Source organism: Butyrivibrio proteoclasticus, assembly GCF_900115735.1.
Classification (GTDB): Bacteria; Bacillota; Clostridia; order Lachnospirales; family Lachnospiraceae; genus Butyrivibrio; species Butyrivibrio proteoclasticus_B.
The window spans coordinates 1-42,946 of the sequence record NZ_FOXO01000032.1 but is presented as its reverse complement, the minus strand read 5'-3'; the positions used below and the strand labels follow the sequence as shown (position 1 = coordinate 42,946).

Annotated in this window: 42 protein-coding genes, 1 tRNA gene, 1 rRNA gene and 1 pseudogene; 7 read left to right on the top strand and 38 right to left on the bottom strand. The window is 39.5% G+C overall.

Annotation, left to right across the window (positions count from 1 at the left end):
- The 9 genes from BM146_RS15765 to BM146_RS15725 form a co-directional block, all read right to left on the bottom strand.
- Window positions 1-65 (bottom strand): 16S ribosomal RNA (locus BM146_RS15765); the annotation flags it as partial.
- A 454-nt stretch (window positions 66-519) separates the two neighbouring features.
- Complete coding sequence (locus BM146_RS15760) at window positions 520-987, bottom strand: CvpA family protein (RefSeq protein ID WP_074891143.1); 468 nt, start codon at window positions 985-987, stop codon at window positions 520-522.
- A gap of 9 nt (window positions 988-996) precedes the next feature.
- Window positions 997-2,223 (bottom strand): DUF5711 family protein, encoded by a 1,227-nt coding sequence (locus BM146_RS15755; RefSeq protein ID WP_074891141.1) that lies wholly within the window; start codon window positions 2,221-2,223, stop codon window positions 997-999.
- A gap of 28 nt (window positions 2,224-2,251) precedes the next feature.
- Window positions 2,252-3,292, bottom strand: coding sequence for an aldose epimerase family protein (locus BM146_RS15750; protein WP_074891139.1), 1,041 nt, complete (start codon window positions 3,290-3,292; stop codon window positions 2,252-2,254).
- Between the two features lie 25 nt (window positions 3,293-3,317).
- Window positions 3,318-3,917: a recombination mediator RecR gene (recR, locus tag BM146_RS15745; RefSeq protein WP_022775781.1), complete on the bottom strand. Its 600-nt coding sequence runs from the start codon at window positions 3,915-3,917 to the stop codon at window positions 3,318-3,320.
- The gene (locus BM146_RS15740) at window positions 3,917-4,264 is read right to left on the bottom strand and encodes a YbaB/EbfC family nucleoid-associated protein (protein ID WP_074891137.1); all 348 of its coding nucleotides are present in this window, start codon (window positions 4,262-4,264) and stop codon (window positions 3,917-3,919) included. Before BM146_RS15740 ends, recR begins: the two co-directional genes overlap by 1 nt.
- Before the next feature lie 3 nt (window positions 4,265-4,267).
- Entirely contained in the window at window positions 4,268-5,869 is a 1,602-nt protein-coding gene (dnaX, locus tag BM146_RS15735; protein WP_074891135.1) for a DNA polymerase III subunit gamma/tau, read from the bottom strand.
- Between the two features lie 40 nt (window positions 5,870-5,909).
- Window positions 5,910-6,983, bottom strand: a complete 1,074-nt coding sequence (locus tag BM146_RS15730) for a 6-phosphofructokinase (protein ID WP_074891133.1) — start codon at window positions 6,981-6,983, stop codon at window positions 5,910-5,912.
- A 117-nt stretch (window positions 6,984-7,100) separates the two neighbouring features.
- Entirely contained in the window at window positions 7,101-8,969 is a 1,869-nt protein-coding gene (locus tag BM146_RS15725; RefSeq protein WP_074891130.1) for a sensor domain-containing diguanylate cyclase, read from the bottom strand.
- 173 nt (window positions 8,970-9,142) lie between these two features.
- On the opposite strand from BM146_RS15725, the gene BM146_RS15720 reads away from it, so the two are divergent.
- Window positions 9,143-9,231, top strand: a tRNA-Ser gene (locus BM146_RS15720).
- A 65-nt stretch (window positions 9,232-9,296) separates the two neighbouring features.
- On the opposite strand, the gene BM146_RS15715 is transcribed toward BM146_RS15720, so the two are convergent.
- From BM146_RS15715 to BM146_RS15655, 14 genes are all read right to left on the bottom strand, one after another.
- Complete coding sequence (locus BM146_RS15715; protein WP_074891128.1) at window positions 9,297-9,845, bottom strand: ANTAR domain-containing response regulator; 549 nt, start codon at window positions 9,843-9,845, stop codon at window positions 9,297-9,299.
- Between the two features lie 14 nt (window positions 9,846-9,859).
- Window positions 9,860-11,176: a type I glutamate--ammonia ligase gene (gene glnA, locus BM146_RS15710; protein WP_074891125.1), complete on the bottom strand. Its 1,317-nt coding sequence runs from the start codon at window positions 11,174-11,176 to the stop codon at window positions 9,860-9,862.
- Window positions 11,177-11,294: 118 nt separating this feature from the next.
- Window positions 11,295-11,996, bottom strand: a complete 702-nt coding sequence (locus tag BM146_RS15705) for a LytR/AlgR family response regulator transcription factor (protein ID WP_074891123.1) — start codon at window positions 11,994-11,996, stop codon at window positions 11,295-11,297.
- Between the two features lie 29 nt (window positions 11,997-12,025).
- On the bottom strand, window positions 12,026-13,648 hold the full coding sequence (locus tag BM146_RS15700) for a hypothetical protein (RefSeq protein ID WP_074891120.1): 1,623 nt from the start codon (window positions 13,646-13,648) through the stop codon (window positions 12,026-12,028).
- A 159-nt stretch (window positions 13,649-13,807) separates the two neighbouring features.
- Entirely contained in the window at window positions 13,808-14,467 is a 660-nt protein-coding gene (locus BM146_RS15695) for an NUDIX hydrolase (RefSeq protein ID WP_074891118.1), read from the bottom strand.
- 18 nt (window positions 14,468-14,485) lie between these two features.
- Window positions 14,486-15,289 (bottom strand): FRG domain-containing protein, encoded by an 804-nt coding sequence (locus tag BM146_RS15690; protein ID WP_074891116.1) that lies wholly within the window; start codon window positions 15,287-15,289, stop codon window positions 14,486-14,488.
- 100 nt (window positions 15,290-15,389) lie between these two features.
- On the bottom strand, window positions 15,390-16,196 hold the full coding sequence (locus BM146_RS15685) for a hypothetical protein (RefSeq protein WP_074891114.1): 807 nt from the start codon (window positions 16,194-16,196) through the stop codon (window positions 15,390-15,392).
- Between the two features lie 98 nt (window positions 16,197-16,294).
- The gene (locus BM146_RS15680) at window positions 16,295-17,926 is read right to left on the bottom strand and encodes an ABC transporter substrate-binding protein (RefSeq protein WP_083413597.1); all 1,632 of its coding nucleotides are present in this window, start codon (window positions 17,924-17,926) and stop codon (window positions 16,295-16,297) included.
- A gap of 247 nt (window positions 17,927-18,173) precedes the next feature.
- Window positions 18,174-19,004 carry a carbohydrate ABC transporter permease gene (locus BM146_RS15675; protein WP_074891110.1) on the bottom strand — a complete coding sequence of 277 codons (831 nt, stop codon included), beginning with the start codon at window positions 19,002-19,004 and terminating at the stop codon, window positions 18,174-18,176.
- Window positions 19,001-19,891 carry a carbohydrate ABC transporter permease gene (locus BM146_RS15670; RefSeq protein WP_074891108.1) on the bottom strand — a complete coding sequence of 297 codons (891 nt, stop codon included), beginning with the start codon at window positions 19,889-19,891 and terminating at the stop codon, window positions 19,001-19,003. Before BM146_RS15670 ends, BM146_RS15675 begins: the two co-directional genes overlap by 4 nt.
- Window positions 19,888-20,982 (bottom strand): ABC transporter ATP-binding protein, encoded by a 1,095-nt coding sequence (locus BM146_RS15665; RefSeq protein WP_074891106.1) that lies wholly within the window; start codon window positions 20,980-20,982, stop codon window positions 19,888-19,890. The genes BM146_RS15670 and BM146_RS15665 overlap by 4 nt, the downstream gene beginning before the upstream one ends.
- Window positions 20,983-20,998: 16 nt before the next feature.
- A complete protein-coding gene (locus tag BM146_RS19620; protein ID WP_177201703.1) occupies window positions 20,999-21,169 on the bottom strand; it encodes a DUF6472 family protein in 171 nt (56 codons plus the stop codon).
- A complete protein-coding gene (locus BM146_RS15660; protein ID WP_022775758.1) occupies window positions 21,166-21,498 on the bottom strand; it encodes a cupin domain-containing protein in 333 nt (110 codons plus the stop codon). The genes BM146_RS19620 and BM146_RS15660 overlap by 4 nt, the downstream gene beginning before the upstream one ends.
- A gap of 17 nt (window positions 21,499-21,515) precedes the next feature.
- A complete protein-coding gene (locus BM146_RS15655; RefSeq protein ID WP_074891104.1) occupies window positions 21,516-22,874 on the bottom strand; it encodes an ASKHA domain-containing protein in 1,359 nt (452 codons plus the stop codon).
- A 124-nt stretch (window positions 22,875-22,998) separates the two neighbouring features.
- On the opposite strand from BM146_RS15655, the gene BM146_RS15650 reads away from it, so the two are divergent.
- From BM146_RS15650 to BM146_RS15630, 5 genes are all read left to right on the top strand, one after another.
- Window positions 22,999-24,204, top strand: coding sequence for an SPFH domain-containing protein (locus tag BM146_RS15650; RefSeq protein WP_074891101.1), 1,206 nt, complete (start codon window positions 22,999-23,001; stop codon window positions 24,202-24,204).
- 24 nt (window positions 24,205-24,228) lie between these two features.
- Complete coding sequence (locus BM146_RS15645; protein ID WP_074891098.1) at window positions 24,229-25,263, top strand: TFIIB-type zinc ribbon-containing protein; 1,035 nt, start codon at window positions 24,229-24,231, stop codon at window positions 25,261-25,263.
- A 21-nt stretch (window positions 25,264-25,284) separates the two neighbouring features.
- Window positions 25,285-26,145 (top strand): TPM domain-containing protein, encoded by an 861-nt coding sequence (locus BM146_RS15640; RefSeq protein WP_074891095.1) that lies wholly within the window; start codon window positions 25,285-25,287, stop codon window positions 26,143-26,145.
- A gap of 95 nt (window positions 26,146-26,240) precedes the next feature.
- Window positions 26,241-28,019, top strand: a complete 1,779-nt coding sequence (locus BM146_RS15635) for a GGDEF domain-containing protein (RefSeq protein ID WP_074891092.1) — start codon at window positions 26,241-26,243, stop codon at window positions 28,017-28,019.
- Window positions 28,009-29,706: a GGDEF domain-containing protein gene (locus BM146_RS15630; RefSeq protein WP_074891090.1), complete on the top strand. Its 1,698-nt coding sequence runs from the start codon at window positions 28,009-28,011 to the stop codon at window positions 29,704-29,706. The genes BM146_RS15635 and BM146_RS15630 overlap by 11 nt, the downstream gene beginning before the upstream one ends.
- Before the next feature lie 28 nt (window positions 29,707-29,734).
- Here the strand turns inward: BM146_RS15630 and BM146_RS15625 are convergent, their stop codons facing one another.
- The 15 genes from BM146_RS15625 to BM146_RS15555 all read right to left on the bottom strand — a co-directional run bounded on the left by BM146_RS15625 (window position 29,735) and on the right by BM146_RS15555 (window position 42,465).
- The gene (locus BM146_RS15625) at window positions 29,735-30,652 is read right to left on the bottom strand and encodes a radical SAM protein (RefSeq protein WP_074891088.1); all 918 of its coding nucleotides are present in this window, start codon (window positions 30,650-30,652) and stop codon (window positions 29,735-29,737) included.
- Window positions 30,653-30,678: 26 nt separating this feature from the next.
- Complete coding sequence (locus BM146_RS15620; RefSeq protein ID WP_074891086.1) at window positions 30,679-31,629, bottom strand: GTP-binding protein; 951 nt, start codon at window positions 31,627-31,629, stop codon at window positions 30,679-30,681.
- A gap of 39 nt (window positions 31,630-31,668) precedes the next feature.
- Window positions 31,669-32,148 carry a Cys-tRNA(Pro) deacylase gene (gene ybaK / locus BM146_RS15615; protein ID WP_074891084.1) on the bottom strand — a complete coding sequence of 160 codons (480 nt, stop codon included), beginning with the start codon at window positions 32,146-32,148 and terminating at the stop codon, window positions 31,669-31,671.
- 24 nt (window positions 32,149-32,172) lie between these two features.
- A complete protein-coding gene (locus tag BM146_RS15610; protein WP_074891081.1) occupies window positions 32,173-32,919 on the bottom strand; it encodes a nucleoside/nucleotide kinase family protein in 747 nt (248 codons plus the stop codon).
- Window positions 32,920-32,939: 20 nt separating this feature from the next.
- Window positions 32,940-33,326, bottom strand: a complete 387-nt coding sequence (locus BM146_RS19220) for a hypothetical protein (protein ID WP_143087511.1) — start codon at window positions 33,324-33,326, stop codon at window positions 32,940-32,942.
- 328 nt (window positions 33,327-33,654) lie between these two features.
- Entirely contained in the window at window positions 33,655-34,452 is a 798-nt protein-coding gene (locus BM146_RS15600; RefSeq protein WP_074891067.1) for an ATP-binding cassette domain-containing protein, read from the bottom strand.
- Window positions 34,453-34,535: 83 nt separating this feature from the next.
- Entirely contained in the window at window positions 34,536-34,964 is a 429-nt protein-coding gene (locus BM146_RS15595) for an ASCH domain-containing protein (protein WP_074891065.1), read from the bottom strand.
- Window positions 34,965-35,000: 36 nt separating this feature from the next.
- A complete protein-coding gene (locus tag BM146_RS15590; RefSeq protein ID WP_074891063.1) occupies window positions 35,001-35,738 on the bottom strand; it encodes an EFR1 family ferrodoxin in 738 nt (245 codons plus the stop codon).
- Between the two features lie 49 nt (window positions 35,739-35,787).
- Window positions 35,788-36,612 carry a CPBP family intramembrane glutamic endopeptidase gene (locus BM146_RS15585; protein WP_074891060.1) on the bottom strand — a complete coding sequence of 275 codons (825 nt, stop codon included), beginning with the start codon at window positions 36,610-36,612 and terminating at the stop codon, window positions 35,788-35,790.
- The gene (locus BM146_RS15580; RefSeq protein WP_083413596.1) at window positions 36,596-37,591 is read right to left on the bottom strand and encodes an alpha/beta hydrolase; all 996 of its coding nucleotides are present in this window, start codon (window positions 37,589-37,591) and stop codon (window positions 36,596-36,598) included. Before BM146_RS15580 ends, BM146_RS15585 begins: the two co-directional genes overlap by 17 nt.
- Before the next feature lie 22 nt (window positions 37,592-37,613).
- Entirely contained in the window at window positions 37,614-38,519 is a 906-nt protein-coding gene (locus tag BM146_RS15575; protein WP_074891058.1) for a hypothetical protein, read from the bottom strand.
- A gap of 216 nt (window positions 38,520-38,735) precedes the next feature.
- Complete coding sequence (locus tag BM146_RS15570) at window positions 38,736-40,355, bottom strand: histidine kinase N-terminal 7TM domain-containing protein (RefSeq protein WP_074891055.1); 1,620 nt, start codon at window positions 40,353-40,355, stop codon at window positions 38,736-38,738.
- Window positions 40,356-40,373: 18 nt separating this feature from the next.
- Window positions 40,374-41,093, bottom strand: a complete 720-nt coding sequence (locus BM146_RS15565) for a LytR/AlgR family response regulator transcription factor (protein ID WP_074891052.1) — start codon at window positions 41,091-41,093, stop codon at window positions 40,374-40,376.
- 78 nt (window positions 41,094-41,171) lie between these two features.
- Complete coding sequence (locus BM146_RS15560) at window positions 41,172-41,969, bottom strand: hypothetical protein (protein ID WP_074891050.1); 798 nt, start codon at window positions 41,967-41,969, stop codon at window positions 41,172-41,174.
- Window positions 41,962-42,465, bottom strand: coding sequence for an RNA polymerase sigma factor (locus tag BM146_RS15555; RefSeq protein ID WP_074891047.1), 504 nt, complete (start codon window positions 42,463-42,465; stop codon window positions 41,962-41,964). Before BM146_RS15555 ends, BM146_RS15560 begins: the two co-directional genes overlap by 8 nt.
- A gap of 232 nt (window positions 42,466-42,697) precedes the next feature.
- Between BM146_RS15555 and BM146_RS15550 the strand changes: the two are divergent.
- Window positions 42,698-42,946: pseudogene (locus tag BM146_RS15550) on the top strand (IS5/IS1182 family transposase); the annotation flags it as partial.

Genomic DNA, 42,946 nt, shown 5'->3' with positions numbered 1-42,946 from the left:
TCGACTTGCATGTGTTAGGCACGCCGCCAGCGTTCATCCTGAGCCAGGATCGAACTCTCACGTTTAAAAGTTTGATCAGGCTAGAACTTAAGCTTGGCTTTTGTTCTGTCCGTTATTTACTATTTCTTTGTTCTGAATAAATTCTCTTTTGAGCATTGGTCTTGCGAATTACTTCGTAATTCCCAAGCTTTTGCATTCGCAAAATGTAATCAGTCAATCATAAATCTCATTGAGCAAGCTCATTCGATTTCTGCTTTCCTGATTCCACAATGCTCATTGCTTTTTGGAATTTTTCAGGGTTGCATTACTGTTTATTTGTCAAGGTGCTTTGTTGTTGTGCTCTTCAGCAGCAACTCGTTTAGTATATCGCAGCTTCAGATGTTTGTCAACAACTTTTTTTATTTTTTCGACTCATCAAAATGATTGATTGTCAAAAATCCGCTTATTTACTGAGGTTGTTTCCTCCGCAACGGGTAAGTCAAAGTATAGCACTACTCATTTTGCAATGCAACACTTTTTTTAATTATTTATAAAACTTTTACCAAAAGCTTCATAAACACTAGCGTAAAGCTGCATTAAAACAGTTATTGTACTGGTTATTATCTCTATATCTGTCACATATTCTATTAGATATATGATAGCCATAGCCTCAACTGCACCAAGAATTGCCCCCAAAAATCTATCCATTGCCCCGAATATTGGCACATTTCTCATTTTCTTAAAAGCATCTCCTATGGCAGTCATGATTTTGTATACCACAAATGCAACCAATAAATAGCCTATTTTGGGAATTATCACTCCATAATTTTGATTAAGCACGCTTCCAGCTATATTTGTAACATAGTACACAGAAGCAAATGCCGCAAAAACAGCAATAAGGCCTGCCGCTTCCGCAAACAGGCCATTATTTTTTCCATATGATATTCTCCAAAGAAATAGGCAGACAACTACTATTGTCAAAACCACCTGTGAAATATCAAAGTTCATATGTCACCCTTACTTTAATGTATATGTATCAACGCTATCCGCAGTAACAAGCACAAATTTGTTTCTCAGATTGGTTGGTACCAGAGTTCTTACAGGCTCCTCGAAAACTCCAGAAAACTTATCGTGTCCGTTCATATCTTTTATCACGCACTCATCTTCATTATAAATGATGATCTGCTTATTACTGAATATGATTTCAGAGTAATCAATGTCAAAATATGTAGTGAGAGATAATTCTCCGGATGTGTTATATACCTGCAGTCTGTAATTTCCCTCTTCAGTGCTGTTAGAAAAAACAAGTCCCACATAGTAATCATTAAAATATACCGATCTGACCTGCTCGTTTCCGGTAAAGTTCTCGCTTTGACTGACAGGCTTTTCTTCTCCTGTATAAAACATTATTCTGTCATCCGAAACAGCAAATACGGAGCTCGAATTCATAAACTGAACATAAGGAACAACCACACCAGGATAATCATAGCCGCTGGCATAATTATCAATTGAATTCTGCCCTACAGAACCAAAGTTAAAAAATGCCACACTAGTTTTAACTGTGCCGTCTTCAGGATATATATACGAAACGCCAACCAATTCGCCATTTGGAGAAATGCTTACACTTATAGGATACCCACTGTCTTTCATTGTGGTCTTAAAGTTAGCAATGGCATTTCCCTTTGAATCATATAAGTAAATCCATGTCACATCTGTTCCGTCAAGCACTACCGCCACAACGCCCTGAGCAGATACACAAAAATCCCTTATAGGGAGGTTCGTATCAATTTCTCCCATCGCTCCACCGGCACTACTCACATAGATGTTATGACCATTATAATCTCCCACAGCTATCACATTCTGGCATGTATGCGCTATTGGATTTTGCATTTCATAGGTCTGATTCCAAAGAACCTTACCATTTTCATCAATACAGCTTATACCATCTTTACTGTACTGGACTATATATCCGCCAAGTCCTATGACCTTAGCATCAGCGCCATTTGTTATTCCTGCCCCTTGCGTAAGCGTTGCCTCTGAATACTCTTTATCTCTCCAACTTATGTAGATTGCCGCAACAAGTAATATGACAATAGCCGCAACACTCACTGTTCTGAAAAAGACTGCCAGCTTATGACTTCTGATTTTTTCTTTATAAGAAGTTTCCCTGGTAAAAGATGTTTTGTCACCTTCAGTTTTATTTATTTTTCCGGCATAAGCGCTAAAATCTTTTACTTCCGCCAAATCTTTTCTCCGTATAACTATTTATTATTCAACAAAACTGATACACAGTCTCTGTATCATATTCTTTCTCAGGGCCAAATACCGGCTGAGGGAAAGAAGGCTGATTTATTGAATCGGGATAGAACTGTGTTTCAAGGCAAAATCCGTTTCTTGGCTCATATGTCGCACCATCTTTTGCATTGTTTGCTTTAAGGAAGTTGCCCACATATAGCTGAAATCCAGGAAGTGTTGTAAAACATTTCATAGTAATTCCTGTATCCGGAGAAGAAGCCACTGCAAACTCTTTAAGTGTACCATCTGCTCCATCTACCACAAAGTTATGATCGTAGCCGCCTACAAATTTCAGCTGTGCGTCATCAGCATTTACATCTCTGCCAATTGTCTTACCTTCAGTAAAATCAAATGGTGTACCTTTTACAGAAGCAATCTCACCTGTAGGAATAGCTGCTGAATCAATTACAGGTGTATACTGAACAGCATTAAGTTTAAGTGTATGTTCAAGAATGCTTCCCGAATTGTGTCCACCAAGATTAAAGTATGAATGGTTTGTCATATTTATAAGTGTCTTTGCATCACTTGTAGCATGGTAATGAAGAGACAGCTCATTTTCTTTTGATAAAGAAACAACAAGAGTAAATACTCTGTTTCCTGAAAATCCCATATCGCCATCTGAAGACTCCAAAGTGAATTTAACTGAATTATCACTTTCCTCGCCCTTCCATACGCGCTTATGGAATCCTTTTTCCATATCTGTGTGAAGATTATTCACTCCATCATTAACAGGAAGATTAAACTCTCTTCCTTCTATGCTATATTTTGCATTTGCAATTCTATTAGCTGTTGGTCCTACTGTAGCTCCAAGAAAACAGTCATTTACAAAATAACCATCAAGATCTGCATATCCCAGAGCAACATCTATTTTATTACCATTCTTATCAGGAACAATAATGTTTCTGATTATGCAGCCATAATCAAGAACAACAACTTCCATATTGTCATTGCTGATGTGATATGCGTGTACCTGCTCTCCGCCAGGTGCATTTCCAACAAGTTCTTTTCTTACTCCCATGATTTTTCCTCCAATTTAAGTGCGATTATAGTTCTGTTCTTCCCTCTAGCGCTCTTAAAAGTGTAACTTCATCAATATATTCAAGATCACCGCCAACCGGAACACCACTGGCAATCCTCGTAACCTTTATCCCCGTAGGTTTAACGAGTTTGCTTATATACATAGCAGTTGTTTCGCCCTCAAGGCTGGAATTGGTAGCAACGATGACTTCTTCAACATCCTCTGTCTGAAGTCTCTGCATAAGCTCTGTGAGACGAATGTCACCAGGTCCAATCCCAAGCATCGGTGAAATTGCTCCATGCAAAACATGATATACCCCTTCAAACTTACCGGTCTTCTCATATGCTGCTAAATCCCTCGCATTTTCCACGACCATGATGGTCTTGTGATCTCTGTTAGGATTATTGCATATTGGACAGATATCGTCATCCGTAAGGGTGCAACACACTTTACAGTAATGCACATTTTCACGTGCATTTGTTATTGAGTCTGCCAGCTTCTTAACCCTGTCTTTCGGAAGATTTATAATATAGAAAGCAAGCCTTTGTGCAGACTTGCCTCCTATTCCGGGCAATGAAGCCAGTTCGTCAATCAGTCGGTTAATATGTCCGCTGTATAGATCCATCAGAAAGGAAATCCTCCGCCAAGACCGCCTGTCATTTTGCCAAGCATAGCTCCGCTTGCTTCTTCAGCCTGCTTCATCGCTTCGTTAACAGCAGCTACTATCATATCCTGAAGCATTTCTACATCATCAGGATCAACAGCATCAGGAGAGATCACGATGCTCTTCACAGTTTTATTTCCAAAAACAGTTGCCTCAACTGCTCCGCCGCCAGCTTTAGCAGTGAATTCTTTTGTCTCAAGTTCTTTCTGTCCTTCCTCCATCTGACGCTGCATTCTCTGCGCCTGTTTCATTAAATTACTCATGTTACCGGGCATTCCACCACCCGGAAATCCTCCGCGTTTTGCCATTTCTTAATTCTCCTTTTCTTCATCCTCAGTAACTATATCAAAGTTTATAGCCTGTAGATTTACATAGTTTTCTTCAAATACAACCTGTGGCTCTATGAATCTGGTCTCAAATTCAACGTGTTTCCCAAGAGCCTGATCCAGCACATCCTGCAATTCCTCAGATGATGTACCATTTGAATATTTATCTGATAACTGCTTATTGTCAAAGACAATCTGCAGAATATCGTTGTTGCCAAGACTTAACCTTGCTTTCTGCAGGTAAGTCTTCATAGGGTTTTCCATTCTGGCAAGTATCCTTGGCCAATCATTTACAAGTCTTTTTATATCTTCAGGGACTGCCCTGTCCAGGGTTTTCTTTTGTCCCTGGGAAACAGGCTTTCCAGCGGAAGCTGCTGCCGCTCCGGCTACAACCGATACCTGGCCTGACTGAATTCCCTTTAAAAGCTTGGTGTGTTCCTCATCGTGCTGTTCTAAAACTCTTAATCTGTCCTCCAGAGCATCTTCAGCTTTGTCCATCTGAGGTTTACATATTTTTATCAATGTTATTTCTATTATTATACGTTTTTGAGTTGCATATCTAAGTTGTGATGACAACTCAGAAAAAATCCTGATGTATCTTAGGACCGTATCTATATCTGCGCCTTCAGCCTGCTCTTTTAAGGCCTTCAGATTATCAGAAGAAATGTCAATAACATCCTCCATCTGGTCTGAAGCCTGAACCAGCATAAGGTTTCTGAGATACCACACAAAATCATTTACAAACTGGTTTAATTCTCTACCCTGTATTACGATGTCTGCCAAAATGGTAAGTGCCTCATTGGCATCCTGTCTGTAGAGTGCATTAAAAAGTCTGCTGAAAACTTCTGTATCAACAGCACCAAGAACGCCAAGCACCTTGTCGTAAGTAAGTTCCTGCCCATAATTAAAAGCAAGACACTGATCCAGAAGGCTAAGTGAGTCTCTCATGGATCCATCAGCAGTTTTGGCTATGTATCGCAGAGCACGCTCCTCTACTGTAATACCTTCAGAGTCCACTACTTCCCGAAGTCTACCCTCTATAGTATCAATGGTAATCCTGTGAAAGTCATATCTCTGACATCTGGATAAAATAGTGATAGGAATCTTTTGAACTTCTGTTGTAGCCAGGATGAACATAACATATGAAGGTGGCTCCTCAAGTGTTTTGAGCAGCGCATTAAAGGCACCTGCTGAAAGCATGTGCACCTCATCAATAATATAGACTTTTCTTTTACCCTTTGTTGGAGAGTAGGAAACTTCGTCAATAATCTCTCTGACGTTATCAACACCATTGTTGGAAGCAGCGTCAATCTCTATAACATTCATGCTGTTTCCGGCTGCAATCTCCCTGCACATCTCACATTCACCGCAAGGGCTGCCATCCACCGGATGTTCGCAGTTGACTGCCTTGGCAAGAATCTTCGCAACAGAAGTCTTACCTGTTCCGCGGGTTCCGCAGAACAGGTAAGCATGTCCAACTCTGTCAGATTTAATCTGATTCTTAAGTGTTGTAACTATATGATCCTGTCCTTTTACATCTTCAAAAACAGGAGGTCTGAATTTTCTGTAAAGAGCTACATAACCCATTTAAAACAACTTCCACCTATAACAAAACTTTTATATCACTTTAATCCCCAAAGCACACGCCAAGCATCTTGGCTTCTTTTATGATGCTGGCATCAGGCGATACATATTTTAGCTTACCAGCTATTTCATTAAGAGGAACTTTGACGATCTCTCTGTTCTTGTAAGCTACCATATAGCCATATTCTTTGTCGAGAATAAGTTGACCGGCCTCTGCACCAAGTCTTGAAGCAAATACGCGATCATAAGGATCCGGAGCTCCGCCTCTTTGCATGTGCCCGGGAACGGTAACTCTCACTTCATGTCCACTCTTTTTCTGTATAGCTTCTGCTATCTCATAAGAAACTGAAGGATATTTGTAGTTTGCCATCTTTTCCTTGTATTCTTTCTTGGATAATTTTGCATCCTTCTTGGAGATAGCTCCTTCAGCAACTGCAATAATGGTAAATCTGCTGCCTCTCTTATCTCTAGCCTCGATAGCCTCACAAATCTTGTTGATATCGTAAGGAATCTCCGGAATCAGAATAACGTCAGCGCCTCCTGCAAGTCCTGCATTGAGAGTGAGCCATCCAACCTTATGTCCCATAACTTCTATGATAAAAACACGGCCATGAGAATCTGCCGTCGTATGTATATTGTCAATTACCTGTGTTGCAACATCCACAGCGCTTTGGAAACCAAATGTCATATCAGTTCCCCAAAGATCATTGTCGATAGTCTTGGGAAGAGATACCACATTAAGTCCCTCTTCACTCAAAAGATTAGCTGTTTTCTGAGAACCATTGCCACCGAGAACCACAAGACAATCCAACTGCAGTTTGTAATAATTCTGCTTCATGGCCTCAACTTTATCAAGACCGTTTTCATCAGGTTCTCTTATAGTCTTAAAAGGCGTTCTTGAGCTACCAAGAATGGTGCCACCTTTAGTCAGAATACCTGAAAAATCATGGGAAGTAAGCATTCTGAAATCGCCATAAATAAGTCCTTTATAGCCATTTTTAAATCCGTAGAACTCAACTTCCTCACCGCTGTGCGCAATACACTTTACAACGCCGCGCATTGCTGCATTCAAAGCCTGACAGTCGCCACCGCTTGTCAACATACCGATTCTCATCATGTGAATAGGCCTCCTTTGAATAAATATGCTAAATTGTTATTTGTAATCGCACATATCAATGACAATTATACAAAAAAATGTAGTTAATGCCAAGTAATACGCACGTCCGCTCCCATGCTATTTTCTAGTACTTTCTTCATCATCACGCTCATAAAATGTCACCGCAGAACCCGAAATCTTTTTACTCTCATAAGCGCAATTATCAGCTCTTTTATATAACTCGCCAAATGAATATGAGTCAGCAGGATGATAGATAGCCGCACCAACACTGATATCTATCTGTCTTCCCTGAAGTTTCTCAATGTCCATGTCATGTATGCTGTCTATCAGACGCTTCATGATAAGTTCGCCATCTTCTTTGCTGAAAACGCCAGGCATATAGGCTGCGTACTCATCACCGCCAAGTCTCATCACGATGTCTTTTTCCCTGAACAGACGCTTCATCATCTCAGCTATCCCAACAAGTACTTCATCTCCAACATCGTGGCCAAAATTATCATTTACAAGCTTGAATTTATCTACGTCAAACAAGAAGAACATTCCGCCGACATTTTTCTGTAAAAGGTCGCGAATCTTTCTCTCTCCGCTTCCACGATTATTAATCCCGGTGAGCTGATCGGTTTCAGCAAGATACTGGTACTTATCTCTTACGCGCTTTTCTTCATCGATTATCTCAGACGCAAATATTACGCTGGTGACTTTCTCATCCTGATCTCTTTCCGCCACAATTAATCTGCCACGATACCAGACATGATCATAGTTTAGAAATTCTAATGTAAGGGTCTGTTTGCCCTTCAGTCTATTATTCAACGACGAAAAATCCATAAACTCCTTCATCATCTCATATGATCTGTCTGCTACAAATTTACCCGTAACTTCCGCAACAGTTTCACGTGCGTGATAGCGTCCTTCCTCAAGAGTACTTGCAATGCTATAGTCCCTGCAAAAGATTATTTCAAGTTGATCCTTATCCAGATCAATTCTTACAATTGTCCCGTAAATGTTCGCCACAGCGTTAAGGTCTCTGGCGTTGATAAAGGATTCATGGTCCTTATGGTACTTCCTTTGATTCAGGACAAAAGAGATAACAAGTGCCAAAAACAGTACTGCTCCCAGCAGTAATGCTGTCTTTTTCAGTTCATCCATTTCAGCATTGGCATCTGTAATAGTCAGAACGTTGAGGTTATACAGCAAATGCCTCTGAGATATGATAAAGTCATCGTCGTTCCACCACCCATCGTTCCTAAGCTGATATGTGCTCTTTCCGCGATTATTTCTCCATGCATTGTATATTTCCCGTTTAAACTGGTCTTCTGACGCCGCGTAATCAACTCCCATTTCATCATCTTTGGAATTACAGATAACAGCACCCGAATCGTCCATTATCAGGACCGTACGCGTCTCATCATTTCCAAGAGGTTTTGTTGTCATATCCTTAAATGTTACATAGTCAATAGCAAAAGCGATAACGCTCTCCCCATCCTTTAGGAGCTTGCTTACTGTAATCACATAATCCTGGGTCCTAAGGTTATAATATGGGCCAACAAACGCATACCTTCCTGCATTTTTGACTGCCTCGGTATACCATAAACGCCCGGTTGCATCATAAGAACTATCCGGGGTCCAATTAACGCCATCCAAAAATTCACCTTTAAATACCCCAAAAACGCCCTTTGATCCGGTCCTTGTGATAATTCCAAGGTTTCCAGATTCATATACAAGGTAATCCCTGATTTCTTCCTCTGAGGCTCCTTTAGCCATCATGTATTCCGCTGAAGATGCACAGGACTTCAGGGTATTATCGATATTACCCAGATAAGTCAAAAAAGAGTCTGCTATATCACTGGTAGTTTTAGCGCCTCTATACTCAATATTCTTCAAATAAAGGTTTTCATAGCTTGAATAAACCCAAAAGAAAGCCACTAGTATTATTACCGGCCAAAAGAAAAATGGGATTATTCTTATTATCTTTTTCTTGTTTAGCATAAACCCCCTTTATAAAAACGCACTTTTACACATACATTTTATAATGTTTTTACGCACACTTCTATAACAAAACACTAATAAAAATCGAAACAAAATATAAACCAATCCATTGACGCATGTTCGCTAAAAAAGTATAATAAAAACCGCTGCAGATAGTATGCAGCGGTTTTTATGGAGTTGTACCCAAGTGGTTGAAGGGTCCGGATTCGAAATCCGGTAGGTCGGCTCGTCCGGCGCAGGGGTTCAAATCCCCTCAACTCCGTTTATATATTCAGTTCTTCAGGCGACTATGCATTCTTGAATTGTTGATTCAAGAATGCATAATTCTTAAATACTATTTAGAGAAATCACCATCTCAGCAGCTTCAAGCATTGTTGTTCCCGAATTCATTGCACATTTCTGCAAATATTTATGTGCTTCAGGTTCAGTCATATGATGTCTTTCCATCAGTAACTCTTTTGCCTTTGAAATAATCTTTTTATCAGCTTCACTTTTATGCAGCCTCTTTTGTTTCGCCTTCTTGCGAGAGAGGGTTACTCCCTCAAGCATCATGTTTATCGTAGTATACAAATCATTTTTGGAGAATGGCGACGGCAAAAACATGAGTTTCTCTCCAAAATTGTCAAAAGGCGCCTTATCAGCGGATGCAACCATAAGCATCTGGAAATACCCGGGAAGGTCCTCTGCAAGGTCAGAATAGAGCATGTCACTTAAGCGGTAGCCACATACAATGACTCCGCTTCCGAGATTCTCCATGGCCGAAAGTGCCTTTACCCCAGTGGTACAGGCAATGACATTATCATACCCGCCACGCAACAATATGCTTTTTATATTCTGAGCATCCTCAGGCTTTGCAAAAGCTACGATAATATTCACCCAAACTGCCTCGATCAGAAATTATTAAGGTACTTATCAATTTCCCATTTTGTTACACAGGTTCTGAATTCTTTCCACTCTGCCCTCTTGGCTGTGAGCACCTTGTTATAGATCTCATCTCCAAGAATTTCCTTTACAAAAGAGTCTGACTGATAAGCATAGATTGCTTCACCAAGTGTCAGAGGAAGTACATCGAGCTCTTGTTCTGCTCCGGCATTTCTTGTGGAAACAGCTTCCGGTGGTGTCATTTTCTTTTCAATACCATCAAGGCCTGCTGCCATCAAAAGAGCTATGGCAAGGTATGGATTACAGGTTGCGTCAGGATTTCTTACTTCAACCTGAGGATTTAAGTCAAGATCACTTGATATACGAATAAGCGCGCTTCTGTTTGCCGAGTTTGAAGACCATGATATATCTACAGGAGCGTCATAACCCGGCACTAACCTTTTATACGAATTTACGATAGGGTTCGTTATAAGAGTCATTCCTTTAACGTGATAAAGAATCCCTGCAACAAACTGCTTTGCAGTCTCAGATAAAGCCCCATTCTCATATGCAAAGATATTCTTTCCATCTTTATCCTCTGCTATAAAGCTCATATGCATTCCTGAACCGCTGATTCCTTCAACAGGTTTTGGCATAAACGTAGCATAGAGACCATGCTTCTTGGCAATAGTCTTAACTGCCATCCTAAAAGTCATTACCATGTCAGCTGCCCTTACTGCCTCTTCGCTACCAAACTGAATTTCGTGCTGCGCAGGCGCAATCTCGTGATGTGAAGATGAGATATTAAAACCCATCTCTTCAAGATTGAGGATTATCTCTCTTCTGACATTTTCGCCCTGATCAAGAGGCGCAACGTCAAAATATCCGGCTCTTTCCTTAGTGTCTGTAGTAGGCTGGCCGTTATCGTCATAATCAAATAAAAAGAACTCCGGAAGCGGATTAACCTTGATGTTAAGGCCCATTCCACAAGCCTTCTCAACCACCTGCTTTAAAACATATCTGGGATCTCCGGAAAAGGGCTTGTTATCTGCGGTGTAAACGTTACAGAACATGCGGGCTACTTTCCCTGCCTGTGGTCTCCAAGGATATATCTCAAAGCTATCAAGATCAGGATAAAGATACATATCGCTCTCTTCATTTCTGACGAAACCCTCAACAGAGATTCCGTCAAAGACATACTTATTATCAAGAGCCTTTTCAAGTCCACTTGAAGGAATTGCAATATTCTTGGGAACTCCGAAAAGGTCACAGAACTGGAGCCTGATAAAAGCTACATCCTCTTCTTCAACAATACGTATGATATCCTCTCTGGTATACTTGCTCATTTTTCCCTCCTAACAAAAATGGCGCACAAAACAAACGATTTCTCAGATCATTGTTTTGGCGCCCTTGCCACTATGGTTATTATCTTATTTTCTTTTTTAGAGAGTGTCAACGAATATTTTAGAAACTATACTGCAAAACAAGCTCGCTGATCACCCTGTAGGTTCCTCTTGGAACTGAATACTCTGTTCCATCTTCCATAACAAGTGAAGCCTTGGTTATTCTCAATATCTTTTTCAGATTGATAATGACATTTTTCCCAAGAAGATAAAAATACGGAACATCACCAAGGTCATCCATGAGCATCTGCATCGTGCTCCTTACAAGATAGCTCTTTTTCTCAGTCATGATTCTCTTGTAGTGATCCTCTGACTGTATATAAAGAATCTCGTCCACAGGAATCCTGCTTATTTCGCCGCTATCCCTGACTGTAAGAAACTTCACTTCCTCTTGCACGCAAACTCTGTCCATGGCTGAAAAAAACTCCTCCTCAAGGATAGGTTTTTCCAGATAATGCACAGCATGAATTCTGAATGCATCTTTATAGAAGGCATTTGAAGAAGTCATAAATATGATCTGACCGCTATTGTCACTTTTTCTTATGGTATCAGCGATTTCTATGCCATTCATCTTATCTATATATATGTCCAAAAGATAAATGTCATAACTTTCTTTTTCCATGGCCCCCAAAAGCTCTATGGATGAATTAAAAATGTCCAGTTTAAATTCCACACCTGGTTTTGACCTTTTGTATTTTTCCAAAAGTCCGGCCGCCTCAGCAGCAGAGCTTTTTTCATCATCACATATTGCGACTCTGTACATTTCATCCCCCAATTATGTTCGTTTACGTTTTATCTTGCATCGTACTCAGCGGATTCAACCACTTTTCCTGACTCCTGCTCTACTTTGCTGAAAATAACTTTCTTTGCTGCCTCATCATACTCTTTTTTGTATAAGTATCTGATTCCTTCTTCCACGACCTCGCGATTTCCATACCACATAGGGCATTTTCCGACCAAAGGATCTGTACTCTGAGCTTCAAGCATAGCATTAGCAGCCTTTTCAGATACATTATAGGCATCATCATAAGTGTACTCAAAGTCGGCATAATCGCCAATCTCTGCATTTTCTCTGCCGATGCTCTCAACATACTCTTCAGCGTAACCTCGCTCCATCTTTTCAAGCTCGCTCATATCATCTTCTTCAATTGATATGCATCTTGCCCACAGATCCTCAGGGAACATCTTCTTGATAGAAGGAACAAAATCGCTTCCGTCTTCAGCCTCTTCATAACTCACGATAGTGTATTCCTTGGAATCATTCAAGACAAACGTGATAACTGTCGGAATAGCTCCGCTTCCTGCGCATTTAACAAAGTTTCCGTTTTGGAACTCATATTCACCATACATTGAAAGAACGTAGGCTTTAACCTGAGGCCCCTCTTCTTCACTGCTCATAAGGATATGGCCTTCTGCAGCAAGCTCGCCTTCGTAATAAACACCAGCATTGGACTTAAATATTGCTGATGAAATAGCATCATCGAGAGCTGTTGGATTATCAAAGTCAACTTTGTTATAAGAAAGAGCTGAAAGCGCCTTTAATTCAAAGTCGTCGTATACACCCTCGCTACCCATAGACGGCACCACGTTTGCAATGAATGTAGGCATGTTGTCGTAGCTAATATCATCGTTTCCTGAAACTTTAATACCAGGAGTAACCTTCACCATCAGGTCATTACCTGAGTTTAAATAGTAGCTGATGTGATCACCAAGACAGATGTTTGTAACATTTCCCGGATTCTCAATACTGTAGAGCTTATCTCCGTCATAGTTAAAAGAGATAGTGCTGTCATCTGACTCTACAGAAAGCATTTCAAGAAGTTTATTCTGAACAAGAACAGGATCAACAGCATAAATTATCTCAGCACCTGCTGAATCAATTGTAAAGAGATACGGAATCTCTGCATACACGCCATTTTCTGAAATAGCTTCGCCCACAAGCCACATTGTATTTTCATCAAAATCAGCATTTACAGCCGGGCATCTCCCATGTCTTACTTCAGGGAAGACTGTTTTGGTCTTCCCTGAGCCTGTAACGATCACTGTTCCATAGTCGTTATAGTCCTTATTGCCCTCTCCGACGCTAAGAAGATCCCACACGCTGACTTCCATGCTAAGATCACCGTAAACTCTCTGGAATCTGCTGTCACCAGGCAGATCTTCTATTGCCTCATCGTCAAGGATCTGAGCCATTTCACCAAAATCCTCATCTGAAATATGATCTACAGCCCAGCCAAAATCCAGGGTTCCGGTAAGCTCAATAGAAGCCTTTTCACTTTCTACAGTTTCCTGGACACTCTCCTCCTGTGACGCAGTATCAGCTGCACCATCTGTGTTCTCATGCTTTCCACAGCCAGGAACCATTGATGATACTAAAGCTAAACTTGTCAGTAATATCAAAAATCTCTTTTTCATAATTCCCCTCTTTTCATAAAAAAGAATGTCGCTTGCGACATCTCGCGCCGAGCGCGGTTGCATTTATGCAACATCTTCCAATCGCGCGAGTGCGCATCCTTAGCGGAGCGATTTTTTATAACATAGGAAGCAATTTCCTATGTTATAAAAAGTAAGACATCATTTCCACATGTCAGACAAAAAGTACATCATCGCTGCCCATGTATAAACTGAATAAAAATGTCCATTATCATCCACTCCAGCTTTTAGGAGGTTATGAGCTTTTTCTTTTGTGACAAAAACAAATCCGTCAAAGCACTCCTGTCCCAACGCCCCGTCCTGAGTAAGTTTAGATAAGTCAGGATTGCGCAAAACCACTGAAACAAGACCGTTACTTTCATCTGTCATTCCCGGAGTGCTGAAAACAAGCGGGTTCACAACTGACACTTTGTCTACGTCACTCCTGACTGTTATTCCTGTTTCCTCGAATATCTCTCTTTTTGCTGTCTCAAGCAGCGGATTCTCTTTTGCCTTATCTTCAGGATCAACCAACCCTGCCGGCACTCCCAAGAGAAATCTCCCGGTCGGGTATCTGTATTCATATGATAAAAGAAGCTCCGGTTCCTCTCCATCTTTCTCTATTATCACAAAACAGCTTACGGCATCAGGAAGCATTTTTTTAAACTCCTCCTCTGTCATGGAAGCTGCAAGCTCTTCAAGAGGTCTTCTTGAAGCATCGAAATAATGCCTTCCCTCTTCATAATGAAGGTCGTAAAGTCTCAAAAACTTTTTGTCCAATACTGTTTCTACCTGGTCTTTTTTAATGTTATATCCGTTCATGGCAATTCTCTCTTTAATTTATTTTACATAATAATGGCGGGCTATCCACTTTGAAAGGCCTTCAAGGCCCGGGTAAACGATTCGCTCACTCATATTGAGCTGATCGAGCATATCTCTGACACGCCATCTTAATTTTTTATCAATAATATATTTGACAGTATCTTCTGTGTTGTCCGAAAGGAACTTCTCAATATCCTTAATTCCTGTTGGTACTACAGCGAAGAATGAATGTTGATTTATAATTCTCTGATTAAGTGATGGTGGCTCGATTATGACCATGGAAGAGTCTCCCATATCAGTATCGTACTGCTTTAGGCTGTTTCCCGTCAGTTCTTTTAGCATGTCAACGGTAAAAATGGTCGAGTGCTTTCTGTTCACCGCATACTTGTAAGGTTCAGGAAGGTGATCAACAAGCTCTGACATATTGATCCTCCAGACCATACAGTCATGCTTGTCCATTTCTTCAAGGTTTTCTTCTGTAGTTGCAAAGTTAAGTCCAACAAGTGCTGACTGCGTCCAGTCAAGAAGTCTTGTAGGAAGCCCGTAGTGCTGCCCGAGGATCATCTGCCTCCAGACAGAATGTCCTATTGAAGGCTCATCATTTATGGCATATTTGGCAAAGTTTTCAAGTATTGCCGGCTCAAGCTGCTTTTGAAGGCCCTTACAGTTTCTGCTAAGGCTCGTATACATCTTGAAGGATGAATCCGACATTCCACGATATACGTATGGACTTCTGTTCCTGTCAAGATCCGGTCTATACTCCTGCTCTGTCAAAAGAGGCAACAACTCTTCCAATGTATCAATATGTATCTCTTTTATCATTGCATATCCCTTTCAGTAATATCTCCAGTCAGAATAAGTATATCATAAAATGAAAAAACCCCACAGCACACGCTGTGGGGCATTACTTACTAAAACAAAATTATTTAACTGTAACCTTTGTGATATGTGGGTTAGCACCTTCGTACCAGTAAAGGAATCCTTCAACATCAACTACTGTGCCTGCTTCAAGACCACTTACAAGGTTGTAGAACTCTTCGTCGCTACCATTTAAGTAATACTCAAGGCAGAAATCATAGTTATTTCCATCCTTTGAAAGAGTAACATAGATGTCATCTCCAGGCTGCTCGTTCTTGAATGCAACAGACTCAACTGTCATATCCTTGAAAGATACGAGCTGGTTCTGAAGGTCAATGAGCTCGTCCTTGCCAAGAAGATCTGTAGCGTCCTTAGCTTCTGCTACAAAGTTGCCTTCCTCGATCTCATATGTTGCATCAACAATCTCTACTTCACCAGACCACTCAGACTTAACACCGGTAACCTTGATCTTTGTTCCAGGTGTAAGCTTGTTGTAATCGTCCTCTGAGCAAGCCATCTCGTAGATAAAATAAGCGCCGTCCTGATCCTGTGTGTAGAAAGTTGCCTTGTCTTCCCACCATGACTGCTTAGCCTGTACATAAGTCTCAACTACAACCTCTGTCTCAAGCTCTGCTGCTGCGAACTCAGCGTATGTCATAACTCCTTCTGACTTAGCATCATCTGCTACAACCTCTGCTGCCTCGGATACTGCTTCTGCAGCTGCCTCTGATGCTGCTTCTGTTGCTGTCTCAACTGCCTCTGATACAGCCTCTGTTGCTGTCTCTGCAGTCTCTGTTGCTGCCTTGCTGCCACATCCTACGAATGAAAGCGCAAGACCCATTGTCAAAACTACTGCCAATGTCTTTTTCATAATATCCCTCCATTAAAAAAGTTATGAGACATCTACTATTGATGTCTAACAATACCAAACAAGGAAATTATACTAAATAATAAATAAAATACAAACACTTATTTGGTTTTATTCTTTATTTTATCTTTTATGGCAAAGGTTCCAATAAGAATCCAGGCAATTACAAGCAGACATAAAAACGCCACTGATTCAAAAGGAAGTGGTCCGAGATCTTTTTTCTGACTGCTATTTGCAGCGCCAGTGCTTGCCTGATCCAGGTGATAAAGAGATTTCACTTCCTCATAGAGGTCATCAATAAACTTATCATCAACTGTTTTCTTTCTTCGAACCGCTTTGGTAACATTTTCGATCATCTGGCCTGCCGCATCTCTTACAGATGTAGAGCCGTTAAACACCGGTGTGACAAAAGTGTTCTCAGTATTATTCATAAGGAGCTTTGCAGCATCTATTTTTACCTGATAATGCTCATTGTCATCTGTTCCGGCCTTTGCAATATAGTCTTGATATTCAGGTGCATTCTGAGCCTTTAACGTAACAGGCACATAGCCTTCTGTCTCTGAGTAAGCAATCTGTACGTCATTAGTCAAAAGATATTGCGCAAAAAGCCACGAAGCAAGAACTTCCTGTGAATCTGTCTTATTAAAGACGCACACCGATGGTCCCTGGGAGATCATCTTGGGATTTGAAGGATCATATTGTGGAATTGTCATGACTTTTGTCTCAAAATCAACGAGCTTGTCTTTAGCAATATCAACAAGTGGAGCATCACTTCCCATCCAGGTCGCGCCGGCTGTTGAATCAATAGCAAATATGCACTGTCCGGCATTTAAGAAGTTTGCAGGATATCCTGATATCTTAAATGTTGAAAAAGCTCCGTTTTTTGTATGTTCAGCTACAGTTCTGAGAATCTCTTTCGTGCTGTCATTAAAAAGCAAAATGTTTCCGTCTGTATCTGAATAATCTGCTCCAAGCTGCTTAAGGCTCTGGATCATCATGTTGTCTGTAGACTTATAAATAAATGGAATCATTACCTGCTGTCCATTTATCTTGAATGTCCCATCTGAATTTTGTTCCATGGCTTTCTCTGAAACTTCCCACACAAAATCCCATGTAAGTGTCTCAGGAAGCTCATATCCAAGTGCCTCTACATAAGTCTTGTTCACGTAACAGGCCTCAGTAGATCTCATATATGGAATAGCATAGTGATAATCACCGATCATGCACTCGTTCAAAAATTCAGGCACTATCTCATCCGCCCTCACTGAATCAAACTTAACCTCACTTCCGCCAAGTCCATATCTCTCATCTGCAAATAAGCCATCAAGCGGCACCACCGTATTACTTCCAGTCATATATGTTGCAATATGATCAGGATATGTGATACAAACATTCGGTGTTGTATTGGTAGATATATTTGTAATTACATCGTTATATATCTTGCCATAATCGGTATACAGCCTCATATTTACAGTGATATTTGGATATATCTTTTCAAAATCCTCAATTGCTTTATTGTATATCGCTGTCTGGGTCTTATTTGTATCATTCTTAGCCCAGAAAGTTATTTCTATATTTTTACTCTCGTCGAAGTTTTCAGGAATCTCAAACTCATTTCCACCTTTTGAACCGTGACATCCCGTTAACACAATTGCTGCAAATATTGATAGAGTTATAGTTTTCACATTTATAGTCATAGTAACGTCTCCGTTCTGAAATATCAGAAGCATCATAGACTATCGGTAAGCAGATGATTGTTTCATAATCAGTCTTTGGGGGCTTTGCAAACGCCGGTACTTATATCCCGTCTTTTGGGATATTAGTACCGCTACGTTTGCAACGAAGTGGGAACGTCCCCGAAGCGATTATGTAACTTCATCTGCCCATCAATACGCTTCTGAATAAATAAGGAAGTTAAGCTCTCGCTTCGCTCGCCTTAACACGTTCGCACCAGGCTCGAAAAAACCTCGCCAGGTGCTCTCAGCCCTTAGTCCCGCCGCGGGCAACTCCTTCCATGATCTTATCTCTGAAAACGAGGAACAGGATAACAAGCGGCACAGATATTACAACCACTGCTGCCATCATTGCCGGCACATTCTCTCGCCCAAATCCGTTTTCCCTGATCTCCTGAATTCCATTGGAAACGAGGAAGTAGTTCTGATCATCAGTAATAAGCCTTGGCCATACATAAGAATTCCAGCACTCAATGACCTTTAGGATAGTTATCGTAACTATCGTGGGCTTGGAAATCGGGATCATAACCCTGAAAAGATATCTGAAGTCCGAAGTTCCATCTACTTTCGCTGCCTTATAGATGTTTTCAGGTATCTGTTCAAAATTCTCTTTTAAAAGATATATGTAGAACACTGAAGTAACTGACGGTAATATAAGCCCCGAGAAAGTATTCCTCATATTTAGATTTGTGATAGTAACAAAGTTTGTGATGATAACAAGTTCATTTGGAATCATCATAAGAGAAAGGAAAAGAGAAAACAAAAGGTCTTTTCCCTTAAAATCAAGCCTTGCAAAGGCAAATGCCGAAAGCACCACAACAACCAACATCATGCCTGTGGTAACAACCGTGAAGACAATAGTATTAAAGAAATACTTTGCCAAAGGAACCGCGGTGAATGCTGTTACATAGTTCTCAACAGTTGGGCTCAGAGCTATAAACTTTGGGACATATTCAGAGTTGTATGAGCTGTAGCTTTTTATGGAAGTAAGTATCATCCAGTAAAAAGGAAACAACACTATGATAGCCCATATTGAAAGAAGGGCATAAATGATCACATTCCTGGTTTTATTTTTCATTGATAATACACCGTCTTTCTACTAACCATGAGATTTATGGTTGTAATTGTAAATACTATGGCAAAAAGAATGAGCGCCGCAGCTGATGCATATGATGGATAGCCACCGCTGTTTCCATAGAGCATGTCATATACATAACCAACTATTGTGTTCATTCCTGCAGCATTAAGGTCTGTTCCAAACAAGGCAACCTCATCGCTGTATGCCTTGAAGGCTCCGATAAATCCTGTTATTACCAGATAGAAAACCATTGGGGATATCATAGGAAGTGTAATCTTGTAGAATATTCTCCACTTTGGCGTGTCATCAACAACTGCTGCCTTGTAGTACATCTCATTTACTGAAGCGAGAGCACTTGTGAGGATCAGTATCTTAAAGGGCATTACGATCCATATTGTGTAAAAACACATAACAAACATCTTTGCAGCGTAAGGGCCATCAATAAAGTCAACAGAAGGGCCACCAAAGAACTGTATCAGAATGGATATAAGTCCGTCGGAATAAGCAGTCTTTTTAAAGAGAATCATAAATACCAGTCCTACAGCCAAGGTGTTTGTAACGTAGGGAAGGAAATAAACTGTCTGAAAGAAATCCCTCAAAACCTTTATCTGGCTAAGTTCAAGGGATATTAAAAGAGCGATTCCGGTAGAAAGTGGAACCGTAATTATAACTATAATAAAAGTATTTTTCAGAGCCTGGATAAAAAACGGATCGTGGAGCACATAGGAATAGTTGTAAATTCCTGTTCCCCAAAAGCTCTGAGATGCAAAGTTATAGCCTTCTTCAAATGAATAGACCAATACATCAAATAAAGGGTAAACCATAAATATACCCAAAAACAGTATTGCAGGCAAAAGGCAAAGCCATGCAGTCAGGTTTTTCTTCATAGCCTTATCCTCTCTTCTGAATTTCCATCAAAAATAAATACTTTGTTTGGTTTAAGTGAAAATCTGACTTTTCCGTCATCAATCTTAACTTCATCATCAGATGAGATTATTCCTCTTATCTTTTCACCTGTAAAATCCGGATGTGAAACAATAAGACTTGTATCTCTGCCCATTATCTCACGGTTTACATAGTCACAGGCAAGAGGCCCGTTCTCATCAAGGATAAATCCTTCAGGTCTTATGGCAACGTATACGTCACAATCTTTTACACCCTTTGCGTCAAAGACAGCCGCCTCTCCAATATAAACCTTTCCCTCTTTAACCTTTCCTTTGAAAACATTTATCTGAGGTGTTCCAAGAAAGCTTGCGACAAAAAGGTTATCAGGATCATCATAAATATCCTGAGGTTTACCCATCTGCTGAAGAACACCGGATTTCATAACAACTATCATATCTGAAATACTCATGGCCTCTTCCTGGTCATGGGTTACAAACACAGTTGTAATGCCTGTTTCAAGCTGGATTCTCTTAAGTTCTTCTCTTGTCTGAAGTCTAAGTCTTGCGTCAAGATTTGAAAGGGGCTCATCAAGCAAAAGAACTTGCGGCCTTTTTACAAGTGCTCTTGCAATAGCAACTCTTTGCTGTTGGCCACCGGACATCTCGTTTGGACGTCTATCCATTAGTTCTTCAATCTGAACAAGCTTTGCTGCCTCTTTTACCTTGGCATCCATTTCTTCCCTGGTCAGCTTTTTATCGCCTCTGAAATTTTCAAGGGGAAATTTAATGTTCTCATAGACAGTAAGATGTGGATAAAGAGCATAGTTCTGGAATACGAGACCTACGCCCCTCTTTTCAGGAGCAAGCTCTGTAACATCCTTCTCACCAAAGAAAATTTTCCCTTCTGAAGGTTTCTCAAGTCCACAAATGAGATTAAGAGCTGTACTTTTTCCACAGCCGGATGGTCCTAAAAGTCCGATGAGCTTGCCGTCAGGTATAGTAAAATTAAAGTCATTTACGGCAATCACATCATCCTTTATCTTTTTGTTCCTGTTGGGAAATCTCTTAGTTAAGTGTTCTAAAACTATCTTCATAACTCTCCTCCTCCGCTTACATCTGATGTCTTACAACTTTATACTCATCGTTGTCCTGATAATATGGGCATTCTGAGCGCTTCCCCGACATCATGCGGTAGTAGTCATCTTCATCCATATTTACCATGCATGTGTAACATTCCCAGTCTTCATCGTATACATAATTGGCACATGTATCACAGATCATACAAAGTCCTCTCTCATTGGGTTAAAGATATCCAAAAGAACTCCCTTTTCAAGGCAGACACAGCCATGCTCAACGCTGTTTGTCTTTAGCATTGTATCGCCAGCTTTTACAATTTTCTTTTCTCCATCAATATTAAACTCAAATTTACCGCTTACAACGTATGTGATCTGAGTGTGTGGATGATGATGAAGGGCTCCAATCGCACCTTCTTCAAAAGTATTCTCAACACACATAAGGTCTTTGCTGTAAGCAAGCACACGCCTTACCACACCATTTCCAAGGTCCTCTGCCTTTGCATCATCATGAAATACCCATCTTTCGTCTAGCATTAGTTTATCTCCTTTTTTTAGAAATTCATTGCTTCTATATAATCACTGTCAAACTGATCCAGTTCTGCGAGCTGAATCACCTCAGATATTTCAGTTATTCTTTTTATTTCCAAAAGAACTTTCTCACCATCGCCCATAAGATCCTGCACCAGATATTTTATACATCCCTTAAGAGAAGTGTTTCCCGCTGCTAAAGCTTTTGACACCAGATCTTCAGGAAACATTTTGAGATTCTTTATCCTGTCTATATCAATGTGGGAGCCAAAGCCTCCTGAAACATAGAAACTGTCAACATCTCTTCCATTTAAAACATTGACTATCCCGGAATAAACAGCAGCCTTGGCAAGCTGAACATTTCTGATATCGCTTTGAGTTATTGTAATATCTTTTTCTCTGGTAAGAGGATATCCGTTGTCAAAATATTCATCGCACAAAAGCCCCGTATCATCCATGAGCCCGGTCCTTAAGAGCTCTGACACTGTTTCCAGAACTCCTGTTCCACAAAGACCTATAGGTTTATCATTACCTATTATATCCAATTCAGGAAAAAAATCTCCTATATTTATATGTTTTATCGCACCATTTATGGCAGGAACACCGCAGGAAATCCCGCCGCCCTCAAATACAGGGCCCGCTGCTGTTGAAGTGGAATAAATCTTAGTACCGTCAAAATAGACTATCTCGCCGTTTGTCCCAAGGTCAACCATAAGGGACTTTTTATCCGGATGTTCTACCATATCAAGGGAAAAAATTCCGGCTACAATATCCGCCCCTACAAAGGCTGATATTCCTGGAAAAAGAGTCACTTTATAACCGGAAAGCTCTGGGCTCAGCTCTTCACCCGCCAGAACTTCAAGGTCAAGTGACTTTGGGCTATATGGGTATTTTCCAAGGCCCAAGACGCTATAGCCTCTTAAAAAATGAAGCATTGTCGTGTTCCCTGCAATACAGATCGTTGTAACCTCAGATTTTGCTTTCATCGAAAGCTCTTTTACCAGGCCGCAAATATCCTGGATGACAAGCTGTTCTAAGTACTTGGCTGTTTCAGGATCAGATGCTCTGTCTATTCTGCTAATAACGTCCGCTCCATACTTTCGCTGATGATTCACACTTGATGCAGTGCAGGCCACTTCGCCAGTCTGCATGTTACCATCGTATCCCACAAGGGCTGCAGCGATTGTTGTTGTACCAAGGTCAATAGCTATACCGTAGACGTCATATCTTTTGTCTATATCTCCATCTATTATCGTGCTCTGAACGTCTATCTGTTCGGCGTCAGAACATTTTCTTGTGCACTTATAGCAATTTCCCTTGCAACCATGGGCTTTATAGATATTTAGTTTTTTCTCGGAAATAAGTGTATTTTTCATCCACATAATTGTATCAGCATCAGTTATTTTGAGCAAAAAGAAATAGTATTTTGTTATATTTTGTGCGAAAATAGTAGATGTCTATATAATTATCAGACAACTATTGTTTTTCGTATGAAAGGAGAAAGATATGGGGCTTATTCAGGCTGCACTTGTTGCAGGTGGTAATGTTTTGTCAGATCAGTGGAGGGAGTATTTTTACTGTCCGTCTCTTACAAATGACGTGCTCCTTACAAAAGGTGAAAAGAAAGCCGGAAAGGGTTCAAATAAAAAAGGCTCTGAAAATGTTATTTCAAACGGCTCAATCATTGCAGTAAATGAAGGACAATGCGCTGTTTTAGTTGATCAGGGACAGATTACAGAAATCTGCGCTGAAGCAGGTGAATTCGTATATGACACCTCTGCTGAACCTTCCATTTTCTATGGCGACTTAGGAGAAAACATCGTAAACAGTTTTAAAGAGTTTGCTAAACGTGTTGGCTTTGGTGGAAATACTCCTAAAGACCAGAGAGTTTATTACTTTAACACAAAAGAAATCATCGGAAACAAGTATGGCACAGTTAATCCTGTTCCTTTCCGTGTTGTAGATACAAATATAGGACTTGACCTTGATGCAAGCATTAAGTGTCATGGTGAATACAGCTACAAGATAGTTGATCCTATCCTTTTTTATAAGAACATTTGTGGAAATGTAGAAGGAGAATACAGAAAAGACAAACTTGACTCTCAGCTTAAGAGTGAGCTTCTTACTGCTCTTCAGCCTGCATTTGCTAAGATTTCCGCTATGGGAATCCGCTATAGTCAGCTTCCTGCTCACACAACAGAGATAGCAGATGCACTTAACGAAGTTCTCTCAGATAAGTGGACTAAAGTTTACGGAATCAAGATTTCAAGCTTTGGTGTAAGTTCCGTAGTTGCTTCCGAGGAAGACGAGAAAACAATCAAAGAACTTCAGAGAGCAGGCGCATTAAGAAATCCTAATATGGCTGCTGCAACTATTGCCAGCGCTCAGGCTCAGGCTATGCAGGATGCTGCAAAGAATACAGCAACAGGTCCTATGATGGCATTTGCAGGAATGAACATGGCTGCTCAGGCCGGTGGAATGAACGCAAGTCAGCTCTTTGGCATGGGAGCACAGGCTCAGAATGCCGCTCCAGCTCCAGCTGCTGCCCCTGCATCTAATGCTTGGACATGCTCATGTGGTGCTACTTCAACTGGAAACTTCTGCTCTAACTGCGGAAAGCCAAGACCAGCACTTAACTGGACATGTTCCTGCGGAGCTGTTAACACAGGAAACTTCTGCTCCAACTGTGGAACTCCAAGACCAGCAAACTAATTCTATGATCCATTAGAGGGAAATATGGCTTTACAAGAATATGAATGCCCCGCCTGTGGCGGGGCAATGGAATTTAATCCACATACTCAGAAATTAAAATGTCCTTATTGCGATTCAGAATTTGATGTAAAAGACTATGTTGCCAATCACAATTCTGAAAGTAGCGGAACTCCATCTGATACACAGGATGAAATGTTCATCTACTCCTGCGGATCCTGCGGAGGAGAAATACTTGCAACAGAGTCTCTTGGATCACTGAAATGCCCGTTTTGCAGCAACAATGTCGTTGTAAAGGAAAAATTCACAGGAGAATTTAAGCCTGACTACATCATTCCTTTTAAACTCACAAAAGACGATGCTGTGAAAACTTACACTGAGTATGTAAAGAAAAAAAGGCTTGTTCCAAAGGTCTTTTTAGAAAAAAATCACATTGATGAGATAAAGGGAGTCTATGTTCCTTTCTGGCTCTTTGATGCAACAGAGGAATATTCCGGTTCTTTTGAAGGAACAAAGGTAAGGACCTGGTCTGATTCTAAGTATATGTACACTGAGACCAAATACTATGACATCTCAAGATCAGGAAGCGAACAGTTCGAGAAAGTACCTGTTGATGGCTCCAAGGAAATGCCGGATGACCTTATGGAATCTCTTGAACCATTTGATCACACGACAATGGTTCCTTTTAATATGGGCTATCTTGCCGGATTTCTTGCCAATAAATACAATGTAACATCTGACGAATGCAAGGATAGAGCATTGCAGAGGATGTCTGCTTCTGCTGCCGCAGATTTCAGGGCAACCATAAGCGGTTACAGTTCACTACGCACTAAGCACGAAAACTGCAGCACCAGCAGCTCATCAAGCAAATATGCCCTCTATCCTGTCTACATTCTAAACACAACCTGGAATGATAAAAACTTCCTGTTTGCCATGAATGGTCAGACCGGTAAATTTATAGGTAATCTCCCTATAAGCTTTATGCAGGCGCTCAAGTATTACATTCCTATTGGATTTATCGCATCAATTATTTTTTACATGATTTTGTATTCTACATTTTAAATTCAGAAAGATTGTTTAAGTATGAAAAAAATTAAGGGGTTTTTACTATTATCAATAACTCTTCTGATAATGCCTTTATTTAGTATTACAACATGGGCTGCTGCCGAAGAGCTCTGGGACAGCTATGAAATTCCTTCCTCCAGGCAAAAAGAGCTTCTGGTTGATAAGGCAAATCTTTTAACTGATGATGAAGAAACTGATCTTCTAGAGCAATTTGAATCTGTCAGCCAAAAGAGGCAGTGCAACATTGTTGTTCTTACAGTAGACGATCACACAGGCCCTATTCAGGACTACGCTGATGACTATTTCGACTACAACGGCTTTGGAGCTGATTACAATGACAGCGGAATTCTGTTCATGCTCAGCATGTATGATAGAGAGTGGGCTATCAGCACTTCAGGGGAGGCTATTTACGCATTTACTGATTATGGCCAGGAAGAGCTTGTAGACAGTATGCTTCCATATCTTTCCGATGGAGACTATTACAGGGCATTCTCAACATATGCCAAAATGTGTGATGGTTATCTTGAAAGCTACAATGATGGTTCTGCCATAGATGTAGGAAATCCATATCGCAGCAAAGGTAGCAGTATCAAGCTGATACTAATCAGTCTCCTATGCGGATTTGGTTCTGCATTGATCCCTATCTTTTTTATGGGTGCACAGCTCAGGACTGTTCACAGCCAGGCAAATGCGTCAGGTTATCAGTCACATCAAGGTCTTAACATGAGATCACATGATGACAGATATGTAACTACAAGAGTAACTCATACTCCTCTTCCAAAAGATAATGATTCATCAAGAAGTCACGGCTCTGGTGGCTCATCTATACACACGTCCAGCTCAGGCCATTCGCATGGTGGAAGCCACGGTCATTTCTAATCAATAAATATTTTATCTTTTCTTTATTATCTGTATACTGTTCAAGAATTATCTCTTGGAAGTATACTATAAGTGTGATAATAGGAGAAGTATACGTGAGCGTAATAACAAGAGTTAAAACTGCTTTCCTATCGCTACTGGCTATAGCACTTATAGTGCTTACAGTAGCGGTCTTGGGAACTTCCAAGTTTAATACTCCGAACGAATTTGAGCTTATCCAGCTTGATTCCGGCTGGACTATTTCTCATGGCAGTGAATACCATTACATTGAATCTTTAGTAAACTCTTATACAGGTCTTGCCAACAGCGGCAACATTATTGTTATCCGAACAACTCTCCCTGATCTGACTTCGTATTCTGATATTCCAATCTGTATCTGCTTTAGAAGTATTCTTTCTACTGTTGATGTATATGTAGATGACGCGCTTGTGTACACCTTTGGTCACGACTATGTCGAGAAAGGAAAAATGATCCCAAAGGTCTACAATTTTGTTCCTCTTCCCAAAAACTGCAGTAAAAAAACTCTTCAGATACGTTTTACTGCCCAGGAAAACAGTGCTTTTTCCGGTTTTTCTCCGGTATATCTTGGAACCTATAATGATATTTGCAACCAGCTTCTAGAACCCAAACGCTTATCTGTTGTAGTTGGTATTTTCCTTATGATGTTTGGATTTATCCTTCTCATTATTTCTCCATTTATGCTCATGTCTTCCAGCAAAGATACCAGCATTTTTTTTAGTGCCACCACTTCTCTCGCCATGGGCATGTATATTTTCTGTTTCAACGACTTGTTCTGGATTGTTTCTGACAATCCAGCCCTTTATACATTCCTGGAATACTTATCTCTTTTCCTGATTCCGCCCAGCATTATGGGCTTTGTACTCTTTGATGGAAGGGACCGCAATAAAAAAATAGTGGCTTATGGCTTCCTTGGAAGCCTTCTGTTCGTGCTAACAGTTACACTAATGCATATATTCAACATCGCTCATATATGCAACTTCGTTGTGTTATTCCACTTTACTGTCTTAATTCAAGGTGTCTACATGGTGATCACCCTTACTATATCTTTGCGAAAGCGTTTAAAGGAAAAATCAGAGTTCCGCGGAGTTGCACTGTCCACTGTTTTCCTTGTGGCAGGTCTGTTAGTGTTTATGATCTGTGCACAAATAGATATTATCGTATTTAATATACTCAAGTACTCTGCAGAAGGCGAACAATCGGCATCTATAAATTTCACTACTGTAGGTGCACTTTTGTTTATGATATGTCTTTTTCTGAATTACTTCTACCATCGAATCGAATATCTTAGTGAATCAAGTGTAAAAGAAAAGCTTGAAGGCATTGCCTATACCGACGCGTTGACAGGTATTGCTAACAGGGCAAGATGCGAGCTTACTTTGGCAAAACTAGATGATGACTATACAATCATAAGTCTGGATCTGGATTACTTAAAATATACCAACGACAATTACGGGCACACAGAAGGTGACCATCTTCTTAAGGGTTTTGCCGCTATTTTGAAAGAGAGTTTCACGGAGGCCCTCCTTATTGGAAGAATGGGTGGAGATGAATTTATAGTTGTTTTACCATACATTGATGAAGAGCGCTGCGAGCGAGCAATCAAGTGCATGGTAGATTTAATGTGCTTCAGGACAAGCAAAGAAGAACACATTCGTTATTCTGCCTCATGGGGCTATGCTACAAATAAGGAACTGTCTTTTAAAGCAGGTGCTACAGCTCAGGATGTTTATCTTTTAGCAGACACAAAAATGTACTCAATGAAAAAACAGCACCACAATCAGTCCCTTGGAAGGCTCTATGATGATCTTCTAAAGACTTTCTCGCAGAAGGGAGGTAACTCAAATGAAATATAAACGGCATTTGATTCCTCTCATCTGTGCATTTGCGATTCTTGCCGCAATTGAGATCGTATGTCATATTTTCTTTTCATTTTCCCCTAAATATGAAATGGCACATCTTACAGATGGATGGGAAATTGATATAAACGGTACCAGATATGAAAATCAGGAAATTGAGCAGTTTTACAAACTGTTATCTGCTCCTTTGGAACGTGGAGATAAACTTACTTTCAAGACCACTCTTCCGGATTTAGGAAACATTCCATTTCCGGCTATTATGTGGCGTAGCAAGTATACAACAGTCGAGTGTTATGTGGACGACCTTTTGGTCTATGAATACGCACTTGATCTGTATGACTCAGTTTCGTTTATCGGTAAGCACTACAATTTCATCACACTTCCAAGAGATTATCAGGGAAAAGAGCTGACTCTGAAGCTGACCGTATGTGAGCACAGAGCAGCCACAAATTACGAAAGCCCGCTATTTGGAAGTAATGAGGATTTAAAAGCGAAACTTGTTCATGACAACATTGTTGTTATTGCAACAGGTGTATTCATGGAGATTTTCGGCGTGACTTACCTGTTCATGTCACTTATTTTCTCTGCCGCTATTCCAAACAGCAAGGCTCAGATCCTGGAATCATTACTATGTATGAATCTCGGTGCCTGGCTTTTGAGCTATTACAATCTGTTTTCACTTTTTTACCATACTCCTTTGGAAACGCAGATTGAGTTTTTCACACTCTACATGATAGTTCCATATTTCTACCTGATACAGCTTTCTATTCAGAGAATAACGCAAAAAGCAATGCTCTATGGCATAGCTATCATAAGCTGCATTATTCCTGCCATTCAGTATTTACTGCACTATGCCTTCAACATTCATTTGCGCACGACAAGGCCGTTTTATTATGCCGATGCAATATTCGGCCTTGTTGTAACTTTGTGGTTACTCAATAAAAACCTCAAAAAACATGATATTTCTAAATCCGGCATGATACAGATGAATGGTATTACAGGTTTTGCGATTACTTTATTTATCCATTTCCTGTCATATATCGGTGAGATATATCACATAAAAACTTTGTTCTATATGTTCAATCGAACCATCATTTGTTTTGGGTACCTTATCCTCGTAGTTTCGATGTTGGCAAATTACCTGGTGTTTATCACCTGGAACTATGCCCAACGTCAGGAGCATGACTCTTTGTCACACCTTGCTTATGCCGATGGTCTGACCAATCTTCCTAACAGGGCCAAAGCAGATAAAGAGCTTGAAGAGTTAAAAAATGAGACCAACGACTACTGCATTATCAGTATCGATCTTAATGGTCTAAAACTTGTAAACGATAAATTCGGTCATCCAACGGGAGATAAATACATCAAAGATTTTGCCAAGGTTATTTCTACAACTTTTGGTGAAAATGACTTCTGCGCCAGAATTGGCGGTGATGAGTTTATTGCCATTATTAAGAACTCTTCTACCAAAGATATTCCTTCAATGATCGACAGAATGGTCAGTGCTTTGAACGTTATGAATGCGCTTTATTCTGAATACAAGAGAAGTGTCGCAACCGGATTTGCTTTTCTTCATGAGTTTGACAAAAACGATCCTCACGAAGTATATCTTTTGGCTGATCAAAGAATGTATGAAAATAAAAAGATAATGCACGAGCAGCTTGGTATTCATACAAGACTATAAATCAAAAAATATTGAAAACTGCGAAGGGTCAAACCCCTTCGCAGTTAAAATTTGGTATAAAACTTTCGCTTGCAGTCTCTCCAACCTGGATAAATCCGTTGGTAAGTCCCATGTTTTCTGCATACTTTATGAGGCTATGGTACTCACTTCCACTGACTTTCCTATCTATCTCAGGATAATCCTGTAATTCCCCATTTGGCGTAAACTGGTTCATAAGGCTTATATATATACTATCTCCATATTTTTCATAGAGATATTTTATTATCATTTTGGCCTGGATGACTTTGCCGGGCATCAGAAGATGTCTTACTATAACGCCTTTCTTCATTAAGTGCTGACCATGTTCATCGTCGCAAAACAGGCACTTTGGCTGCTGCCTCACCATCTCATCTATTGCTGCTTTGGCTGCCTCTACATACTCGGGAGCTCTACTATATTTAAGCGCATCTTCATTTTTGATGTACTTAAAATCAGGAAGGTAAATATCTATGAGTCCTTCTAAGCTCTTTAAAGTCTCTACATTTATGTATGATGCTGTATTTAGCAAAAATGGAATTTTAAGTTTTTGGTCTTTGGCACATTCGATAGCTCTTTTCACTGTAGGAATGAACATATCAGCAGTTACAAGATTGATATTGTTTGCACCTTTCTCCTGTAATTCAAAGAAGATATCCACAAGCCTTTGTGGAGAGATGTATTTACCTACTTCTCCGCGACTTATCTTCCTGTTCTGGCAGAAAACACATCCCATATTGCAGCCTGAGAAAAATACTGTCCCTGAGCCACTTGTGCCCGATATGCATGGCTCTTCCCACATATGAAGTGCAGCACGGCTCACGTGAAGCGTATCTTTCTCTCTGCAAAAGCCTTGGGTACTTGTTCTGTCTACCTGGCAGTTTCTGGGGCAAAGTGTGCAGGAGGTATATTCATTTATTTTTGATTCCATAATGATCTTTACTCACCTATTACCCATTACAACGAAACAACTGCACAATAGTCTTTCCATATTTCATTTATATAGTCTTTATCGAGATGCTCTCCGATTATAATGATGGCATTTCTGCTGCTGGTAACAGGCTCTATCTTTATCTCTTTTTCTGTTGCATTTATTTCAACCTGTGTGGAATCGGAGGTTTTAACAAAGCCTTTTATTCTTATGACTTTTCCTGCTCTTTCATCTGCAAGGAGCTTTCTTGCTGTTTCTTTTAAAAGCCCCTCTCCCATCTCCACATCAAAGTAAAACAGTGGCTGATAATGTGAATCATCTATCTGTTTTTTGGTATATGATGCGCGACGATATCCGGCATTTTCAATGGAGTCAAATTCATCTTGAGAGAAACTATCAAAGGATTTTGAATAAATGTCTTTTAACTCAAATCTGACACTACAGCCATATTCTTCCATTGTTGCATTTATAAAATCATGTATCTGACCGACATCTGTGGTTTCATCTACCTTGCTGAGAAGGAGCTTACCGGCCCACGCTATCTCTGACATGAACAGGTATTTTGATGTTCCTTCAAGAAGCAGTACTGATTCAGCGTCAACGATTGATATGACACTTCCAATCTCATACCATCTATCCAGAGGCTCATCATAGAGCACATCAAAAAACTCATCAGCATCATAAATCCCCGATGGCTCAATGATCACTCTGTCGTATCCGCTCATTCCCATGGAAATGAGTTTGGTCCTAAAGCGCCTTCTGTGAGCTTCTTTTCCGTCACCGCCAACAATCATCTCAAGGTTACAATTATCCCCTAAAAGATCCTGAAGAAGAACCATGTCAATGTTTACTGCACCATAATCATTCTCAATTATGCAGATTTTTTCGCCCTTTGACATAAGGTATTTTGCGTATTCTCTTATGAATGTTGTTTTACCCGATCCAAGAAATCCGGTTATCAGATCTATTTTTACCATAGCTTTATCAGTCCTTGTGGAGTACAAATGCCTTGTTACTTATTCCGTACATACATCAGCAAAGGTATATCTTACAACCTTCTCAATATCTTTTACCGCAACTTCCACCTGGTAGCCCACTTTTCCGGCTGAAAAGAATATTTCCTCATAGCTTGATGCGCTCTCGTGGATGACTGTAGGGAAGGCCTTTTTCATACCTATAGGTGAGCATCCACCATGAACATATCCCGTAAGCGGGAGCAGTTCTTTTTGCGGTATCATGGAAACTGACTTCTCTGATACTGCTTTCGCAGCTTTCTTAAGGTCCAGCTCCTCTTTTACCGGAATAACAAAAACATAGTACTGGCCTGTTTTTCCCTGGGTTACAAGTGTTTTAAAAACCTTGTCAGCATCTTCGCCAAGTATCCCAGCTATCTCTTCTCCGCTAAGCCTTGCATCAGGCTCATACATGTGACTTTTATAGGAAATCTTTTTTCCATCGAGAACTCTCATTACATTTGTTTTATCATCTTTGGCCATTAAATATCATCTCCAATTTCTCTTTCAATTAGATCCAGATCTATGCAGATTTCCAGATGCATCAATTCTAAGCTCCATATCTGCTCTTTTGCTGTGTTCAAGACAGATCCTCACATTCGCCATATCGCTAAAATCCACAAACTTTTCAGCTTTCTCTCTTGTATTGCCGCTGGCTGTTTTTCTGTCGATTAGCCTTTTGCGAAGCATCTTGGGTTCTGCTGTCATTGAAATAGTATAGTCCGCATACTCAGAAATGTCACGCCAGCCATCCTGATCCAAAAGCAGGTAATTGCCTTCAAGCAAGACAATATCAGCGTCTACGGCAATTGCATCCTCGACAGGATTGTGAAGCATTCTGTTGTACTCAGGCCACTTGCATACAGCATTTTCTTTTAATTCTATGATTTTGTTTTTTAGCGCTTCAAGATCAAAGGTTATTGGTGCTCCCTTTATGTCAACCATAGGTATCTCTTTTCCATTAACTACAGTCTTATGTGATATCAAATACTCCTGCCTTCTATGGAATCCATCCATTCCCACTGCCTGCACCTTTTTGGTTGGGATGATTTCTTTTGCCATGTGTTCCAAAAAGCTTACAAGTGTGCTCTTCCCTGCCCCGGGAGGCGCAGCAAGCATCACAAGAATGCGTCTTTTTTCTGAATCATGCAGGTCAGCCATATGCTTTAAAAGCGGCTTTACTATCTCTTCTATCGTCTCATCGCTGTATGCAGCATCAACATCTATTCCGTTAATGTTTACGTTATATTCCATGATAATTCCTCATCTATATATTAATATCTGAACTTTTTCTTTTCTAACATTTTTATTTTTACTATCATAATTAGTAAACAATAAACCGCCAAGTGCATACATATCAGCATCATCTCTCTTGGTTCAAAATAACTATTACTTCCCACAGATTTGAGCCCATCAGTGATAGGCGGGAGTATAAAGTTCAAAATACTAAATGCTGATGAACAATCAATAAGTCCCTCCTTAGAGACTGCAAGCATGGAAATCGCTATTGCTCCTATTATCGCATCCCTTCTCTTTCTAAAAATTCTTGGGTGAAAAAAATCTCCTGTCATCATACCCCCGAGTCCACACATGAAAATATGTCCCCCTCCACATGCAATATCTGCAAGTTCCATCTGCCTGTTAAATCTGCCATTATCCATCAAAAACAATATCGTAGGCACTAATGTCAGCACAAGTGTATAGCATAAATCCAATGTAATTAATAACAGTTCGCGCGAAAAGTAATAGCTATGAATGTCCAAACAATGCAGGAATAGCGTTTCTTCATATATATCATTCTCTCCACCATTCAAGTATATAGACAGAAACAGACATATAAAGTATATGAAAAGCGCAGACAGTAAAAAACTACTACATATACCATGCGGTGCTACAGAATATATTACTCCGAGAAAAATCAGAGTGACAACTGTAGGAATCGTTAATGTAGAGCTTTTCTTCAGCATTTTTAACCTTAATCTATATATTTCAATCAAGTTTCTCAATCCCAACAATTTCCCAACCCTCATCGTATAGTTTTAGCACCATTTCCTTTAACACTGCTTCCTTTACCGTAATTTCATACCTATCACCATTACTTTTCATGCCAAGCCAAGCTTGTAGCTTGGGGCATTTTCTAACATAGACCAAATATTGTAACTCTCCTGGGTTCTTTACTTCCATGAGTTTTCCTTTATCTATCGTATAGACCTTGTCAGACAACTCATTTATCAGCATCTTCTCATGACAAGCCATGAAGATCGTAACTCCCTTGTTCCTCAATTCATTCATTTTTGTTATAAACAGTTTCTGAGAGTCTGCATCCTGACCTGAAAGAGGTTCATCAAGAAAAATCACATCCCGCGGTGCAAGAATAGCCTGAATAACTCCTACTTTTTGAAGGCTTCCCTTTGATAGTTTGTTTAATCCTGTTTTGATCATGGATTCCAAGTAGAATTCACTGATCAGTTCATTCACTAGCGAAAAATCCACTCTTTCTATCCTGGCAATGCCTTGAAGATAATCAATCATTGATATTTCCATACCTGGAAACTTTTCAGGTACATAAGCGAATTTAAGTTTCTTTTGATACACTATTTTCCCAGAACTTAACGAAACAATGCTAGCTAATAGCTTAAGCATTGTACTTTTGCCACATCCATTATGTCCATATAATGCTATGGATTCTCCTTTGGCAAATTCATGTGAAATATTATTTATCACATACTTACCATCATATACCTTTGAGGCATTTTCAAGTGTAATTACTTTTTTGTTTAGACTCATAATTATTCTATGCCTTTAAATCATAATTATCTGGCTGCAACAAACATAAAAAATTTCAAACTCTCATTTTTGGAGCTACGTTCTCATGCTGTTATGTTTACCAATTCAAACTCTTCACAAATAACCTTTGCCTCTTCACTAAAAGGCATATTAATCGTTTCAAGTTCGCTCTCTAAGAATTCCTTATGAACCTCACGCCAGTATTCGAGACTCCTATCGCCTTCGCCCTCTTTATATGCGTGCTCTGCAGATACATCCTTAAAGGGACATATTGTAATCTTAGATGTGCGCACAATACAAACTGCATTATCCTTAGAATCGAGAATAATGCTATAATCTCCAGCCTTAGGAATTGGCTCATTTTCTGCAATACAAACGTCATAAGATGAACATGTTGCTGTTTTTGTCCCTTCACAAACAAGTGCTGCCAGTTTATCTGGCACATCAGTAAATGCCCACGCTTCATATTCTCCTGATAATCCTGATTGTTTCCATAATTGTTCTGCTGTCATTTTTAATCTCCTTACTTAAGCATACTTGCTAAACCGTCATTGCTCCCTAACAGTATCGCCTAAAAGAGTAATCGCCTTCTGCGGACATAAACTAATGCAACGATAACACATTGTGCATTGGCCTCCCGGTACGGCTTTCCCATTTTTTATCTCAATATTTCCCATTGGACATTCTCTGCTACACAATCCACATCCAATGCATTCATCGCTGATTTTTAGTTTATCGGTATATCCAATAGTTTTATGGTAAAACCAAAGTCGTTGTCCAAACAACCCCTTAACATGTGCAATAAATGATAGCCCTTCTTGGGGATAACTATCTTCTAAAATTTGTTCCGCAATTTGCTTTATTCGAGCATCGGCAGCTCTTACAATTGCCTTTTTTTCTTCAATACTCTTTTTTAACAGCTTGCTGTCGCAAACAGAGTCCGGCATTTTTATTTGTACTCCACCAATTATTACTGCCCCGTATTTTTTTAGTAATCTGGCAACGCATCCGGTTCCATCACCACTAAACAGCCCCATTGTATTAAGGCAGAATACTTTCTTATCTCGCCAAATATCACTATTCTTTTTTATAAAATCCCTCACCATCATCGGTGCATTTGAAAATTGTGTTGGATAACCTAAAATAATTGTATCCTCATTCTCCAATAAACCTGTTATCTGTGGATTCTCTAAGGGAATACACTGCGCCTCATGGTCGAGCAAATTCACCAGCATCTCCACGCAGTGCTTTGTATTTCCGGTTCCACTCAAATATATTCCAATCATTTTTATCCCTTCTTAACTCCTACAAATCATTCGAATCTATTTCTATTCATTAACACAATTTTGATAGTTGAAAGTACAATACAATTGCCACTAACGCGCCTACTATAATGGTAATAATCCCCTGTTCTCCACTGAGATATGGGACGTTTGCATTTGTACTAAGCGGCTGTAAATATGACTGGTCAACCAAGTTGTGAGTGGCATGTAATATGATTGCTGGAATAACACTTCCACTGGACTTTCTTGACCAGCAAAATATCATTGTCAAAATCATTACTTCTATAAAGAAGCTAATCAGTCCATATATTATATTCACACTTGCCTGATATTGTCCGCTAAGAATTATAGGCATGTGCCATACCGCCCATATGCTACCATTTATTAAAATAGCTTTTTTGGTTCCATATAAGCGAGCTAGTATTGGAAATGCATATCCTCTCCATCCCAGTTCTTCCCCTGCTGCAGTCACCATACTAAGGATTAGCATTGGAATAAATGCTATAAAAAGGACGCATATTCCCGGAATATCAAATGCGATTCCATTAGTAATTCTATGCGCCAATTCATCAACGCCTATTGTCGGGTCCTTCAGAATTGCCCATGAAATCATATAAGAAGGTATAAGGTAAGCATTTGGAATCAGTATGGCCAACAACAAATAGCGGGTTTTAACCTTCTTAATGCCAAGTGCCTGCTGTTTAGGATAAAAGACTCTGCTACATATGATTCCGACAATTCCCGGAATCCACATGAGTATCAAAATAGTAGCCCTACATCCTGTAATTATTGTGATTCCTTCTACCACTGCACTTATTAGTAAGGTAATCACATAAAAAACAACAATACTTTTCTTGTCATTATTTGTTTCTATCATTAAAAACCTCTTTTACAAAATCATTCACGTCATCTGACATCTCTTTTGCCTTTGTCCAATGCATATAATGCGAAGCATCATATGTTATGACAGATTGAATATCTGGATTCGTTATATAGGTTTCATATAGACTCTTGCTTGTCTTGCCATCATCACGTTGCTCTTTATCTGCATCATTAGTCGTAAAGAACAAAATAGGCATTGAATCAGGGTATTTCAAATCAAATGTTGCTTTTATTTTATTATCCAGATCATTATATTGCTCAATAACGTTTTTATTAGCTTCTATTCTGGCTGAAATAATTCTCTGCTCTTGCAGATTTTCTTCACTATACAGATTTGAACTATTATCTGATACAAACTGATTCTCATCCATCATTTGTAGAAGTCTTGTAAGTCCCGTTATTCTCATCAAATCCATAGCCATCGGCATATCCGCAGGGACTTCTTCTCCAAAATAGGATAACATAGCTGGCATTGTGCAATCTATGCCAACTACAGCCTCAACATATTCCGGATGCTTGTTTGCAAAATAAATACTATCAAGCCCATATACTGAGTGTGCCATAAAGATATAAGGACCTTCTACGCCTGAAGCATCCAATGCCTGTTTCAGTTCCTTACATTCATTTTCAATTGTTCTGGGCTTATCAGTAATATCGCTGTAACCATATCCAAATGGCTCATATGTAATAACTCGATTATTTTTTGCAAGCTCATCTGCCAAAGGCGCAAAATCATATATTGGAGAAGTAGTTCCAAGACCAGGAAGCAGCACAATTGTATGCTCCCCTTCTCCTTGAATTTGCATGCTAATTCTTTTTCCACCCACTTCAACAAAACTGAATTGAGATGGATGATTTTTTTCCTCATCAATACAAGTAACTCTGTGATATATAAAAAACAAAACGCAGATAAACAATATCACAGCAATTACAATGCCAATTACTTTTAATATTCTATTTATAATTTTTTTCACACTAATACTCCGTTATCAGTTTTTATCCAGCAGGCCAAAATTCCTCAATAAACACTATCTCACCTGCCTCATTTCCTGTAACACGTAACTCACCCGTACCATGCCACGAGTCTGTACTCATCCCCCACTCTCTTTCAGCAAAATCGCCGTAATAAGACTTTATATCCTCTGATAGAAAAGTCTTAAAATCAACAGTGTCATATGAAATATTGTTATCACTGACAGACATTATATATTTTATTTTTGCATCAGCTGCAAATATTACTTTTACCTGACCATCAATATCTTTGTACTCGTACTCCTTGTAATCCCCCTCCTCGTCCGGATTTGAATCTGTGCATACAAAAATGTTTCCTTTGCTATCTTTGCAAGATTCATCAAAACAAATCACCAAGGAATCCTCGTTCTTGGCTGCATCAACAGAATCATAACAGCTATCTACAAAGAATTTTTTACCATCCTGAACCTGAACACATTTAAAATCACCCCATTCATAGGCCAGATGATCGATCTTTGGCAATTTGTTTCCAACTTCAATGCTTGAAAACACGTCGTCTGTGATTACGATTGGTATACCAACGTACGCAAAGTCAAATGTACCTGTAAAGCTACCGTCTTCGTTTTCCTCAATAGTAAAAGTATCCCATTTAAAGTGGTAGTCACAATCAGGATCAATCTTTAGAAGACCGCCATCTAAAGTTGTAAACTTCTGAACATCATAGAGTTGATTTTCATTACCGGCGTTTCCGGCCCCTACATTTTCTTCAAATGTAACTTTCTCCGATTGAACAGTATTCTCTGCCACAGCTTGACCAGCTTCCGTTTCATTTGATATTTTTACCCCTTCAGCATTACTTTCTGATGCTGCACATCCAACTAGTGATAATAAAATGCAGCCCATAAGCAATAAATTTACTATTCTTTTCATTTCAACCTCCATAACTTATTTTCACGATTGATAATGTTAGCACCCAAATGTCAAATGTGTTTTTTTACACTTAATTGGTATTTCATTACACACGCTTTGTCGTTTGCTTTCAATAATTGGATTACTCAAAAAAAGACAATCCTCCGTGAAGATTGCCTCTGTAAACATATTTATATATTCTTGAACATAAAGTTCAAGAATGCATACTTTTTTACATTAATTCAAAATCATCCGCACTTTGAATGAATTATCGTTAGTTTCATATTGAATGAAACCTCCCGTTTCTTCCACGAAAGACAGCACACTCTGGGTTCCGATGCCATGCCCAACTTCATTGGAGAATGGATATCCCTTTTCATTTAAAGGTACTTTTGAAACACATGAATTCTCAATTTCTAAAAGCAGCTGCTCTTTATATACCGCTTTGATATGGATAAAACGTTTGTCTTCAGGTACATTTTTGCAGGCATTGATGGCATTCTCAAGCAAATTAGCCATTACAATTCCAAGGTGTAGATCATCCATAGAAATAGTTGCTGGAATACTAATATTAGTCTCCACCGATATATTATTCTTTTCTGCAACATTTACATAAAACATCAGTGCCACATTGATAGTGGTATTATCACAGTATCTTTTGATTGTCCCTGGCTCCTCAGCCAACTGCTCCGAAAGATATTTCTTTGCTTCGTCCACGTTCCCATCCTGAAGCAATGTCATTAAAAGCGCTTCAAAATGTCTCCTGTCATGTCGCAGTTTTCTATCCTGCTTCACAAATTCTTCTGCAAGCAGCAATCTCTCCTTCATTGTTTTTGCAGCCAGCTGATATAGCTGAGCATCAGCTTTTAGCTTGTACTCTTTTTCTTTTAAATCTGTGGCATCAACAAGCACATATATATCACCAACTACGCAATAATCGTTTTGTAAAACATTTTTCTCAATAACGTATATACGATTATCGAAAGTGTACTCATTATCACTAGTAATTGCCTCTGTCAGAGCCGATGGCAGATCTGCATTTGGCTCAATAATCTCAGGGAATATTTTCAATGCCAGCTTGTTGTAATACTTTACTTTGCCCTCAGTATCCACAGCAATTATTCCCTCTGTCAAACCATCTATAATATAGTCCTTTGCCATTTCTATGAGGCTAAGCAGATTACACCTTACTATTGCCACATAAAGAAATATAACAAGCACAATATTTCCTATAACAGATATATCAAACACCCGAGAAATTGGAAGTATATGGGTGATCTGAATAATGTAAAAAATACTAAGTGATAGTATTGCCAAAATCACAGTTCTAAAGCATTTCTTGGTAATTGGATTCTTCAATATCCTATAAGTGGAAAACAACATATAAAATCCAAAGATAATGTATAGCATTTGCATAAACATCAAAATATGATAAAAGATACCACAACCATGCTTTAGAACAAGTATGCCATTCTCATATACAGATTCAACCCAAGTGTAATAAAGACAATGCTTTCCTACTGTTAAGACCGAAATATAAATACTCGCATGCATAAAGAGCAGCACCTCTTTAGCGATTCGCGGAAAATTCACCTGGCACAATTCTATGGCAAACATAAAGAGTGTGTAGGCGATCCACACTCTCCCAGCATATGAAAACTTCACAGCCAAAACACGGGATTCTAGCGAAGTTGATTGAATTCCCAGCAAGTAGCCAATATTGTTTACAAGCATGGCCACACAGCAAAAGAACAAATACTGGTGCAGCTTTGACTTCATGTTCTTAAAAACTGTATAGCATTCCAAAAACAAAATAATGATACTGATGTAAAGAATTGAAACGACGTAGGTCTGCATTATTTTCCCTTTGTATTATTAAAGTCTATAATCCATATAAGCTGATGCTATTTCATCATAACGATTTCTAGAAACAGGAATAATCTCCTTGTTACGAAGTGCTATTTCATATTTCACCAATTTATCTATAGCTGCTATATTTACAACAATGGATTCATGGCATCGTAAAAACATGTCGGCAGAAAGTAACGCCTCGACATATTCTGCAAATCCGATTCGTAAGGTGGGGGTTGTAATTGTATCATTTGATAATAAATGGAATGTCACCTTGTGATTATTACAATCAACATACAAGATATCGCATATACGAATTGTAGCAAATCCGCCTTTGATTTTTACCGTAATCGATTGTTCATCCTCAGGTTCAATGTTAGAAATAGCCCTATTTAAAGATTGTTCCAGCTTATTCTTATCCACTGGCTTTAAAATATAATTAATAGGGCTCACATCATACGCCTCTAAAGCATAAGACTTTTCAGAAGTTGCAAAAATAATCTGGGCATTTTTTTGAGTCCAACGAACTTCTTTGGCTGCTTCTAAGCCAGTAAGCATGGGCATAACAATGTCTAAAATATAGATATTGGGATGAAAGGCCACACTCTCAGTTAGCATTAAATCTGGGTGCGTATACTTTCTCACATCTGCAACCAAATCATTTCTATTTATATAATCTTGAACAAACCCATATATTCTGTCGCAATCTACTATATCATCATCACAAACAGCTATACGCAACATTAGAAAAAGCCCCCTACTATTTATGTAAGCAAAATGGGAGCTGCCCGAATACAGACAGCTCTCAATAATAGTTATATATTATTCTCCTGATATAATCAATTCCCCTGCCATACCAAAAAGTTCATCTACAGTTAATGTTGTATCGAAGGTCGTAAGACAGTAGTGAACGCCATCCACATCAAATGAAAGATTTGTGATCATCTGAGTTTCTTCCTGATCTGAACCATAACTAATGAAGAAATGGTCATCATTTTCCATCCTGTCAATAAGTTCCTGTGATACCTGTCCTTCCATGCTAGGCGGAAGGAAAAGATATTCATCCAGGCTGTATTTTACAGCAACATCGCCGACCATTCTCGTTTCCATGGACGTGTCTTCATAGCTTATTAAGGTGCTTACCGGCTCGGCATTCAAGTAGATATCAGCCATTCCGTCTTTTGTATATATGACGTCAACGCCTGAAGCATCAGCAAGATCAGCTCCTTCCTCGTTATAATCTGACACATCAATTATTTCGGCGTTACTGAATGTAAAGCCGTTGCCGAACTTTTCAACCGTAAGGACATCCATGCTGATAGTCCTTTCAAGTTTTGCCATATCCTCATATGCTGTAATCTCACTGCCAATTCTGTTGTGGCTTTCAATGCTCGAAACAATGCTACTTCCTGCAAATGCAGTAGTTCCAATGAGCATTACACATGCTGCTGCAACAATACCTGCTGTCTTAAAGCTGAAACTTGTCTTCATAATCTTTCCTCCACTGTTCTGTTCTGAATACTGCTCGCTTATCACGCGAAACATTTTTTCTTTAGCTTGTCCTGAGAAACAGAGTTCATTCATGGAGTGGTTATAAATCTCTTTTATCTGATCATTCATATACTTCACCTTCCTTTAGTAAAAAACGAGAATCTTTAGATAATGAGTCCTTGAGCCTTTTCCTGCCTCTTGATAGATAATTGGCAACTACGGTTTCTCTTTTTCCTAGGATCTGGGCAATTTCTTTGATGGTATACCCTTCGTAATAAAAGAGGTGGATGCTTATCCTGTAATTTGCCGGAAGCTTTTTAAGCTCTTCTGTAAGAACGGACACCGGTTCCTCCGGTACAGCCCTTTCCGGTAACGCATCTAGTCCTATCGTATTTCTGAAGAAAGCACTCTTTCTCAAATCCTTGCACGCATTGATTGTAGTCCTGATCATCCAGGCTTTTTCATGCTCGCGACTATCAAATCTTTGGTGGGAGGACAGGTATTTCAGTATTACATTCTGGCAGATGTCCTCTGCATCATATGTATGGCGAAGGTAACTATAACTGATTCTAAGTATCATATCAGCGTATGTTTCCAGTATCCGCCTTGCTTCTTTTTCCTCCATGACAAAACTCCCTTTCTGTTTTTTAGAAGGCCTTCTAACTATAATACGATTCTAACCGCAGAAATATATCACCTGAAAAAAATTTTTTGAAAATGTAACCATGGCTTCATTACTTTTTGCGTAAAATAATAAGGGGCTGTCGCACTAAGTAATTAGTGCTCAGCTCCCTTTTTATGCCCAAAACACAAAAACCAGGCTTCGAAAAGCCTGGTTTTTGCTGTAAAATATATTTATGCTACTAAATAAAATCTTACAAGGAAATTATAGCCTTTCTTCCTTAAATCATCAAATAAAACTTCCGCTCGACATAGACCTATCAGTAGCAGATGACGATCCGGTACGCCTGGTAAGCGCATTCGTGGAGGAGATGGACCTTTCTGATCTTTATGCAACATATGAAAGAATCAGAAAAGGCCAGGCAACGCCCCGTCATATGATGAAGATAGCAGTCTATGCAGCAATGAACAGAATCTTCTCATCT

Coding starts and splice junctions, on each gene's coding strand:
- BM146_RS15760 (WP_074891143.1), bottom strand. CDS start 987: ATGAACTTTGATATTTCACAGGTGGTTTTGACAATAGTAGTTGTCTGC.
- BM146_RS15750 (WP_074891139.1), bottom strand. CDS start 3,292: ATGGGAGTAAGAAAAGAACTTGTTGGAAATGCACCTGGCGGAGAGCAG.
- recR (WP_022775781.1), bottom strand. CDS start 3,917: ATGGATCTATACAGCGGACATATTAACCGACTGATTGACGAACTGGCT.
- BM146_RS15740 (WP_074891137.1), bottom strand. CDS start 4,264: ATGGCAAAACGCGGAGGATTTCCGGGTGGTGGAATGCCCGGTAACATG.
- dnaX (WP_074891135.1), bottom strand. CDS start 5,869: ATGGGTTATGTAGCTCTTTACAGAAAATTCAGACCTCCTGTTTTTGAA.
- BM146_RS15730 (WP_074891133.1), bottom strand. CDS start 6,983: ATGATGAGAATCGGTATGTTGACAAGCGGTGGCGACTGTCAGGCTTTG.
- BM146_RS15725 (WP_074891130.1), bottom strand. CDS start 8,969: ATGCTAAACAAGAAAAAGATAATAAGAATAATCCCATTTTTCTTTTGG.
- glnA (WP_074891125.1), bottom strand. CDS start 11,176: ATGAGCAAGTATACCAGAGAGGATATCATACGTATTGTTGAAGAAGAG.
- BM146_RS15705 (WP_074891123.1), bottom strand. CDS start 11,996: ATGTACAGAGTCGCAATATGTGATGATGAAAAAAGCTCTGCTGCTGAG.
- BM146_RS15700 (WP_074891120.1), bottom strand. CDS start 13,648: ATGAAAAAGAGATTTTTGATATTACTGACAAGTTTAGCTTTAGTATCA.
- BM146_RS15695 (WP_074891118.1), bottom strand. CDS start 14,467: ATGAACGGATATAACATTAAAAAAGACCAGGTAGAAACAGTATTGGAC.
- BM146_RS15690 (WP_074891116.1), bottom strand. CDS start 15,289: ATGATAAAAGAGATACATATTGATACATTGGAAGAGTTGTTGCCTCTT.
- BM146_RS15685 (WP_074891114.1), bottom strand. CDS start 16,196: ATGAAAAAGACATTGGCAGTAGTTTTGACAATGGGTCTTGCGCTTTCA.
- BM146_RS15680 (WP_083413597.1), bottom strand. CDS start 17,926: ATGATGCTTCTGATATTTCAGAACGGAGACGTTACTATGACTATAAAT.
- BM146_RS15675 (WP_074891110.1), bottom strand. CDS start 19,004: ATGAAAAATAAAACCAGGAATGTGATCATTTATGCCCTTCTTTCAATA.
- BM146_RS15670 (WP_074891108.1), bottom strand. CDS start 19,891: ATGAAGAAAAACCTGACTGCATGGCTTTGCCTTTTGCCTGCAATACTG.
- BM146_RS15665 (WP_074891106.1), bottom strand. CDS start 20,982: ATGAAGATAGTTTTAGAACACTTAACTAAGAGATTTCCCAACAGGAAC.
- BM146_RS19620 (WP_177201703.1), bottom strand. CDS start 21,169: ATGATCTGTGATACATGTGCCAATTATGTATACGATGAAGACTGGGAA.
- BM146_RS15660 (WP_022775758.1), bottom strand. CDS start 21,498: ATGCTAGACGAAAGATGGGTATTTCATGATGATGCAAAGGCAGAGGAC.
- BM146_RS15655 (WP_074891104.1), bottom strand. CDS start 22,874: ATGTGGATGAAAAATACACTTATTTCCGAGAAAAAACTAAATATCTAT.
- BM146_RS15650 (WP_074891101.1), top strand. CDS start 22,999: ATGGGGCTTATTCAGGCTGCACTTGTTGCAGGTGGTAATGTTTTGTCA.
- BM146_RS15645 (WP_074891098.1), top strand. CDS start 24,229: ATGGCTTTACAAGAATATGAATGCCCCGCCTGTGGCGGGGCAATGGAA.
- BM146_RS15640 (WP_074891095.1), top strand. CDS start 25,285: ATGAAAAAAATTAAGGGGTTTTTACTATTATCAATAACTCTTCTGATA.
- BM146_RS15630 (WP_074891090.1), top strand. CDS start 28,009: ATGAAATATAAACGGCATTTGATTCCTCTCATCTGTGCATTTGCGATT.
- BM146_RS15625 (WP_074891088.1), bottom strand. CDS start 30,652: ATGGAATCAAAAATAAATGAATATACCTCCTGCACACTTTGCCCCAGA.
- BM146_RS15620 (WP_074891086.1), bottom strand. CDS start 31,629: ATGGTAAAAATAGATCTGATAACCGGATTTCTTGGATCGGGTAAAACA.
- ybaK (WP_074891084.1), bottom strand. CDS start 32,148: ATGGCCAAAGATGATAAAACAAATGTAATGAGAGTTCTCGATGGAAAA.
- BM146_RS15610 (WP_074891081.1), bottom strand. CDS start 32,919: ATGGAATATAACGTAAACATTAACGGAATAGATGTTGATGCTGCATAC.
- BM146_RS19220 (WP_143087511.1), bottom strand. CDS start 33,326: ATGGATAATGGCAGATTTAACAGGCAGATGGAACTTGCAGATATTGCA.
- BM146_RS15600 (WP_074891067.1), bottom strand. CDS start 34,452: ATGAGTCTAAACAAAAAAGTAATTACACTTGAAAATGCCTCAAAGGTA.
- BM146_RS15595 (WP_074891065.1), bottom strand. CDS start 34,964: ATGACAGCAGAACAATTATGGAAACAATCAGGATTATCAGGAGAATAT.
- BM146_RS15590 (WP_074891063.1), bottom strand. CDS start 35,738: ATGATTGGAATATATTTGAGTGGAACCGGAAATACAAAGCACTGCGTG.
- BM146_RS15585 (WP_074891060.1), bottom strand. CDS start 36,612: ATGATAGAAACAAATAATGACAAGAAAAGTATTGTTGTTTTTTATGTG.
- BM146_RS15575 (WP_074891058.1), bottom strand. CDS start 38,519: ATGAAAAGAATAGTAAATTTATTGCTTATGGGCTGCATTTTATTATCA.
- BM146_RS15570 (WP_074891055.1), bottom strand. CDS start 40,355: ATGCAGACCTACGTCGTTTCAATTCTTTACATCAGTATCATTATTTTG.
- BM146_RS15565 (WP_074891052.1), bottom strand. CDS start 41,093: ATGTTGCGTATAGCTGTTTGTGATGATGATATAGTAGATTGCGACAGA.
- BM146_RS15560 (WP_074891050.1), bottom strand. CDS start 41,969: ATGAATGATCAGATAAAAGAGATTTATAACCACTCCATGAATGAACTC.
- BM146_RS15555 (WP_074891047.1), bottom strand. CDS start 42,465: ATGGAGGAAAAAGAAGCAAGGCGGATACTGGAAACATACGCTGATATG.